Source organism: Bradyrhizobium forestalis, assembly GCF_002795245.1.
In the GTDB taxonomy this organism is placed as follows: domain Bacteria; phylum Pseudomonadota; class Alphaproteobacteria; order Rhizobiales; family Xanthobacteraceae; genus Bradyrhizobium; species Bradyrhizobium forestalis.
The window spans coordinates 229,676-271,731 of sequence record NZ_PGVG01000007.1; the positions used below are offsets into that span (position 1 = coordinate 229,676).

Annotated in this window: 33 protein-coding genes and 5 pseudogenes (1 of these 38 cut by a window edge); 4 read left to right on the plus strand and 34 right to left on the minus strand. The window is 61.8% G+C overall.

Going from position 1 to position 42,056, the window contains the following annotated elements; translation table 11 throughout:
• A pseudogene (locus CVM73_RS40885) lies at positions 1-1,280 on the minus strand (cytochrome P450) (its annotated part extends 4 nt beyond the left edge of the window); the annotation flags it as partial.
• Between the two features lie 87 nt (positions 1,281-1,367).
• Positions 1,368-1,905, minus strand: a pseudogene (locus CVM73_RS11610) (cytochrome P450).
• A gap of 1,007 nt (positions 1,906-2,912) precedes the next feature.
• Between CVM73_RS11610 and CVM73_RS11620 the strand changes: the two are divergent.
• The gene (locus tag CVM73_RS11620) at positions 2,913-3,542 is read left to right on the plus strand and encodes an FMN-binding negative transcriptional regulator (protein WP_100232164.1); all 630 of its coding nucleotides are present in this window, start codon (positions 2,913-2,915) and stop codon (positions 3,540-3,542) included.
• A 945-nt stretch (positions 3,543-4,487) separates the two neighbouring features.
• Positions 4,488-5,396 (plus strand): TauD/TfdA dioxygenase family protein, encoded by a 909-nt coding sequence (locus tag CVM73_RS11630; protein ID WP_100232124.1) that lies wholly within the window; start codon positions 4,488-4,490, stop codon positions 5,394-5,396.
• 141 nt (positions 5,397-5,537) lie between these two features.
• On the opposite strand, the gene CVM73_RS11635 is transcribed toward CVM73_RS11630, so the two are convergent.
• The 28 genes and pseudogenes from CVM73_RS11635 to CVM73_RS11785 all read right to left on the minus strand — a co-directional run bounded on the left by CVM73_RS11635 (position 5,538) and on the right by CVM73_RS11785 (position 37,635).
• Positions 5,538-5,780: a DUF2274 domain-containing protein gene (locus CVM73_RS11635; protein ID WP_100232125.1), complete on the minus strand. Its 243-nt coding sequence runs from the start codon at positions 5,778-5,780 to the stop codon at positions 5,538-5,540.
• Between the two features lie 4 nt (positions 5,781-5,784).
• A complete protein-coding gene (locus CVM73_RS11640) occupies positions 5,785-6,996 on the minus strand; it encodes a TraB/TrbI/VirB10 family type IV secretion system protein (protein WP_100232126.1) in 1,212 nt (403 codons plus the stop codon).
• Entirely contained in the window at positions 6,993-8,027 is a 1,035-nt protein-coding gene (trbG, locus tag CVM73_RS11645) for a P-type conjugative transfer protein TrbG (RefSeq protein ID WP_167406781.1), read from the minus strand. Before trbG ends, CVM73_RS11640 begins: the two co-directional genes overlap by 4 nt.
• Positions 8,024-8,707 carry a conjugal transfer protein TrbF gene (trbF, locus tag CVM73_RS11650; RefSeq protein ID WP_100232127.1) on the minus strand — a complete coding sequence of 228 codons (684 nt, stop codon included), beginning with the start codon at positions 8,705-8,707 and terminating at the stop codon, positions 8,024-8,026. The genes trbG and trbF overlap by 4 nt, the downstream gene beginning before the upstream one ends.
• A 92-nt stretch (positions 8,708-8,799) precedes the next feature.
• Complete coding sequence (gene trbL / locus CVM73_RS11655) at positions 8,800-10,029, minus strand: P-type conjugative transfer protein TrbL (protein ID WP_100232128.1); 1,230 nt, start codon at positions 10,027-10,029, stop codon at positions 8,800-8,802.
• Positions 10,026-10,400, minus strand: coding sequence for a putative entry exclusion protein TrbK-alt (gene trbK-alt, locus CVM73_RS11660; RefSeq protein ID WP_100232129.1), 375 nt, complete (start codon positions 10,398-10,400; stop codon positions 10,026-10,028). Before trbK-alt ends, trbL begins: the two co-directional genes overlap by 4 nt.
• Complete coding sequence (gene trbJ / locus CVM73_RS11665) at positions 10,400-11,128, minus strand: P-type conjugative transfer protein TrbJ (RefSeq protein ID WP_100232130.1); 729 nt, start codon at positions 11,126-11,128, stop codon at positions 10,400-10,402. Before trbJ ends, trbK-alt begins: the two co-directional genes overlap by 1 nt.
• Positions 11,125-13,566, minus strand: coding sequence for a conjugal transfer protein TrbE (gene trbE, locus CVM73_RS11670; protein WP_100232131.1), 2,442 nt, complete (start codon positions 13,564-13,566; stop codon positions 11,125-11,127). Before trbE ends, trbJ begins: the two co-directional genes overlap by 4 nt.
• A gap of 9 nt (positions 13,567-13,575) precedes the next feature.
• A complete protein-coding gene (locus tag CVM73_RS11675) occupies positions 13,576-13,839 on the minus strand; it encodes a VirB3 family type IV secretion system protein (protein WP_100232132.1) in 264 nt (87 codons plus the stop codon).
• Positions 13,839-14,111, minus strand: a complete 273-nt coding sequence (locus CVM73_RS11680) for a TrbC/VirB2 family type IV secretion system protein (protein WP_244486413.1) — start codon at positions 14,109-14,111, stop codon at positions 13,839-13,841. Before CVM73_RS11680 ends, CVM73_RS11675 begins: the two co-directional genes overlap by 1 nt.
• A gap of 55 nt (positions 14,112-14,166) precedes the next feature.
• Positions 14,167-15,081 (minus strand): P-type conjugative transfer ATPase TrbB, encoded by a 915-nt coding sequence (gene trbB / locus CVM73_RS11685; RefSeq protein WP_208639192.1) that lies wholly within the window; start codon positions 15,079-15,081, stop codon positions 14,167-14,169.
• Between the two features lie 230 nt (positions 15,082-15,311).
• Positions 15,312-16,640 carry an MFS transporter gene (locus CVM73_RS11690; RefSeq protein ID WP_100232135.1) on the minus strand — a complete coding sequence of 443 codons (1,329 nt, stop codon included), beginning with the start codon at positions 16,638-16,640 and terminating at the stop codon, positions 15,312-15,314.
• Between the two features lie 134 nt (positions 16,641-16,774).
• On the minus strand, positions 16,775-17,200 hold the full coding sequence (locus CVM73_RS11695; protein WP_100232136.1) for a ribbon-helix-helix domain-containing protein: 426 nt from the start codon (positions 17,198-17,200) through the stop codon (positions 16,775-16,777).
• Between the two features lie 6 nt (positions 17,201-17,206).
• Positions 17,207-19,192, minus strand: a complete 1,986-nt coding sequence (locus CVM73_RS11700; RefSeq protein ID WP_100232137.1) for a conjugal transfer protein TraG — start codon at positions 19,190-19,192, stop codon at positions 17,207-17,209.
• 37 nt (positions 19,193-19,229) lie between these two features.
• A complete protein-coding gene (locus CVM73_RS11705) occupies positions 19,230-20,993 on the minus strand; it encodes a relaxase/mobilization nuclease domain-containing protein (RefSeq protein WP_100232166.1) in 1,764 nt (587 codons plus the stop codon).
• A 391-nt stretch (positions 20,994-21,384) separates the two neighbouring features.
• Entirely contained in the window at positions 21,385-22,074 is a 690-nt protein-coding gene (locus CVM73_RS11710; RefSeq protein WP_100232167.1) for a lytic transglycosylase domain-containing protein, read from the minus strand.
• Positions 22,075-22,280: 206 nt separating this feature from the next.
• Positions 22,281-22,778 (minus strand): S26 family signal peptidase, encoded by a 498-nt coding sequence (locus CVM73_RS11715; RefSeq protein ID WP_245452284.1) that lies wholly within the window; start codon positions 22,776-22,778, stop codon positions 22,281-22,283.
• Between the two features lie 11 nt (positions 22,779-22,789).
• Positions 22,790-23,254: a DUF2840 domain-containing protein gene (locus tag CVM73_RS11720; RefSeq protein WP_100232139.1), complete on the minus strand. Its 465-nt coding sequence runs from the start codon at positions 23,252-23,254 to the stop codon at positions 22,790-22,792.
• Between the two features lie 289 nt (positions 23,255-23,543).
• A complete protein-coding gene (locus CVM73_RS11725; RefSeq protein WP_100232140.1) occupies positions 23,544-24,425 on the minus strand; it encodes a replication initiator protein A in 882 nt (293 codons plus the stop codon).
• Positions 24,426-24,447: 22 nt separating this feature from the next.
• Positions 24,448-24,729, minus strand: coding sequence for a helix-turn-helix transcriptional regulator (locus CVM73_RS11730; RefSeq protein WP_100232141.1), 282 nt, complete (start codon positions 24,727-24,729; stop codon positions 24,448-24,450).
• 132 nt (positions 24,730-24,861) lie between these two features.
• Positions 24,862-25,268, minus strand: a pseudogene (locus CVM73_RS11735) (DUF2285 domain-containing protein).
• An 832-nt stretch (positions 25,269-26,100) separates the two neighbouring features.
• On the minus strand, positions 26,101-26,421 hold the full coding sequence (locus CVM73_RS11745; protein ID WP_100232142.1) for a DUF736 domain-containing protein: 321 nt from the start codon (positions 26,419-26,421) through the stop codon (positions 26,101-26,103).
• 578 nt (positions 26,422-26,999) lie between these two features.
• Positions 27,000-27,449: a hypothetical protein gene (locus tag CVM73_RS11760; RefSeq protein ID WP_100232144.1), complete on the minus strand. Its 450-nt coding sequence runs from the start codon at positions 27,447-27,449 to the stop codon at positions 27,000-27,002.
• 140 nt (positions 27,450-27,589) lie between these two features.
• Entirely contained in the window at positions 27,590-28,513 is a 924-nt protein-coding gene (locus CVM73_RS11765) for a DUF2493 domain-containing protein (protein ID WP_100232168.1), read from the minus strand.
• 371 nt (positions 28,514-28,884) lie between these two features.
• Positions 28,885-29,946 carry a DUF7146 domain-containing protein gene (locus CVM73_RS11770; RefSeq protein ID WP_100232145.1) on the minus strand — a complete coding sequence of 354 codons (1,062 nt, stop codon included), beginning with the start codon at positions 29,944-29,946 and terminating at the stop codon, positions 28,885-28,887.
• Positions 29,946-34,265, minus strand: coding sequence for a bifunctional class I SAM-dependent methyltransferase/DEAD/DEAH box helicase (locus tag CVM73_RS11775; RefSeq protein WP_100232146.1), 4,320 nt, complete (start codon positions 34,263-34,265; stop codon positions 29,946-29,948). The genes CVM73_RS11770 and CVM73_RS11775 overlap by 1 nt, the downstream gene beginning before the upstream one ends.
• Before the next feature lie 187 nt (positions 34,266-34,452).
• On the minus strand, positions 34,453-36,570 hold the full coding sequence (locus CVM73_RS11780) for a ParB/RepB/Spo0J family partition protein (protein WP_100232147.1): 2,118 nt from the start codon (positions 36,568-36,570) through the stop codon (positions 34,453-34,455).
• 102 nt (positions 36,571-36,672) lie between these two features.
• Positions 36,673-37,635, minus strand: coding sequence for an ArdC family protein (locus CVM73_RS11785; RefSeq protein ID WP_100232148.1), 963 nt, complete (start codon positions 37,633-37,635; stop codon positions 36,673-36,675).
• A gap of 1,398 nt (positions 37,636-39,033) precedes the next feature.
• Between CVM73_RS11785 and CVM73_RS11790 the strand changes: the two genes are divergently transcribed.
• Positions 39,034-39,312 (plus strand): hypothetical protein, encoded by a 279-nt coding sequence (locus CVM73_RS11790; RefSeq protein ID WP_100232169.1) that lies wholly within the window; start codon positions 39,034-39,036, stop codon positions 39,310-39,312.
• Positions 39,313-39,337: 25 nt separating this feature from the next.
• Here CVM73_RS11790 and CVM73_RS11795 read toward each other — a convergent pair whose 3' ends face one another.
• Complete coding sequence (locus tag CVM73_RS11795) at positions 39,338-39,526, minus strand: DUF3606 domain-containing protein (RefSeq protein ID WP_100232170.1); 189 nt, start codon at positions 39,524-39,526, stop codon at positions 39,338-39,340.
• A 245-nt stretch (positions 39,527-39,771) separates the two neighbouring features.
• On the opposite strand from CVM73_RS11795, the gene ligD reads away from it, so the two are divergent.
• Positions 39,772-40,719, plus strand: a complete 948-nt coding sequence (gene ligD, locus CVM73_RS11805; RefSeq protein WP_100232149.1) for a non-homologous end-joining DNA ligase — start codon at positions 39,772-39,774, stop codon at positions 40,717-40,719.
• A gap of 54 nt (positions 40,720-40,773) precedes the next feature.
• On the opposite strand, the pseudogene CVM73_RS11810 reads toward ligD, so the two are convergent.
• The 3 genes and pseudogenes from CVM73_RS11810 to CVM73_RS11825 form a co-directional block, all read right to left on the minus strand.
• Positions 40,774-40,994, minus strand: a pseudogene (locus tag CVM73_RS11810) (metallophosphoesterase family protein); the annotation flags it as partial.
• Positions 40,995-41,102: 108 nt separating this feature from the next.
• Positions 41,103-41,852, minus strand: a complete 750-nt coding sequence (locus tag CVM73_RS40895) for a plasmid pRiA4b ORF-3 family protein (protein ID WP_245452286.1) — start codon at positions 41,850-41,852, stop codon at positions 41,103-41,105.
• Between the two features lie 79 nt (positions 41,853-41,931).
• Positions 41,932-42,056 (minus strand): annotated as a pseudogene (locus CVM73_RS11825) (IS3 family transposase); the annotation flags it as partial.

The window sequence follows — 42,056 nt, forward strand, 5'->3', positions numbered from 1 at the left end:
TGCGCACGCAGCCGCACCGGCAGCGCGCGGAACGTCCTAAGGAACGCGGAGGGCTCCCGGGTGGGCAGCTCGGCCAATGCCAGCGTGGGGAAGCGCGCCTGAATCCGCGGCAAACTTTCGGCCAACTGCACCCGGGCCAGTTGCGCACCGAGGCAGAAGTGGATGCCGTGGCCGAAGCTCAGCATGATCTTCCCGTCGGTCGACATGCCGGGACTGGTGCCGTAGAACCGCTCGGGATCGAAGCGGTCGGGATCGGCGAAGGCGTCAGGGTCGCGATTGCCAGACGCGATCAGCACGCGCACGTCCGCGTTCTTCGGGATCACCACGCCGCCTAATTCGATGTCGCGCTGGGCGATACGCGGAATGGAGCTGAACATTGCCGGCGCGTCGCAGCGCAGGACTTCTTCGACGAATGCCTTCACCCCCATGGCGTCTCCCTGCAGCCAGTGCCGCTGTTCGGGATAGGCCAGCATCGCCAGGACCGCATGGTCGATGGTCGCAGCAGTCGTGGCGAAGCCACCCAGCAGCATGCCCCACAACATGCTGATCAACTCCGCATCTGACAGCGTGTCGGCATCGTCGTCGTGTGCGCCGACCAGCATCGACACGATGTCGTGGCTGGGATCGGTGCGCTTGCGCCGTATGAGACCGCCGAAGTAGGCCTTCACTCTGGCACTGGCCGCGTCCGCCGCGGCGAGCCGGGGATCGCTGGTGTGCGGGCTCAGGCCTTCCAGAATGGCGCCGATGCCGGCGGCGAGCCCGAACATGTCGTCCTGGGGCATGCCAAACAGTTCGGCGAAGACCAGTATTGGCAAGGCCAGCGCGAATTCCCGATGCAGGTCCACGGCCTCCCCGCGCTCCAGCGCGGGCGCCATGCCGTCCAGCCGCGCTTCGACAATGCGCGCGATGCTCGGCCGCAGGTTGTCGATCTGGCCCATGGTGAAATCGCGCGAGATCAGCCGGCGCAGACGCGTATGCGTCGGTGGGTCCTTCATCGCTAGCGTGGAGGCCAGCAGATTGAGCGACAGGCTGGTCGCCGCATGCGGAAAATAGCGCGCCAGTTCGCCTGGCGCCGGTCCCCGAAACGCATCGCCCGTGGCCTTGAGAGCCCAGTAGATGTCGGCGTGTCGACTCAACAGAAAGAGGCCCGACGCCGCGCGATGCACCGGGTCGTGCTCGCGCAACCACCGCATGAACGGATACGGGTCGTGGATCCACGCCGGCGACGCCAGTTCGGCGAAGGCGTCCCGGCATGCTGCCGTGGTTTCTTGCACGTCCATCTTCGTTACCTGTTGGCTGGCTGATCTGACCGGTGCACGAGAGGTGCGCCGGCAAACACGATCGCGTCCCCCAGCCGCGTCCGCACATCACCAGAAAACCGGGAACTCATCGAACCCGCCAGTGATGATCTCCTTGCGCAACTTCAATTGTTCGGGCGCGACGGCCAAGCGCAGCGCGGGAAAGCGCTGGAAGATCGAACCGAACACCGCCTTGAGTTCCAGCCTGGCCAGCTCCCCGCCGATGCAGGAGTGCGGCCCGTGGGAGAACGCCAGGTGCGGTTTTTCCTGGCGTCCTATGTCGAAGATTTCCGGCTCGTCGAAATTCCGCGGATCGAACGACGTAGCCGGCAGGCCGACCAGCACCTTGCTCTCCGCGGGAATATGCACGCCCGCGATGGTCACGTCGGTGGGTGAACGCCGTCGGCGGCATTCCCGTCGGCCGGAACGCCGCATCGGACAGCGCCACCTTGGCCTCGTCGTAGCCTGTCACCCACCAGCCTTCGTGCCCGGACGGGAAACGCACGCGGTGGATCGGACCGTTGGCGCGTAGCGCCAACATCTCGGGCGATGGCTCAATGTGATCGATGCGCCACATCGGCAGCATCGGCAGGGGTTGTTCGGACACGGTGGCACTTCACTCTCTAAGCGATGGAAGGGCGGAAGTGCCCGCACGCGCTACGGTCACCGGCTTCACGTGCGCTTGCGTTCACTTCTGTTCGTCAATGATGATCGGCGGGGACGGCGACCGAATCCTGGAGCCTAACGTTGGCTTTAGCCAGCTACCGAATCTTGTAGTAGCCCCTAAGCTAAGCGCCTGGTCCCGGGCGCATGCGCGTCTCAGAACACGGACCTGCAGCGCGATGCGCTGCTCGGCTCGCCATGAGCGCTTTAGTCCAGGAGCGTGTTGCAAGCCACTTGCGCACGTTCACGTTAGCATCCATGCCAAACTTCGAAGCGCGTTCTCGTCGACGAACTGCACGGTCACGAAATCCGGCGCGGCGCGACCTCGCCCGCCTCGGCTTCGTCATCGAACCCAAGGCCGGCTAGCTCTGCCGGCGCCGCTTCAGACTCCGCGAGAGATAGGGACACCCTCGCTTGGGAACGCCTTGGCGTATTCGATCGCCGCCTCAACCTGATCCGCGTCAGCGATGGAAAATCGTCGACAATCCCCTCTGCCGATTGCCCCCGCGCGAGGGCGTCCACCATAGGCGGGAACTTTCGTGTTTTAATGATGGGTTGGTTGCGATCACCTAGGACCTGTACCCATCGACGCAGTTCAGACGATGAAGGCGGCTTTTGAGGTCGGCGTCGATCTTGCCGAGATCAAGGAGCTAGCTTGCCAAACGCGCCTCGGTGCGCGTCGAAGGACAGCTGCCCGATCACTACATACAGGCGACCCCGGGTGAGATCTCTAAAGGTCCATGAATGCCTGGATCAGCCCGCAGGAAACTAGCTACGGAAACAGAGCTCGACGGACTGAAGCGGCTGAGTGGAATCGCCCCCGTCCCAAATAAATCCGAAGCGGTCACGTCAAAACAGGAAGCGGAGACGCTCTACGGGAGCGACTGAAATTGGCAGTTTTCTCGCACATTGACTTGCGTTTATCTCGACGACCACCAACGGAGAGTCTTCATGTACATACCAACCCACTTTCGAGATGACGACATCGAGAACATTCGAGCGACAATCCGCTGCGCCCGATTGGCCACCCTAGTCACAGCGACATTAGATGGGCCACTTGCGACGCCTCTTCCGCTCTTCCTCGATGAGAGCGAAGGCGAACACGGTACGTTATACGGGCATCTGGCGAAGGGCAATCCGCAATGGCGCACGGCCCCGATCGGAGAAGCTCTGGCGATCTTTACTGGCGCAGAGGCTTATGTGACGCCATCCTGGTATCCCAGCAAGCGACAAGCTGAACATGTGGTGCCGACATGGAATTACATCGCGGTCCACGCCCATGGGCCGATTGAGTTCTTCGACGATCCCACTCGCCTGCTTGAGGTTGTGACACGTCTGACGAATATCCATGAGACGTCACGTGCGACGCCCTGGGCCGTCAGCGATGCTCCCGCGGATTTCGTCGCCGCCCAGTTGCGTGAAATCGTCGGCGTGCGCATCCCGATCACCATGGTCGAAGGCAAACGCAAGATGAGCCAAAACCGCCCCGCGCCTGATCGCATTGGTATCGCCACCGGCTTAGCGGCGAGCAAACTACCACGGGACCAGGAAGTTGCAGCTCTTATCTTGGTTCAGGACTGAGACGATAATGTGCAAGACCGGCGCCGCAGCCATCTTACATCTACAGCTCTCACAGACTGCAGCGGTCGGGCCATCAATTACCTGGCGATCACGAACGGAAACGTCAGCTCGGACTTGCCGCACTGTGCAGACACCTGTCGGTATTCTGACAGAGGCACAATCTCGTGTCAGGTCCAGTACAACGCGCATAGTAAGGTTTCAGACTTTCGAAAGCCCATTCGACTTTGCGCCCCCCGCTGCCTGGGATGGCTATTGCTTAAAACAAAACGATCCAACAGAGCCACTCAGGCAGCAATGCTCACGCTCTCCAAACTCTCTCTCGCCACCGAAGCAATTACATTGTTGAACCAATTCGCGCGCAAGTGCAAGGACTTGCAATCGAGACTCACGTCAGCGACATTTTGACATTTGCGAGCCGCGCAACTCAGTTTAGGAGCATGAGCAAGCAAGAGCGGCTGCGCTTGTATATGCAGGCAATGATTCGCCCCCGAAGGAGCCGTCATCGTCATAGCGAGCGATATGCCAGTTGAGACAGAACTTGCCCGCAGTCTGGATCTCGCCAACGTATAAATCTTGGATCATTTGTTTCCGAGGCGCGCTTGCGCGCGGCAGGGCCGGACTACATGATTCATGAACCATAACTATTGCCAATTCTACAGAAGCATTGGTTTCTTCAACGCAGTTAGTGATTACAGCATGACTGCAGATTTGCCGTTTTCTCGCTACTGCTGTCCGCTTCGCGATTCGACACTCGAAGGGGTGAGCTCGGTGAGCGAGTTCTTTCGTCACTCGGCCCAACAACGGGTTCAGTTCGAGGTCCCGCGCCAAATGCCACGATTCGTTTACTGCCCATTGTCGAGTACATGCTTGTGTTTCGCTTGGCACGATGCTTGCTGAAGATCATTTAAGGGGCGAGGAAGAACTGCAAGGGCTTGGAAAAGCAAGATGAGCACAAACGCTTTGGTCGGAGGCGTCATTCCGAGGACCGATGTTGTGAAACGTGCAGCGCGCATCGGTGCCGAAGTCAAGAATATCAAGCTATCGGGCGACCTACCGGATCACACGATCGCCGCGATCAACAGATTATTGCTCGAGCACAAGGTGATCTTCTTCCGCAATCAAGGACATCTGAATGACGCCGAGCATGAGCGCTTTGCCGCTCGTCTCGGAAAGCTAGTGCCACATCCGATGCTCGGTGCTACCAAGGGGATGGCGTCGCTCCTCGAACTCGACTCCACTCGCGGCGGCGGTCGCGCCGACGTTTGGCATGCGGATGGGACCTTCGCCGACGCCTATCCAAAGATTCTGGTCCTGCGGGCCGTTGTAATGCCAACGTTCGGAGGCGACACCGTGTGGTCGAACACAGCTGCCGCTTATCTTGGTTTGCCCCCGCCGCTACAACGGCTTGCCGAGGGCCTATGGGCCGTTCACAGCAACGTCTTCGATTACGCCGGGATCGCGCGGGTCCGCGAGGTCGACAAGAAGCATTTTGAGGAGGTGTTCACCAGAACGGTTTTTGAGACCGAGCATCCCGTCGTACGCGTCCATCCCGAAACAGGCGAGCGGACGCTAGTGCTCGGCGCCTTGGTGAAGCACTTTATTGGCATCCGCAAATACGACGGACAAAAGCTGTTCGATCTGTTCCAGTCCCACATCACCGCGCCCGAAAACACTGTGCGCTGGAATTGGCTAGAGGGCGATATTGCGCTGTGGGATAACCGCGCAACGCAGCATTACGCGGTCAACGATTACGGGGACCAGCATCGCGTCGTACGTCGGGCCACGATCGAGGGTGACGTGCCTCTCAGTGTCGATGGCCGGAGCAGTGTAACGCGACTGAAGGTGACCGAATAACTGCACGTCGACTCCCAGCGCCCCCCGGCTGAAAACTGGGAAAAATTCGTAATCGGAGTTGTTTCGGGAAAACTCGAAAGCACACCGACGCCATATCTCAGCTCTTAATGCCAACTCGGCAGCGCTTCGCAACCACGAGCATCACTGTCCTTCACCGGCGGCCGGTATGTGGGCTTCACGTTTCAGTTTAGAAAATCCTCGGTCAGTGGCCATAAAGCGCGCCAACATGGGGGCGATGAGTTTAGTCGGATCGACCACTTGACCACCCTGACGCGTAAGCACTTCTGCATAGGCGATGAGATCACGATGCACGGCGGCGGGCAGCTCCGCAGTCACTTTGACCGGCTTGTCGTCTGGAAGCTCTCCTATTTTAAGTTTGGGCATGTTGTCACCCTCTATATGGGGTAAGTATCAGATCACGATTGACAAGAACACGAACCGGGAAACCAGGTCGTACGGTAAGAGTCGGCTGGATGTTGAGGCTTCTACGGACGACCTGCTGTCCAGTCTGGTTCAGTGAGTCCGAGGCTCCGTGCCGCAATGCCTGGATGATCGCGCTGTCGTTGCTGTTGGTGTCCGAGCCGGCCCCAAGTTCGGTGCCGACCGCCAGAAACGTCGATAGAGCCGCGGCCTTGAACAGCTCTCCCCAGTGGTTGTCGACTTGGTCTTCAAGGCCCGCGTAACCTGCGGTGTCAGCGCCAGGCTGCCGCTCGAGAGCGATAGACCGTCCATTCGGCATGATCAGCCGGGTCCAGACGAGCAGCACGCGTGACTGGCCGAAAGTGACCTGGCTATCGTAGATCCCGATCAGACGCGCTCCCTGGGGCACAAGCAGAAAGCGGCCGGTCGGCGTGTCATAGACATTCTCGGTTACCTGCGCCGTAATTTCGCCTGGCAGGTCCGATCGGATTCCGGTGATCAGGGCTCCCGGAATAACCGTCCCAGCCTGCACGAGATATGGTGAAGCGGGCCTGGTGACGCGGTCAGGGCTGACCATGCGACGGTCCACGGTGGCGTTCACGAAGGCAAGCTTTCGGTCCTGTCCGTTCTGCGCAGATCCATCGTCGCCCGTGCCCGTTGCGTTCGGTAGCGCGACGCGGTCGCCTCCAACAGCCGCCGCGGCGGGCGGACGCACTTCTCTCCCATTGGTCGAAGCGAACAGATGGCTGATGCGGGCTGCTTCGGTCTCTTGATCCCGGCGCTGCTGGTCCGGATCAGCGCCGTTCGTCGGCGACTGGCCTTGGGCTGCAAGAATCGGTCGACCGAGATCCCCGGGTAGCGGAGGGCCAAGCTGCGGGACTGCCTGGCGCGGAACGCCAGCGTAGTCTTTGGGTAGCGCCGTTATGCCGTCGGCAACATTGTGGTGATCGGTGCTGTAAACCTCATCGGTCGCCTGATTTCGATGGCGGTTGCTCGCTAGCGACCACAACACGGTTCCACCGATGACGAACAACACGACAGCAGTCCCTCCGGCGAGAACTTTCCGCGACAACCGGGTTACTCGCGGTTGCTCTGCTCTCAGGCGGAAGCTTCCGGACGGATCCTCTTGTGCCGCTGACGGGACGGATTGCTCGTGATCGTTTCCACTCAAGCTGCTCATGACGACGGCCTCCCGTCTGTCCTGACAATCCTGACTTTCTGCTGGTGTTCACCCCCGAGCCGTAGTTCAGCGGCTGCAAACAGCCGATCAACGATCAGCACGTTACCGGAGGCGCGATAGTTGACGAGCTCGGTTTTGCCATCCGGTCCGATGACAAAGAGCGGAGGCATCTCACCTTGCACGATGCCTTGCGGGAATTCGACATAGACCTTGCGGCCATCGTCATATGCGGCGAGCGGCCGCCAGGGAGGACCGTCCCCTTCGATGGCATAGCGGAAGATACGCTGCGCCGGATCCGGAAGAACGGGTTTCATAGCAGCTGAACGCAACCGTTCGCGTACCGTTTCAGGATAGTACCAGGCAACGGATGGCATGTATGGCCGCTCGCGGGAACGGAGCTCAATCAGGTACGTGCGCCGGTCAGTATTGACGACAAGATTGGTCTCGATCGAAGCTCGGGTCGGCTTGACCAGGATATGGACACGTCGTGTGTCGCCGCTCCCGCTCTCGGTATCGCCCACGACCCAGCGCACGGTATCTCCGGCCGCGATCGGCCCCGATCCCGTCAACTGCTCTCCCTCCTCGAGCGCGATATCCGTGATCTGCCCCGGTGCGGCGTAGATCTGATAAAGCGCCCCGGGACTGTAGGCGTAGATTTGCGCCGCGTTGAAATACCCCCGCTTGCGCGGTTCGACCCGGGCTGCGCTGTTTGCGGTCTCAACCCGGCTCACGGGCTCAGCGTCTTCCTTTCCTCCCGACTTGCCGCCGAGCGCCGGTTTCCAAAGGGGTGGAACGTGAAGCGGTCGTGATCTGTCGTCGAGTGCCACTGGCGTCGCTGGTAACGGAGGCACCTCAGCGTCATAGCTGATTTCCGGTGGAATGTAGGTCGCGCACCCACCGAGCGTAGACGACAAAAGTAAAAGAGCGGACAAAACTGCACGCTTCGAACTCACGAACTCGGGCCAAGCCGAATCGACCCTTGCTTGCTGGACGGAACGTTTCGAACGGAACTCAAGCAGCGTCTTGGTCACTGACTCAACTCCTTTGACCAGTTGATGGCGCGGACGTAAACGCCAAGCGGATTCTTGCGCAGGCGTTCGGCGTCGCGGGGCGTCTCGATGACGATCGAGAGAATTGCAGTCCAGCGCTCAGTCGAGCTCAACGAACCGTTGTCGTAGGTGCGCTCGGTCCACGCGACGCGAAAGCTTTCCGACGACGCGCGAATGACGCTCGAGACGTCGACTGAGATCTGGGCCTTGCTCAGCTTGGCAAAGGGATCGTTGTTGCGCGCGTAGTCGTTGAGCGCAGCCGCGCCACGATCCGTCGTAAAATCATAGGCCCGGAGCCAGTTCTGGCGCAGAACGATACCGTCGGCCGGCAGCCCTCTCACATCCTCGATAAAGCGCGCCAGATGATAGGCGATCTGAGCGTCAGTCGGTTGATAGTCGATGCTGGCCGGCGCGACCCTTTGGGTTTGGCCGAGATGGTCGACTTCGACCACCCACGGCGTGATCGATCCCTGGCTCGACTGCCAAACCAGGCCACCTGCGAGACCGGCTGACAGCATCAGGCAGCCGAACGCCACTAATCGCCAGTTCTTGGCCTGAACGCGGGCGGATCCAATGCGTTCGTCCCAAACCTGCGCCGCCTTTTGGTAAGGCGTGATCGGCTCGGGCATGCGCCCGTAGTGTATGGAAGGTCGTTTGAACATCGATTGTTGCCCCTGAATCAAGTGATCCGTTTCGAGTCGTGCGGGATTCACGTTTGAGTCGCCCGCGGTGGCGAAGGCGCAGTGACTGCGTGTCAGCCCTCTCCTTCAGATAAATCGACGGAAGAGCCGCCGCCACCGTGATCGCCCGAGCGGACGGCCTGGCCAGCGGCCGAGGCACCATGCCGAATAGTCTCGGCGCGCTTCATGCGTCGCGCCCAATCAGGCCGCCCTTCGGCCGATGTGCTCGCGGCCTGCGCGCCAGCGTCCCCACCTCCGCCGAGCACAGCAGCTGCGCGACGCAACGGGCTCATTGCAGCCGAGCTACCCGCCTCCGCAACGCCAGCAATGCCTCCGCTTCGATAGGCAGCGGACGCTCCACTCAAGAGGGCACCCCCGCCACGCGCGGCGCCAGCAATCGCGCCGCCAGCGAGACCGACACCGCCGGCGGCGAGGCCTCCGCCGGCGGCAACAATACCGCCAGCAGCAAGGCCCGTTCCAACCGCCGCACCGGCGCCGAGCTGCGGTCCGCCGGATACCAGGCCGTTGGCGATTCCGGGACCGAAGATGCCCAAGCCCAGCAGGGAGAGTGCCGCGAGCACCAGTGTCATCGCGTCCTCGATGGTTGGCTGATTGCCGCCAAAGCCAGCGGTGAACTGCGAGAATAGCGTCGATCCGATCCCGACGATGACGGCCAGGACCAAGACCTTTATTCCGGAGGATATGACATTGCCCAGGACCCGCTCAGCTGCGAAGGCGGTCTTGCCAAACAAGCCAAAGGGAATGAGCACGAAGCCGGCCAGCGTCGTCAGCTTGAACTCGATCAGGGTGACAAAGAGCTGGATCGCCAGAATGAAAAAGGCGAGCAACACCACGACCCAGGCGAACAGGAGAACGACGATCTGGACAAAATTCTCGAAAAAACTGATGTAGCCCATCAGGTTGGAGATCGAGTCGAGCAACGGTCGGCCGGCGTCGAGTCCGACTTGAGCGACCTTTCCAGGTCTCAGGAAATCGGATGCGGACAGGCTTGCGCCCGACGCTTTCAGCCCAAGGCCGGCAAAGCTCTCGAAAACGATGCGCGCGAGGCTGTTCCAGTTGCCGATGAGGTAGGCAAAGACTCCCACGAAAAGCGTCTTCTTGACGAGGCGCGCGATGATGTCTTCGTCCGGCCCCCAACTCCAGAACAACGCAGCAAGCGTGATGTCGATCGCAGCAAGGGTCGTTGCGAGATATCCGACATCGCTGCCAAGCAGCCCAAAGCCGTTGTCGATATAACGCGTGAACGTTTCCAGGAACTGGTCGATAATCCCCGTACCCGTCATGGCTTACTCGCCTCCGGTGTCGCCGGTTGCGGATATCCTAGCGAGATCCGGCTCTGGTCTTTTGGGGCGGGAGCCAACCCTGCGGCGGAATCTTCTTGGCCAGGAATCGCGGCACCGGCTTTCTTGCCAAAGAAGCGACGCCGGTTTTCGACCCAGACTTGCCTGCAATGCTGATAACCTGCCGTTTGCTCCGCAGTGACGCTGCGGCAGCGTGCAAGGTCAGAGCTTGTTGCACCTGTCGTCTGCTCCGCCTTCGGCAGTGCTGGCGGAGAATCGTCTCCGCCACGCAGTTGAATCGTGCAGGCAGTGACGACCAACACGCCGATTGTCGTAAGCATCGACAAGGCCTTGAATGCCCTTATGTCGATCATCAGTGAAACATCTGCACGTTCGAGGATTGATAGCCCTGCCCCGGTGTCAAGAACCGCCGAAGCTGTTCTCGTCCTTGATCTTGAGCCGAAGCGCGCTGAGCGGCCTCAAGACTCTGCGCCCTGCCCTGCGCCGTCACGACAGCTGTAAGATCGGCGAGCTGCTGCGCGTTCAGTGCAAGGATCTGATTGCCAGCCTGCGTTGCCTGCAGCGCGCCGCTGGCACCCTGACTTGACGTTACGAGTGCGGACGTCTGGATACGATTGGTGTCGAGGTTGCCAACGATACCCGCCTGAACGCGCAACGCGTCTTGCGTTGCGGCATACGAATTCTGCCAACGCGATTGGGCGTTGGTGACCAGCAACTGGCTGGATTGGTTGCTGCTAGCTGGCGCGTAGCTGGTTGAGAAGGCACGGTCGATCTGCTGGACATCGTAGGCGATGCGCTGGGCCTGGGCCAGCAATTGCTGGGTCCGCTGAATCGATGATTGCAGTTGCTGCAGCGATGAATACGGAAGGTTTGCAAGATTCTTTGCCTGGTTGATCAGCATCTGCGCCTCGTTTTGCAACGAGGTGATCTGGTTATTGATCTGCTGGAGTTCTCGCGCGGCAGTCAGAACATTCTGGACGTAGTTGTTGGGATCAAAGACGATCAGCGCCCGTGCGGGCACCGCGACGCCAAGCACCAGTGCGATAATGCCAGCGGCCGCGAACAGGCCAAAACGCTTCATAGCGATTTCTCCAGATTGACGAGATTGGGGATCAGGTCTGTCGCCCAGGCGACGCCACGATGCTGGAGCCAAGCCGGAACAAAGCCGTCAGGTCCATGTTCGGCGAGGAGCTGCGCGATGGCAGCCTGGTCTGTCTTTGAAGAGGCCGCCGCGAATGCGAGCGCAACCTCGCCCAAGCCGAGTTCGAACATCCGATTGCCCCGGCGGGACTGGCAATAGTAATCGCGCTTTGGCGTTGCCCGGCTCAGAAGCTCGATCTGACGGTCGTTGAGGCCGAAGCGGCGGTAGATGGCCGTGATCTGCGGTTCGATCGCCCGTTCGTTCGGCAGCAACAACCGTGTTGGACAGCTCTCGATGATCGCCGGCGCGATCGCGGAGCCATCGATGTCCGAAAGCGATTGGGTGGCGAAGATGACGGACGCGTTCTTCTTTCGAAGCGTCTTCAGCCATTCCCGGAGCTGCCCCGCAAAAACCTCGTCATCGAGGGCAAGCCAACCCTCATCGACAATCAGGAGCGTCGGCCGGCCATCGAGTCGGTCCCCAATACGATGGAAGAGGTACGCCAGCACGGCCGGCGCCGCACTCGTTCCGATCAACCCTTCGGTCTCAAAGGCCTGGACCGACGCCTCGCCAAGGCGCTCGAGTTCAGCGTCAAGCAGGCGCCCGGATGGACCGCCGAGGCAATAAGGTTGCAAGGCGCGTTTCAGAGAGTTCAATTGCAGCAGGACTGACAGGCCCGTCAGGGTGCGCTCCTCTCTCGGCGCCGAAGCGAGAGACGTTAGCGCCGACCACAGGTGATCCTTGACCTCAGGAGTGATCTCAATCTTTTCCCGAGCAAGAATTGCGCAGATCCATTCCGTGGCCCATCCGCGCTCGGAAGGATCATCAACCCAGGCCAGTGGCTGCAGGGCGACGGGTTGTTCACCTCCGTCGGATAATGCGCCGCCGAGATCATGCCAGTCGCCACCCATGGCAAGTGCGCCCGCCCGAATTGAACCGCCGAAGTCGAACGCAAAGACCTGAGAGTTCGGATAGCGGCGAAATTGCAACGCCATCAGGGCCAGCAACACGGATTTGCCGGCGCCAGTCGGGCCGACCACGAGGGTGTGGCCGACGTCTCCGACGTGGAGGGAGAAGCGGAATGGCGTTGATCCCTCGGTCTTGCCGAACAACAGAGGCGGGCCTTTGAAGTGGAAGTCCCTCGCCTCGCCCGCCCACACGGCTGACATCGGAATCATGTGAGCGAGGTTAAGAGTCGAAACAGGAGGCTGCCGCACGTTGGCGTAGACATGCCCCGGCAGACTGCCGAGCCAGGCTTCGACGGCGTTCACCGTTTCGATCATACAGGTGAAATCTCGGCCTTGAATGACCTTGTCGACCAGGCGCAGCTTTTCATCGGCAGCATTGGGATCGAGGTCCCACACTGTGATGGTCGCCGTGATGAAGGCTTGCCCGATCTGGTCAGAGCCTAGTTCCTGCAGCGCCGCGTCCGCATCCAGCGCCTTGTTGTGGGCGTCGGTATCGAGAAGCGTCGACGCCTCGTTGGTCATGACCTCCTTGAGAATGGCGCTGACGGACTTTCTCTTCGCGAACCACTGGCGGCGGATTTTGGCCAGCAGCTTGGTGGCGTCGGTCTTGTCGAGCATGATCGCCCTGGTCGACCAACGATAAGAGAATGGCAGGCGATTCAGGTCGTCCAGGATCCCCGGGGTCGTCGCCCCCGGAAAGCCGACAATCGTCAGAACCCGAAGATTGGCTGAGCCCAACATCGGCTCTAGCCCGCCAGTCAGCGGCTGGTCGGCCAACAGCGCATCGATATACATCGGAATTTCGGGCACGCGAACGCGATGACGCTTGGTCGAGATCGTCGAGTGCAGGTAGGTCAGCGTGTCCTGATCATTGAGCCAGGCGCATTCTGGCATGAACCCTTCGACGAGCTGCAGCACGCGGTCGGTTTGATCGGCAAACCCGCGGAGCACCTCGCGCGCGTCTGCGCTAACAGTCCGATCGCGGCCTTCATAGAGCAGGCGCTCTGCCCTGGCGGCTCCTTCCTCCGGCGGCAAATAGACGAAGGTTAGGAAATAGCTGGACTCATAATGGGCACCCGCCTCCTCGAACTGAGCCCTGCGTTCCGCGTCAACCAGCGCAGACGCGACATCCGGAAATGTACTCGGAGGATAAGCCCCAGCAAAATGACGCTGCGCCTCAACAAATACGGCCCAACCAGATCCCAGACGGCGCAGGGCGTTATTCAGGCGACCGGCGACGCCGACAAGTTCGGCCGGTACCGCGCTGTCGAGGTCAGGCCCTCGGAACTTCGCCGTCCGCTGGAAGGACCCGTCCTTGTTCAGGATGATTCCCTCATCGACCAGGGCTGCCCAGGGCAGAAAGTCGGCGAGACGCGCGCTGGAATGACGATATTCGGCGAGATTCATCATAACCGAGGCTCAGGTGTTGAGGTGACCGGGAATGCGCAGATGTCGGCGCACCACATCGACGAAGGCAGGATCGCGCTTGGCGGCCCATACGGCGGCCATGTGACCGATGAACCAGAGGACGAGGCCCGCGATCCAGAGCCGAAGTCCCAGCCCCAGGGCTGCCGCAAGTGTGCCGTTGACAATCGCAACCGACCGCGGCGCGCCGCCCAGCAGGATTGGTTCAGTGAGCGCGCGGTGAACGGGCACGACAAAGCCCGTGACCTGATCACCCATCAGATCACCACGCCGCCGCCGAAGGAGAAGAACGACAGGAAGAAGCTTGAGGCGGCAAACGCGATTGACAGACCGAACACGATCTGGATCAGCCTGCGGAAACCACCTGACGAGTCCCCAAAGGCCAGCGTGAGCCCCGTCACGACGATGATGATGACGGCGATGATCTTGGCGACCGGTCCTTCAACCGACTGCAAGATCTGATTGAGTGGCTGTTCCCATGGCATGTTCGAGCCGGCCGCCCATGCCGGTGCCGACGCCAAAAGAACCATCCCGGATATGGCTAGTGATGCGGCATCTCGACGAAAACGAAATTGCTGACGCATGTCAGTCTCCTGCTGATGAAAGGTTGTAGTCGCCGGAGGCACCAAGCCCTGTGACGAGGGCGAGCTCGGCGAGGCGACGGTCAGCGCCGCGGCCCGCGAGCACAGCAACGAGGTTGATGGTCTCAGCGATCAGGGCGCGCGGAACCGTGATGACGGCTTCCTGGATAAGCTGCTCGAGCCGCCGCAGCGCACCGAGCGCGGTGCCTGCGTGAATAGTGCCGATACCGCCGGGATGGCCGGTACCCCAAGCCTTGAGCAGATCGAGCGCCTCGGCACCTCGGACTTCGCCAACCGGGATGCGATCAGGACGCAGGCGCAGCGAGGACCGAACGAGGTCCGATAATGTGGCCACACCATCTTTGGTCCGGAGCGCCACGAGATTGGGCGCTTTGCACTGAAGCTCGCGCGTATCTTCGATCAGCACGACCCGATCGGAGCTCTTTGCCACCTCAGCCAGCAGCGCATTCGTCAATGTTGTCTTGCCGGTCGATGTCCCACCGGCGACCAGGATGTTCTTCCGTGCAACGACCGCGCTCTGCAGGATCCTGGCCTGCTCTGAGGTCATGATTCCCCTGCCGACGTAGTCGTCGAGCGTAAACACGGCGACGGCGGGCTTGCGGATCGCAAAGGCAGGTGCAGCAACGACCGGAGGCAAGAGACCTTCGAAGCGCTCACCGGTCCCGGGCAGTTCGGCCGAGACCCGTGGCGAGCCGGCATGCACCTCGGCACCGACGTGATGCGCTACCAGGCGAACAATGCGCTCGCCATCCGCTGAGGACAGAGTTTCGCCTGTGTCGATCAGACCATTCGACAACCGGTCGATCCACAACCGCCCATCCGGGTTGAGCATCACCTCGATGATCGCTTCGTCTTCGAGGTAGCCGGCAATCGCAGAGCCAAGCGCGCTGCGCAGCATTCGCGCGCCGCGCGAACTCGCTTCCGATTGAATGGAATGGATTGCCACCGTTCGTCCCCACCGTATGAGGACGTCGAACGACAGTCCTCAGATGGGGATGATTAGAAGAGGCACCGATGGACTTGGCGCAACAAGCGCTTTCGAAGATCGTAGACTGGCGTAGAAAAAGAAAGACTGAGAACGGAGTTATGAGGCCTACTCAATCGTATCAGTTCGCTGGGAGTGGCTACTTACCACTCCGCATCGTCATCCGCGGGCAGGAAGATGACCGAATCCTCATACAACCCAACTGATTCGACAGCATAGGAAACATCAGACGGCTCGAAGAGGAGGATTGAACTCATCCACGAAACGATGGATCGGCGCCAAGGCACCACGAACCAGACCAATGCCGCGATCTGCAGCGCTACGCTGAAGCCGAACGCCACCTGATAGGCTTGGACGGTCCTATGGCCGTCGTTCGCAGGCCATTGCTCCAGGATCAGGCCTGTCGCGTATTGTGCCAGAAATGCCCAACCAAAGTGCAAGACGTTCAAAGCGCCGTTGGCACGACCAGCAAGCTCCGGCGGAAAGTAATCTGATATCACCGCGAAGCTGATCACGGTTGCTGTTCCGACGATTGCGATGACAGACCAGGGTAGGATGGACGGCAGAGGCGCTCGCAGGATCAAGGCTAACTCGGCTGCGATAAACAGCACCGCAACCATCGCCAATATCGTCTCCGCCCCGATTCCTCTGCGTTTGATGTTATGGACGGCCACACCGAAGAACCAGGCACCGCCGCTCAATACGATGGACATTATGAATAGCTGTCCGACGAGACTTGCGCGATCAAGCCTCTCCACGTCGGTCAGCCATGGCGATGCCCACAGTCCCTGCAGGGACCAGGCCGATCCCACGCAAGTCGCCGACAATGGCGCAATGCACCAGAAACGCCGATCGCCGAAAACGGAGCCAAGGGTGGCGCGCGCTGTTAATGGAACAATGCCTCGTTCAGGCACCACAAAATAGATGAGAATGGCTATCGCACCAGTAGCCGCTGCCAGAATCTCAAAGAGCGACCGCCAGCCCATCCAAGCGAGCAGGCGCTCGACGGGAGCAGTAGCAGTCACCGCTCCTAGCGAGCCCAGCATGACCATGTAGCCGTTCAGCAAGCCAACTCGCTCCCTGGGAAACCAAAGGATGATGGATTTCAGACCTGCCGTGAGCGCTGCCGCCACGCCAAGCCCGATCATTGCACGCGCGATCAAAAGTGACAGGAAGCCGGTCGATACTGCGAACAGTCCGGCGCCCACTGCTGCGAGCAAGAGCAGAGCACTTTGGACGCGACGCGGACCAAATCGGTCCAACAAGATGCCGACGGGGATCTGAGCCGCCGCGAAAACTAGAAAATAGACCGAGGTAAGCAAGCCAAGATCGGCACTCCCAAGCCCGATGTCCGAGCTGATATGGCTGGCGATCAGAGCGTTGATCGTTCGAAACAGGTACGAAAGATAGTATCCAGCAGCAAAAGGGAGAAAAACCCGCGCAATTCGACACCATCCTTTTGAGATTTGCATGCCGGCCCCTCTTGCTGTCAGCTCTTTCGAGCCGATAGCGCGACCAGCTCCTGCCGGTTCAGCTAAATCGCTGCGGTCGTAGGCTAGCGAAGAAAAAGAAGGGACCGGCGAAACGGTATTGCTGCATGGTTCAATCAGGTTTCTTCGGCCGGCTCCTGAGGGCGGATATCTTCAGGGATCTCGCGCAGAAAGCTTTGCCCCTTCTGCAAACGATGCCCGAGCGCATCGACAAATCCTTCAAACCGCTCCCGGCCCTTTGCCTGCGCGGCCGCCTGCGCATCGTTGGGTAGCGGCGGCGTAATCGTCAGCCAGAAACGAATGAACAAAGCCAAGGTCTCGGCCGTCAAACCCACGTCGCGTTCCAGCCGCTGCATCTGGCGCGACAGCCGATCGAGGCGCCTGTCGAACGCTGCCTCCCGCCTGTCCGCTCCATCCGGGGACAGAAACGAAACAACTGCCGCTTCCACGATCGCCGACCGAGAAAGCTTCTTGCGATCGGCGAGCTCCGAGATCTGTTTCAGCAGTTCTGGCGGGAAGTAGACGTTCATCCGGTCGCGCATAATGCCTCAGAGCTCCATACTGTCATTCGGGTCCATGGCGACCTGACGAGCGACGCCGCGCATTTGTTGGCGTATGAGGCGGGACTGACGGACCGCATCCTCATCATCGTCAAGAACGGCAGCAAATTCTTGTGCCGGTGTCGGTTCGGTCGTCTCGTTGGCGATCGCGACGTGATCGGGTAGTTCGGGCTCGCGACGGAGTCCGCTGTTCGCCGTGTCTTCCTTGGCCTCGGCGGCTTTGTCAGTTGGACCTCCCGTCTGCATCGGCGTTCCAAGCGCTGACCATCCGTCCGTTCGCAATGATCGGCCGGCCGTCGCCGGATCTGGCGGCGGCAGAACCCGCTCGGTGAACCGCCGATCCTCGTAGTAGCGGACCTTCTTCGCCCGGATCGGTGTCGTCCCCGCCACCATGACGATCTCGTCCATCGGCGGAAGCTGCATGACCTCGCCGGGGGTCAGTAGCGGCCTTGCCGTCTCCTGGCGCGAGACCATGAGGTGCCCCAGCCACGGGTTCAATCGATGACCGGCATAGTTCTTCATCGCGCGCATCTCGGTCGCCGTACCCAGCGCGTCGGAAACCCGCTTGGCGGTTCGCTCGTCGTTGGTCGCGAAGCTGACGCGGACGTGACAGTTGTCGAGGATGGCGTTGTTGGGCCCGTAGGCCTTCTCGATCTGATTAAGCGACTGCGCGATCAAGAAGCTCTTGATGCCGTACCCCGCCATGAAGGCGAGCGCGGACTCGAAAAAATCGAGCCGCCCGAGTGCGGGAAACTCGTCGAGCATCATCAGAACGCGATGCCGGCGGTCGCGAGCGTGCAAGTCCTCAGTCAGTCGGCGGCCAATCTGGTTCAGCACCAGACGGATTAACGGCTTGGTCCGAGAAATATCCGATGGTGGCACCACAAGGTAAAGGGTCGTCGGGCGGCTATCTGCGATCAGATCGGCAATCCGCCAGTCGCAGCGGCAGGTCACCTGAGCCAGAACGGGATCACGGTACAGCCCCAGGAACGACATCGCGGTGGACAGGACGCCAGACCGCTCATTCTCGGATTTGTTCAGGAGCTCGCGCGCGGTCGAGGCGACCACGGGATGGGCACCCTGCTTACCAAGATGCGGCGTCGTCATCATTGCCTTCAGCGTCGCCTCGATCGGCCGCTTCGGATCCGACAGGAAGGCGGCGACGCCGGCCAGGGTCTTGTTGGCTTCCGCATAGAGGACATGGAGGATGGCGCCGACTAAGAGCGAATGACTGGTCTTCTCCCAATGGTTCCGCTTGTCGAGCGAGCCTTCGGGGTCGACCAGGACGTCGGCCACGTTCTGGACATCGCGAACCTCCCATTCCCCGCGCCGGACTTCGAGGAGCGGATTGTAGGCTGAGGACTTCGGGTTGGTGGGGTCAAACAACAGGACGCGGCCATGCCGCGAGCGAAAGCCGGCGGTCAGCTGCCAGTTCTCGCCTTTGATGTCGTGAACGATGGCTGAGCCAGGCCAGGTCAGCAGGGAGGGGACGACAAGACCGACGCCTTTGCCGGATCGGGTTGGTGCGAAACACAAGACGTGCTCTGGTCCGTCATGACGCAAGTAGTCGCCGTCGAGCTTCCCGAGCACCACACCATCCGGACTGAGAAGTCCGGCCGCTCTTACCTCCTCCAGATCGGCCCAGCGCGCTGAACCATAGGTCTCGACATTCTTGGCTTCACGCGCGCGCCACACCGACATGCCGATCGCCACCGCGATCGAAACGAAGGTCCCCGAAGCCGCGATAAATGCGCCTTCGACAAAGACGTGTGGCGCATAGGCGTCGTAAACGAACCACCACCAGAAGAAGACGGGCGGGTAATAGATCTTGAAGCCCAGTTCGAACCAGGGCCGCCCAAGCTCCGGTTGCCAGGCGAGCCGCCAGGCCGTCCACTCGGTTGCTCCCCAGATGGCCAGCAAAACGATCAGGCCGACAACGATCACCTGGCCCCAGAGGATTTTGGTTCCGGACATCCCGAACGCCCTTCCCGCAACTGAGTTGGAGAGATTGCTAGAGGCCGAGGTCGCGCTTGCGGCCAAAACCCCATTCGACGCCACCGCCGTCCTTCACGACGCCGGTGACGTGTTGGCCGAGCCTCTTTTCGAGTTCGCGCGACCAGGGCACGAGTTGGAAGCCTAGCCCATTGTCGATCATGGCAATACGTCCTGAGGTGAGCGTCAGCCGCTGGCGATACGTGCCCGCCACATGCTCCCCAGAGGCGGCGTTCACGTGAGGCAGGCCGCTGCCGGCCGAGACCTTTGCAGCCACTTCATCCAGCTCTCGCCGGCGCAGCGTGTTCAGGAGATCGCGCTGCAAGATGATGCGTTGGCCCTGCCGCCGCGCCAGGCCCTCCTGGATCAGATGCTCGGTGCGGGCTTCCATGGCATCGCGGGTCTCGCGGCCGAATCCGCCCATGGCGAGCGGCACGGGGTCGCGTTCGACCAGCCTGTGGTCGAGCCAGGTCGCTCCTTTAGCCGTGACTTGCCCACCGAGATCGAGATCGGAACGGGTTGCTAGCACCATGGTCGGCCGCGGCTCGCCAGCTTGACCGAAGCGCCGGACTTCGACTATGCCGCCGATCGGCGGTGCGTGCTCGAAAGCCTCGACGCCTCGGAAGCGCACGTGGTGCGCACGTCCGTCTGTTCCGTCGATCAGGGCGTAGGCCTCGCCGGTCAGTTCGTCGTGCAATCCACGGCCGACCAGCCGTCCAATAATTTGGGACGTCGGCTGTCCACCTTCGATGACGAAGTCGGCAACGCCGCGCGCCTCGCCAAGCTCGGTAAAGGCGCGGTGCATGGTCTTGATGATGTCGCCGCGCATGCCGAGATCGCGCAAGCTCCGCTCGGCCTCGAGCCCTACTGTCCATTCCCCTGGTAGGGCGGATGTGGCAAGGCCCATTTTCTCCAGGTGTTGAAGGCGGCCGACCATCAGGCGCCGGATCTCGGGATCGGACTGGCCCGGGTTCTCCGGGCGAAGGTCGATATAGCCGGTTTCGTCAGCCGCCAGCCGGATCTCCCGATCGAGCCGGGTCCAACGCTCCGCCGTGACCTCCCTCTCCAGCGAATTGCGGATCTCGCGCTCCGGTTTTGGACCCAGTTCGATGGCGACCAATTCCTCGGCGCGTGAGCGCAGACCCTGGCTGATGTAGTCGCGGGAGATTACGAGATCCGCCCCTTCTTCATCTACTCCCCGTACGAGAAGATGGACGTGAGGGTTGTCGGTATTCCAATGATCGACAGCCACCCAATCGAGCCGCGTGCCGAGATCGGTCTCCATCTGCCTGGCGAGGTCGCGGGTGAAAGCCCTGAGGTCGGTCATATCGTCGGCGTCCTCCGGCGAGACAATGAACCTGAAATGATGCCGGTCGTCCTTGCACCGTCCCGCGAAAGCAGTGCTGTCGGCGCGGTCGCAGCCCTCATCGAACATCTCGGCCCGTTCACCACTCCGGGTCACGCCGTCGCGCTTCAGATATGAGAGGTGGGCGGTCAGTGGCGCTGAGCGGAAAGCCCGCCCTTTGTGACGAACCACGCGTGCCTTCACCACAACGCGCCGCGTGGGGCTGAACAATCTGGCGCGGCTAAAGGCGAGGCGCCCACGGCCAAACGTCGAGCGCCCATAGGCCGCCGAGCGCCTTCCAGCCGCAGCCTGCCCCGAGGTGTGTCCGGCTTTCTTCGCCACCCGCAGCACCTGGTTGATGAAGCTCTTCGGTTTCGGCGCGCGGGTACTGCGGATGCGCCCAGGCCGAATACGGAGCTCGCTGTCGCCTACACTCACGGCATCACCTCCCAACGAGGAAAAGCGCACACGGTGCCGAAAATGTCCTTGATTACATTGCTCAAAACGCATGGCGCGGCACGCGCCCCGACCGGCCGGCACGGTAGAACCCAAGCCATGCCAATGGCTTGCGGTTCGACCGGCGAGCCCCTTTTATCTCGCCGTGCCCGTGCTGCCGTCGTGGTCTCCCGGTCGCCGGTTGCCGAAAGAGCCCCCGCGACTCGGCAGCCAGCGCGCGACGCCCCGACTGCTTCCGAGCGCTTGCGATAGCGATCGTTACCCGAAGGGCCGAGCCACCCGAAGGGTGGCTCGGTGAGGAGCGAAGCGACGAGTAGAGCGCGGGCCGAAGGCATCGCCCATACGCCATCAGCTTGGGAACTCGCACACCTGGTCATTGCGATACTCCCGAATCCGATCGAGGGACGAACACGCCAATAGGCCGAGGGACCATGAGCAAAACATCGGGCTGTGAGATTGCGGTCGCGACACCGCTCGAGGGCATGAGCGCCAGCAGCCGATCGCGCGTCTTCATGAGATCGGATCGCGTGACGAATAGCGTCGCAGTTGCTGATGACTGTCCGCTGGACGTCCATCTCGGCGGCAGTTCGATAGCAAGCAGATTTGCAAGCTTTGCGACGTATGCTCGCGTCTCCTCTGGCAGAGAGCCGCCTGCGAGATGTTCTTCATAGCGAGATGGTCCCGCGTTGTACGCGGCAAACACCCCAGGCGAGCCATATCGATCGAGCAGTTCGCGCAAGTAAGCCGTGCCGGCCAGAATGTTGTCGTGCGGATCGTAGGGGTCGTTCCCGAGATTGTAGCGCTCGCGAAGTTCCGCCCAAGTCGCCGGCATAATCTGCATCAGGCCCATTGCGCCTTTTGGCGACTTGGCGTGCACGTCTCCAGCGCTTTCGATGTTAATGACCGAACCGATCCAGTTCACCGGAATTGCAAAACGCTTCGAGGCTTCGTCGACGAAAGCTGCAAACGGGTTGCTTGCCTGAGCAACCGCTTGAGCTAACACTGATCCACTCTGGGCTGGAGCAGCACTGTCCGACGCAGCGAAAATAAGCAGCAGCGACACGACAGCCCAAACACGCACGCCCGACCGAGCCAAGCACGCCGTCGTGCTCGCGCCCGTCCAGGGCAAAGCCGCTTCGCGCCGACCATGCGGCCGCCCTGGACTGCCGCCGCGCGCGTCGGCCCTGCTAGCGTTGGTTGGGACGGAGGAATGGTCCCGCGATCGATCGAACAGAGAATTGGCGGGATAAGAGCGTGGAACACGCACGATCACTCCTCCCACGTCCACACGGGCAGCACACGGCCGATCACCGCCGACGCAGGCAAGAATCCAAAATATCGGCCATCCAGGGAGTCGTCGGACTGCCAGTTCATCAGAAACAGCTCGCCGTCGCCGACGACGCGGCAGCCCTGCCATTTCGGCAATGGCCGCCCGCGTCCGTCGCGATCCCTCGCCTCGCCCACCGCGACGTCGTCGACCGAAATCGTGAGGCCGGTTCTGCAAACGGTCTGCCCAGGAAGGGCGAGCACGCGCTTCAGCATGGGGACGCCAATGGGCAAATAACCGTTAAGGTCGAGGAAGGTCGCGAGCGGCTCCGGCGGCTGCACGGCGACCAATTCAGTGACCTGGAATTGGTCCGCGGGTTGGAGGCGGTAGAGACCGATCGGCACGCTCGCGGATGCGTTCCAGATGTAAAGCGGAAGCGGCTCCAGGACCATCGTTGCGATGAGCGCAGCAGCGACTCCAATCGTCGCGGCCAGGATCATTAGGCGGCTCATCAACGCATCACCTTTTGGCGATGAAGCCAGGCCTGATGGCGGGCTTTCGTATACGGGCGTGGGTTTTCGTTGACGGACAGACGGTTATGAACGTGATGCCAATGATCAGGCGCGACATCAGCTGGATCGATACCGAGCGCCTCAACGGCGTCGACCATCTGCAGCACTCGCTCGACCTTCGGCCAACCTGAGAGACGCAGCAAAATCTCTCCGCCGGGTGCCACATAAGGGACGGTCGAGCAGCGCTGTCCCGGAGCGACTGCGCGCAAGATGTCGATCCGCGAAATGATCTTGCCAAAGTCGTTGGAGCTCCAACGGACGAAGGCAAAGATGCTTCCGGGCGCAAATGAGAGGACACGCCGGTGGCGATCAAGCTTCCGTTCCTTGACGATACGACCGAACCGAACGCGGTTTTCGATGCGTCTCTCGAGCCACAACGCTTCCACTTCCGTGAAAGTGCTCATGCCGCGGCTCCCTGATGCTGGATCTGGCAGCTGTGAGCTTGGGTCTGGGTGGAGAGTATGTATGGCCTGCAAAGGCAGGCTGGCCTATCGGACTGCCGTTGCCGACCGCCGCCAACGCGGCTTTCGGCCTGTACCGTTAGAAGAAATCCAAAGGATTTCTGGTTAGTAAAGTTAGAGCAGCTGGAATGCGCGGATAAACAAGCTCTTAGGCTCGATTCCGGTCCCCGATAGCACGAGGATCGCGTCCCCGATAGCACGAGGGCTGCGGTCCCCGATAGCACGAGTTGATTCACAGGTTGTCCTCCGAATTTGGAATGAGCGCACGCCGACGCAAGCGGGCCATTAAGGGATCAACAGTCAAAGGCGCGAAGTTCAGCCGCTCGGCACCGTTCGGGTCGCGCGTGAGCACGAGCTGATAGCCGGGCAATGTCTGGCGCTGGACGATCTGACGTACGTCGTAAGCGAAATGCTTGAGCGGTGAGATGATGCCGGACTTGGCATGGAGGTGCACAAGGTCAAAACTCCAGCCGCTGTCCTGCCGACCTCCGTGCTTGCGCACAAGACGATAAAGCCACCGCTCAAGTCCGCCCGTCAGCTCGAAATAGGCGCGATCGATCGTCAGCACGAGTGCGTCGTCGATGACGCCACCGTAGAACCAATCCGGCAGGATCAGCTCGATCCCAAATGGGCGGCCGTTTGCATCGGCCGTCTCCTTCCATTCGTTAATCCAGGAGAAGCGATGCCGTCGTCGTTCTGTCGGCTGACGGATCGACGTCAGCACGGTCGTTGACTGAAGCCTGTCAAGACCAGCCTTCAGGCGGTCATAATCACGTGCGCTGGTGCCGCGGCCCACGAACGTCAAAATCTCGTAAGGCGTTGCAGCCATCAGGCGCGAGGTCTTCAAGCCTGCGTCACGGGCTTCGACGATCTGGGACGCGGCCCAGATCAGGACGTCTGCATCCCAGATAGTTGCCATGCCGTGTTCCGGCACGGCTTCGACACGAATTGCGATCGCACCGGCACGGAAATCGATCGGCACGATCCGCTTGGTCTTTGCCAGGGAAAAGAACGGATAAGCCATCAGATCCTGTGCATCTCGGGGTGCAAGATCGCCGGGTAAGGCCCGAAAGAGCTCAAGCTGCTCGCGCTCGGAATGGTGCTTGCGCCGCATGGTCGTTGCTCTCACGCGACAATCAGCGACGCTCTTGGCCGGCATACGGGCGCAGCGCGGGATGCTTCTTGGCCGGCAGTACCGTCCCCTTCCCGGGGTCGGAGGTGGACGTCTTGGCGCCGAGATCGGCCCAGGCTTTCAGATCATCAACGGCGTAGACGACGCGTCCGCCAATCTTCCGGTACGTCGGCCCGGTGCCATATGTGCGGTGTTTTTCGAGTGTGCGGCCTGACAGGCCAAGATAGCGCGCGGCCTCAGGTGTACGCAGGAATCGCTCGGGAAGACCGGCCATCGGATCGGGCATTTGAGAACTCCAGGAGGACAGCGCACCACGCTTGGCTAGGCCGGCGTGTGTGCGGTCATCATGGAGGAGCAAGAACTCGGAGGGGGATGCCGAATCTTGAGGGTAAGATTTTCGGCACCCCTGAGAACTGCGCTACTCGTCCTTGCGCCCGGGCCGGAGGTGTTTGCGGTAACCACCGCGCATCAACGCGAGACCGCCTTGCACCAAGCGGATCGTTCGATTGCGCAGATCATGCGTCTTCCAGGCGCGATCGGGGATACGTTTTTGCCGAGCAGCGCTTCGGCGATGATGCGACAACTGCCGCCGATGCTATGCGCATCGAGCGCGCGGATCGCCGCGCTCAGAGGTTTGCGCCGCTGTTTGGATCGTGTGTGAAATGCCGGACCTGGCGCGCGCCCATTGATTGCACGCCAGAGCCGCCGGGCTGCATAGGCACGTGCGCCGAAATCGCCATCAAACGGCAGTTCGGCTGCGTATGATACGCCGAGTACCGGCGGCTCTTTGGACCAAACACGGTGATTTACCGCACCGATCCGCATCACGGCATGCCAGCCGTCGGCGGCGCGGCGCACCTGACCGGCTGTAAGGTCGAGCAATGGCTGAGGCGCCGATACGAGATCGGCCGTCAAGACAACCGTCACCCGAACGACCGCCGCTAGAACCTCCGGCGCGCAAAAGATGATCTGCTCGTCGAACGACCTCTGCGGGTCATGGGCGAAAGCAGATGCCCTATTTCCTCCTGAATTCGTGAGTCACTTCGCCGTTCGGACTGTTGGCAATCATCGCCTCGTACTCACGCCGATTGTCTGCGTTGCGGCGGAGACATTCCTAGGCGATGTCGGCGACTTCCGCGTCTTGTAGGCTCTTGTAGGAATCCGGCGAGCGCCAGTCGAATTCAGGCATTGCTTCCGCCCCATTGCACACTGCTAACAAGGATTGCAGCGCAATGGTTATGAATGATGCAGTTGTAGGAGGACCCTAGTTTGGCGCCACGTGGTGCTTCGGAATGACCACCGATTAGCAAAAGAAAATAGTTCTTCCTGCAAGTCGCCAGCCGACGATGTTCTTCTTGCGTCGGGTCCGCGCAAGAGGCGCCCCTGCTCGTTCACACATTTGGCGCGTGCGAGATAACTCTGATGACGCAGGAAAAATTGGGCGAGCGCGCGGGGTTTATGTGCGCGTTACGTCGGAGCCATCGAGCGCGTCGATGTATCAGCAAGCGTCACCGTGCTCGGCAAATTGCTGAAGCATTGGGAGTCGAACCGGGAGACCTGCTCAAAAAGGCTGCGCGGCTTAGCAAATCCTAAGCCGTCTCAGGCCTGCCGCGAAGCGCCCCGCCCGGCGGACCGGACGGGGCTTGCTCGGGCGCTCTTAGTCGCCGGTCTTGCGCGGCCGCGACCAGAGCAGGGTGTAGCCTTCACCGCCTTCGTCGTCGAGCAGGTTCGCGTAGATCGGCGCGTTGAACGAGGGGTCATCGAGCTTGAGCGAGAGGTAGTCGCGGCCCTCTTCGGAGCGCTTCGACCAGGCCGCGCCGATCTCCGCCCGGCCCACATAGATGCGGTGGCTGGGAGCGTTGTCGTTGGAGCGGTTGGTCTCGGCGACGATGCGGACGCCCTTGGCCTTCAGGCTCAGGGTCACGATATCGCCCTGGAATTCGTTGCCGACCTTCTTGAAAGAACCGATGTTAGCCATGTCACTTCTCCTGTTGTGTTTCGAGCCCGCGACCACCGCGGCCTCGATGGCGATCTAGGGCCGAGGACGATCGGCGACGCACCCGCTCGGGCTGGAGCGCAGCGGAGGACGTCGTTGTGGCGACTTTCTTGTCTCGCGAGGAATGGGCGAAGCCCAGGGGAAGAAAGTCGCATCAACGGCGTTGCGGCTCAGACGATCGAGGCGAAGCCGGTCTTCGGCCAGATCAAGCCATCAACGAGGCCACGTGCGTCCGCGTGCTGAACCACAATCTCTGAAGAAGCGTGGCTATCTCGGTTTTGATGAACAAGAGGTCGGAACGATTTAGCGGGGAAAGAGAAACAATCTCCTGCAAAGGGCGGCATCGTCTCCCAAGAACGGATCGAGGTTAACACCGCTCCGCCGCGGATGCGTGGGCAAACCGAAATGCCGGCGGCTTGATCGAGGAGCTCCGAGGATGACTGCCGCTCCCGCGCTCAGGTCTCGATCTTCCCCGGTTCAACGCGACGGTTTACGCGCACCTTTTCGACGATGAAGGGGGACAAGGTCGCCCCCTCCGGCCATGTGGCCGTAAGAACTGGTTAGGTCGGGTTCTCCACTACCCCCATCCGGCTCGAACGGGCGGTCTCCGCCAAAGCGATCAAGCGCATCCACGCCGTAACGCCAACGCAAACGGCGCCCAGGCAAGCGAAGACCTCACGCCAAGTCAGCGAAGGCACCCCGATCTGCGACACGGCGAATACCACATGATAGCCGGCGACCGCGGCGGGAACAGCGAATGCTGTCGCGATCGCGATGCGCAAGGCCAAGGGCCGAGTAACAGCGACGGCGACCTGGCCGAGGACGAGCGTCAGCGCACCGCCGGCTGTTGCGATAAGCAGCGCACCGATCAAACCAGCGCCGCTGTGAAGCGCCGTCATCCCGATACTTAGTGCGACGAAAAACGGCAGGGCATACACAGCGAGCGCAAAGATTGCCCAGCAGAATAAGCCAATGCCGAGTGTGTTGAGAACGAGCCCAAGGGCGAGCATGGTGGTGGCTCCATGTCCATAGATCTACCAGTCGCGCCTTCCACCACCACCACGGCGCAACTCTGGATATGAGTCCGAAACGAGGCGGAGTTGCGGCGCATGCAACTCCGCTTCGCCGTTTAGAGGCTGGAAGATGGCGCTCACGCGCCGCCGAACCTCCAGACGGGGATGCCGAGCCGCTTCGCCTTGTCGGCGAGGTTGTCCTGGATGCCCGTGCCCGGGAAGTGCATGACACCGATCGGCAGGAGTTCGAGCATGGCATCGTTGCGCTTGAACGGTGCCGCCTTGGCATGTTTCGTCCAATCGGGCTTGAAGGCGATCTGAGGCACTTTGCGGGTGGTCGCCCATTTGGAGGCGATCAGTTCAGCCCCCTTCGGAGAGCCACCATGGAGCAGGACCATGTCGGGATGCTTGGCGTGAACTTTGTCGAGACGATCCCAGATGAGGTGGTGGTCGTTGAAGTCGAGCCCGCCGGTGAGTGCGATCTTCGGACCCGGCGGCAACATGACCTCGGTCTCAGTGCGGCGCTTGGCCGCAATGAAGTCGCGGGAATCGATCATCGCAGCGGTCAGCGTACGATGGTTCACCAGCGATCCCGATCGAGGGCGCCAGAATGAGCCGGTGTGAGTCTCAAAGCGCTCGATGGCCTGGTCACGGAAGAGTTCCAGGCAGTTGCGACGCTCAATCAGCGTGATGCCTTCCGCCGTGACGCGCTCGAGTTCGACTGATCGAACTTCGGAGCCGTCCTGCTCGCGCTGGCTCTTCCGCTGCGCCTGTTCGTTATCGTCTAGCTGGCGACCAACGCGGGCGACGGCCCGATGGAACAGGTTGACGGTCGACCAGAGCAGATCGTCGAGGTCCGGTTCAAGCCGTGTGTCGCTCAACGTTACGACCAGGGCGTCAAAGATATCGGCGACGGCGCCGGCGATGATCTTCCCCTCGGGAAGCGGCCGTGGATCGGGCTCGTCGTCAAAGGCGCGATAGCCGAAGAGCTGCAATTCGGTGAGAGCATGGTCGGTTGGAGATGCGGCGTGCGGCGGTTCGATGTCGTCGTGCTCGGTCATGGAGCGATCCTTTGCTGGATCGGCCGCGACCATCGCGGCCTTCGTGGCGATCACTCAGACGGCAGGCGGAGCGGGCCAGAACCCGGAGCGGCTTGTCCGCCGAAGCCCTGAGGGCGTAGGCGGAAGCGGAGGGCCGCAGCGGCAGCGGAGGATGGCGGAGGCCGGCTATTTTGCTTCGCGATGCAAAGCGCGCTCGCTAGATGGCTAATGTGTATTCTCGTCGCCGGCGGGCGGCGGAAAATAGCCTGACGCAGCCATTGCCGGCCCAAGCCGCTTGCCGTCCGATCGCCCTCTAGAAGGCCGTGGTCGCGTGCTCCTCCGGCATTGGACGCGTCGTGACCGGGCTGTCGACCCCGATCGAAGTGCACGGGCTATTCCGCAGCTACTGCCGGAGAATGCAGGAAGCGGACGACGTCCTCTGGTACGAGCTGAAGCCGCAACGCTGCCCGGAGGGCATCGATCCCGAAGATATGCAGATCTTCGTTGAAGTCGCCCAGCCGAGGCGACAGCGGGATGGCTTCAATGCCGACCTCTTCCGCGCGCTGGGTGAGAATAGCCTGTACGGCATCTCCGGCAGCATCGTCATCGCGGGCGATATAGAGCCGACGCAGACCACACGGCAGCGACATGGCTGCGAGATGATTAGCCGAAAGCGCAGCCGCCATCGGCAACGTTGGCAGCACGTAGCGCAGCGACAGCATGGTCTCGATCCCCTCGCCGGCAGCAAGCACGTCATCGACCACGCCGAAACGGACGGCGTTGCCGAGCAGGTCGCCCATGGCGCGTCGTGGCGTCTCGATCGGAGCCTTGCCGAGCCGCACGCGATCAAAGCCGTCTGGATCGAGCCAGGTGCGGTGTACGCCGGTAATCCGCCTATGGAGGTCGGTGACGGAGGCTATCATCGCCGGCCAGGTTTCGGTCGACGAATGCTCGTCCGGTCGATAGTAGCAACGAGGATGGATGCGCAAGCTGCCACCATGGTTGATGCAAGCAATTCCGCGACGCTGTAAGTACGCCTCGGCTAATGTCCCTTCAATCGGGCTGGATATCGAAAAGAGCCGACGCGCGGCTTCCTGCGATCCGGCCGGTGCGACTGAACGAATAGGTTTCGGAGCGAATTGCAGCTCTGAACGAGGCAGCTTCAGAAAGCGCTTCGCCTCCTCGGCCACCTCACGAAAGTCTCGCAACGCCATACTTTCGCGGATAATGTCGAGGAGATCACCATGTTCTCCGGTCGCGGCATCGGTCCACTTGCCGGCGGGCCCCTTTGGCGATTCGTGCAGCCGCACGAACAACGAGCGGCCCCGGGTGTTGTGAACGTCGCCGACCACCCAGTACCGCCCCGCCCGCTTACCGTTGGAGAGATAGTGTCGGCACACCGCCTCCGCCTCGCGCGCGAGGCGGCGTGCCAATTCGGAGGCATCGCCGGGCATCACGCGGCCTCCCGATCACTGATGCGCGCCACCGGATAGGTGTCGAGCACCTTCGACAGGATCTCGACGCCACTTGCGTCCGTGGGCACGAACATGCGCAGCTTCCAAGAGATAATTTCGCCGAAGAGGCCATAGGCCCAGAGACGATCGCGCATCGTGTCGTTGAATCCCGACAGCTCGATGCGATATGCACCCATCACCCGGACGCGGCGAAGCTGGAGTCCCTCCGCGAGTTCGAGGACGGTCCGTCCCTCTATCAGCGCGGCAAATGCGGCCTCCGGCGTCAGCGAAGGCGCCTCCGCCGCAAGGACATTTGCGACCCAGACCGCCGAGACCTTGCGTCCGATGATGCGTTCGCCCGCATCTGTCTGGAGCCGATAGACGCGGGTCGATTCGTTCGGTAGCCGCTTCCAGATGGGGAGCAGCAAACCTGCGACGACGTGGATCGTGCTTTCCGTGAACTCGGGCACCTCGGCAAGCTCCGCCAGCCAGGCCACGGCGAAGCGCTCACGATCCGCCTCGACCCAATGGCTTTCCGCCATCACGCTTAGGGGGATCCTGTGCTGCTCCATCGGCCGGATCAGACGGACGCGCCGCTCGATCTCGCCGTCATCGAGCATGACGCTCGTCGCAGGGACCTGCACGGCGGCTCTTCCCGAGCGCTTATTGACGAGCAGGACGGCCTGACGATCGGAAAGACGTGCAAGAGCGTCATCCAGACGCACCGGATGATTGCGCTGGCGCTGCGTGATCGTGAGCAGCCGGGTCTCGGCACCGGTCCCCGGATGGGCGTAGATCGTCCGCCGATCAGTGACGACGAAGCTCTCGGCACGGAGGGTTTCCAACCCCACGTCGTAGGTGCCGGATGCAACCGCGCCTTCGATCCGAGCGGTCAAAAGTTGCTCGAAGGCGGTGAACAGCACATTCTGTAGGTCGATGGTGAGCGCCAATAACCTGTTCAGAAAGGTCGTGATCGGCGGCAGGTCATCCCTGAGTCCATTGGCATCCATGAGCTTCAGACCGGTCGCATCCTCGAACCGTTCGAGCGAGCAGCCGTCGACCTTGCCTCGCGCGAGCAGCGTGTAGAGCTGACGCAACGCGTCGCGGCCGTACTGGCTTTCAAGGTTGTCCTCGGGCCGGAACAGGCCCTGCCCTCCGGTCTGGCGTTGGCCGCGCGTGATGGCCCCCAGCGTGTCGAGCCGGCGGGCAATGGTGCTGAGAAAGCGCTTTTCGGCCTTCACGTCGGTCGCAATCGGACGAAACAGGGGCGGCTGCGCCTGGTTGGTCCGGTTGGTCCGGCCGAGCCCCTGGATCGCGGCGTCGGCCTTCCAGCCGGGTTCGAGCAGGTGATGGACCCGCAGGCGGCGATTCCGAGCCGACAGTTCGGCGTGGTAGCTCCTCCCCGTGCCCCCGGCGTCGGAGAACACGAGGATGCGCTTGACGTCATCCATGAAGGCCGAGGTGTCGGCGAGGTTGGCTGAACCGGCTCGATTTTCGACCACCAGCCGGTCGCCCTTGCGAACAATGCGGCGTGAGCGGCCCGTCACCTCTGCGACCAGTTCGGTGCCGAAGCGCTGGATGATCTGATCCAGTGCCCCGGGTACGGGCGGTAGCGATGCAAGCTTCTCGATGAGGCGGTCACGTCGCGTAACGGCCTCCCGGCTCTCGACCGGCTGGCCGTCGCGATAGACAGGCCGGGAGCAGAGGTTACCTTCAGAGTCGGTGAAGGGTTCGTAGAGCTGGACTGGAAAGGAATGGGCGAGATAGTCGAGCACATACTCGCGCGGAGTGATGTCGACCTGGACGTCGCCCCATTCTTCGGTGGGGATCTCGGCGAGCCGGCGCTCCATCAGCGCTTCGCCCGTCGACACGATCTGGATAACCGCGGCGTGTCCAGCCTCAAGATCGTTCTCGATCGATCGGATGAGCGACGGCGTCTTCATCGAGGTCAGGAGGTGACCGAAGAAGCGCTGCTTCGCGCTTTCGAAGGCGGACCGTGCCGCAGATTTGGCCTGCCCGTTCAGCGTTCCCGTTGCGCCTGTGATGTTGGCGGCTCGCATCGCCGCATCGAGGTTGTTATGGATCACGCTGAACGCACCGGCATAGGCGTCGTAAATGCGAACCTGCTCCGGCGTCAGCTGGTGCTCCACCAAGTCGTACTCGATGCCCTCGTAAGACAGCGAGCGGGCCGCATAGAGTCCGAGCGCCTTGAGGTCGCGCGCCAGCACCTCCATGGCCGCGACACCGCCCTCCTCGATCGCTTCGACGAACTCCGCACGCGTGGCAAACGGAAAGTCAGTGCCGCCCCAAAGGCCGAGGCGTTGGGTATAAGCGAGATTGTGGACCGTGGTGGCGCCCGTCGCCGATACATAAACCACGCGAGCATTGGGCAAGGCGTGCTGAAGCCTAAGGCCTGCGCGACCCTGCTGAGAGGCGGCCTGGTCGCCGCGCTCGCCCTTGCCCCCGACCGCATTCTGCATGGCATGGCTCTCGTCGAAGATGATCACTCCGTCGAAGTCGGAGCCCAACCATTCGACGATCTGCCTGACGCGCGAAAGCTTTTCGCCACGCTCGTCGGTCCGTAGCGTGGCGTAGGTGGTAAATAGGACGCCTTCCGCAAGCCGGATCGGGGTGCCCTGGCGAAAGCGAGAAAGAGGCGTAACCAGCAGGCGCTCCATGCCGAGCGCGGACCAATCGCGCTGCGCGTCCTCGATCAGCTTGTCGGACTTGCTGATCCAGATCGCACGGCGGCGGCCCTTGAGCCAGTTGTCGAGCAGGATCGCCGCGACCTGCCGCCCCTTGCCCGCCCCGGTGCCATCGCCCAAGAACCAGCCGCGGCGAAAGCGGACGGCATTCTCTGCGTCCTCGCGCGCGGCGGCCACAACATCAAAGGTCGCGTCGACTGTCCAGGAGCCCCCGAGAAACTCGGAATGCGCCTCACCGGCATAGATGATGCTCTCGAGCTGGGCATCCGATAGAACTCCGTCTGCCATAACATTGACCGGCAGGTGCGGACGATAGGATGGCTTTGGTGGCGCAACGGAAGCCATTGCCGCCGACTGCACGAGCTTGGTCGGATGTGCGCACGATCCGGGAATACGGATCGATTGGAGTCTGTATTCCTCGTAGAGTGCATCGGAAAGCCGAGCGCATTCCGGCGGCGACCATTCGACCGCCTCGTAAGCAAGTTCGACGCCATCTGGCGCAGCGGTTATTGAAGAAGGCGATGAGCGCGGTGCAACGGCGCTGGTCGATCGCAACATCGCTGGCCGCCCGGCGGCGGTCTCCGATGGCGCGGCGACGGGTAGCCGTGGAGGCACATGCTGGGTCACCCAGCCAAGCAAGGTAGCGACATCGGCCGCCATGCCCGGCGAGGCAGGAAAAACCTTCGGATCTGCGGCGGGCAGCTTGTCGATCACAAGCAGCCGTGTGTCGATTTGTGTTCCGTGCTTCGCGTAGAGGGCGCCGTCGACTGCCGCAGAAAACACCACCTGCCCGCGCTCCTGGAGCTGCACAAAGCCATCTCTCCATGCCGGGTTATCCGGCGCGAAGTTTGCGCCAGTGATGGCGACGAGGCGTCCACCATCGCAAAGACGCGCGAGCGCCGAAGCGATGTGGCGGAGGGCCGCATCCGCCATCCGCCGATCGACATTCGCCAGCGCGGAGAACGGCGGGTTCATCAAAACAACGCTCGGTGCGACACTCGCCTCGAGGTGGTCGTTTATCTGAGCAGCATCGAACCGCGTGATCTTAACGCCCGTGAACAGATGATCGAGCAGCCCCGCACGGGCCTCGGCCAACTCGTTCAACACCAAGGCGCCGCCGGCGAGCTCGGCAAAGATGGCGAGCAAACCAGTCCCCGCGGAGGGCTCAAGAACGCGATCGGCAGGCGTAATTCCGGCTGCGGTAGATGCGGCCAGCCCGAGCGGGATCGGCGTCGAGAATTGCTGAAACGCCTGGCTGTTCTCGGACCGCCGCGTGTGGGTCGGGAGAAGACCCGTCACTCGCGCAAGCATCGGCAGCATGGCGGCCCTCGAACCGGCCTTGGCGCGCATGGCCGGGCCGAACTTGCGAAGGAACAGAACTGTTGCCGCCTCGCAGACGTCATAGGCGGTCTTCCAGTTCCAGACCCCGGCCGCGTCGGAGGCGCCGAAGGCGGCCTCTATGGCGCTACGCAGAACACCGGCATCGATGCGCCGGCCGCGTTCGAGCTCGGTCAGAAGCTGTCGCGCGGCCCGGACGGCGGCGGAGGTGAGACTTGCAGCGGCGCGCATCGAGAGCGGCGCGGCGGCAGCGCTGGCGGCGAGAGATTCGGTCATGGCAGGGTTCTTTCGGAGAGCAGGAAGGGGGCGAACCATCAGGCGCTCTCCCTTGACCCCGACGGCTCAAACCCTTCCCGGCCCGACTCTCCCTCTCAAGCCTCGCCAATAAGAATGGGGACCAGCGCTGCGCACCGGTCCCCAAACAACCGCGGGAGACGGCCAAAGCCGTCCCGCTCTGTGATGATCACTCAGCCGCGTCGAGCTGTTGCGGATCTTCGTCGCCGCCGTTCTCCCGATCCTCCTCGTCGGCGAGGAATTCGGGCAGCGGGCCCGCTTCGCCCTCCTGTCCCACTGGCGCCGCATCGGGATCGACGAGACGCAGCGGCTCCGGCAACCAGCCCGAGCCATCCAGAAGGCGCTCGGCCTCCTTTGCCATGTCGGCCTTCTTCAGATGGTCGATCAGTTGCGCCGACGGCTCGCCCTTGGCTTCCCGCACGGCTTCCAGAATACGCGGCTTGGTGACCCGGCCGAGATAGTTGTCGACGGTCGGTCGCCAGCCAGCCTGGACCATGTCGAGCCCGACCGCGCGCGCCAGCACATCAGCCTGGTCGAGACGCGTGCGAACGCCATGGGCGGAGACGCGACCCTGATTGTAGCGATTGGCTGGTTCATAGACGGCGTTGACAGCAAATGATGCACAGTGGGCAAACAATGATGCCTGTGCAGCGCCATCAAGAGCTGACAGTGCACCCCAGAGATCGTTCTCGCTCTTCGGCAACCGCGCCTTCCAGGCCTCATGCCGCGCCTCGACGGCCTTGGCGGAGACGCTTTCCCTCAGCCCCGGAGCTTGGGCGGGAAAGTTCGGCGTGCGAAGGCTGATCTCAAGACAGCTCCCGGACGATGCGAACCGGTAAAAGGCCGTCAGCACGAAGTTATGCAGTACCGCCTGAAACGCAATCGCTGGATTATCTGCCAGCGCATCCCGCAATGCCAGCGTACGATGCGCCGTCAGCTCGATAATCAGCCGATCCGGCAGAGGCCTGGCCGCGTCTTCATCATCTTCTTCAGCATCAGGAGCACTACCTGCGACCGCTATGACCGAGCGCTGGACGGAAGAGCCCCCTCCTTGACCTTCAGTCGACGAGGCATCGGCGCCTTGCTCGGCATTAGGATCGGCTGCCGGCACCTCGTCCTCTGGCCGGACGTAACCCCGGTCCACGGAGAGGCGCCCTTCGGAATCGATGCTGATGAAGACGCCGGCTCGGGCGATCTCCGACTGATCATAAAGCATCGGCCGGTCTTCGAATGTCGCCAGTGCCGACTCGATTTCGCCGAGACGCTGATCGACCTCGTCGGGCAATTCGTCGGCATCCTGATAATCGGTTTCAAGCTTGGCTTGCTCGGCGTTCAAGGCATCGATTGTGGCCCGCTCCTCAGGCGAGAGATCGACAGGTTTACCTTCGATTTCTCGTAGGCCTTGGGTGTGACCGTAGGAGAACTCTACGGCGACCGATATCCACTTCCAACCTTCGGCCGCAATCGTCTCAGCCTCGGCCTTGAGCTTTTCGGTCACGAGGCGGTCGAGCAGCACGACGTCCTGAAGCCAGCCGCCGTCGTCGTGCTCGAACAGATCCCGCAGAACGCCACCACCCGCGTTCTGATAGGCATCAAGGCCCACAAATTGGGCGCGGCGATCGGACCCGCGTACGGTGTTCTCGGTGAGCAAGCGCCGGATCTGGTAAGGCTCGTCATAGCCGGAACGGCTGACATTCTCCCAGACTTGCTCCTGGCGGGCGTGATCGGCCGTGACCGAGAACGCCATGAGCTGCTCGAGAGTCATGCCGTCTTCGGCATACACCTCATGCAGCTTCGGCGACACCGACGCCAGCCGCAGGCGCTGCTTGACAATTGCAGGGTTCACGAAATGGCGGGCGGCAATGTCTTCCTCGCTCATGCCGAGATCGCGGAGTGTCTGGAAGGCCCGAAACTGATCGAGCGGATGCAGGCCGACCCGCTCATCGTTCTCCGCCACCGAATCGTCCGCGGCGATACCCCCTTCACGCACAACGCACGGTACTGCCTGCGTCTTTGACATGCGTTTTTGCTTCACCAGGAGCTCGAGTGCGCGATAGCGCCTGCCGCCCGCTGGCACCTCGAACATGCCGGTCTCGTTGCCATCTGCATCAACAACGGCCCGGACACTCAGACTTTGCAGAAGCGTACGCTGCGCGATGCTCTCGGCTAGCTGCTCGATCGAGACACCGGCCTTGACGCGGCGAACGTTCGACTGGCTGAGCACGAGTTTGTTGAAGGGGATGTCCCGGGAAGGCGACAGCGTGATCTTTTGTACGGCTTTCGTCATTTTGGCTCTCCACGACGAGCGGCCGCGAGACTCTCTCTCGGCTTCCACCCGTCGCGAACAGCCTCCCCTCCTCTCACTCTCGCGCAGCCACCAGGCCAAGCATCACGCCGTCTCGTGATCGGCGACAGCCAAATCCAGCGATGCGGGCTCAATGGACCCGGGAACGAAACCGAGCAAATAGTCCGCGGCCTTGCTCGCCTGTGAGGCGGCACGCACGATGGCCCGACTGTCTTCACGCAGGACTTCAAGCCAGGAGCCGATATAGTCGGCATGGCGCACGGTCGGGACGATCCCGAGCGACGCGCAGCTGAATGCGGAACTCAACTCGGCGACCAGTTCTTCAAAGGCATATTTCTTCGTACCGTAGGATCCGCTCTGGTCGCGATTGAGGCGCGAGGGATGCCCGGTGGCATGACCGAGTTCATGCAACGCGGTGCGGTGCCAGTTGATGGGTTCGAAATAGGCCTGCGGCGGCGGGACCTGAACATAGTCTTCGGCTGTTGCGTAGAATGCGCGATCTCCACCAATTCGAAATGGAATTCCGCTGGCCTTGACCAGGGCGTCGACCGTGGGTTCGATGAGGCCAGCCGGCGGTGGCGGCGCAGCCGTGGCAATCTCGTCAGGCAGATCTGCGCACTGATCGACGTTGAAAACGGTAAATCGTTTGAGGAATGGAATCGCCTGCGCGTCTTCACCGGTCTCGGCGGCGCGGCGCTTTTCGTCATCCGGCACGAAACGATCTGCGTAAACAACAGTAGTACCGCGCTCTCCCTTGCGAACGTGGCCGCCGAGCGAGAGCGCCTGACGAAAGGTGAGCCAACTTTGACCTGTAAATCCGCGCTCGATCACGGCGCCCCAGAGGATGAGGATGTTCACCCCACTGTATTGCCGGTTGGTCGACGCGTTTTTCGGCATGGCCAGCGGCGCTTTCGCCGCGGCCGTCCCCCAGGGCTGAACCCAGGGGAGGCGTCCGGCCTCAAGCTCGGCAATGATCTTGTCGGTGATTTCGCTATAGAGGTTCGCCCGGTCGTGGCCAGTGCGCGCGCAAGCATTAGGGTTTGACATCGCGGGTCTCCGCGACGGGCACCGCGAGCCTCTCTCGCAGCTTGTAACCCGTCACGGAAAAACCCAGCCTGCACTCTTACTCTCAGCTTCTAGCGCAATCTGTCTTAGGCCGCAGCCGATCAGGCGTGCGCCCAAGGGCGCATCGCCTCAACGGAAAATGGCACCCGGAGAGCGTGAGCATAGCGACCCGAAGGGGCACGCGGGTCCGAGTGCAGCGACGAGACCGGTTCAATAGCGGCACCCGGGAACGGGGCAGTGATAGCGATCGCCGCAGGCGAGCCCCTTTCCCGAGTGCCCCCGGCGAGGAGCACCAAAGCTCTGGCGCGAGGGATCGAAGCCGCAAGGCCGAGACGCTGCGCGGCTCGGTTCACGAGAGCCCGGTGTGGCCCTGGCCGCACGCGCCAAAACCTGAGCGTACGTGATGCAGGCAATGATACGAGAACCGCCCGACATTCTCACAGCAGTCTCACAATTGTGGAAGAGAGGCCTGTGGGCGAAGCGAAAGCGAAGACCCCTCGCGGACGCGGCGAAAGAGGCACCCGCAGGAGGGTCAGCATAGCGCCGACGCGTAGCGGCGGGACCCGGGACCGAGTGCAGTCGGAAGACCGGTTAAGAAGGCACCCGACCCGAAGGGCAGTGATAGCGACGCCGGCATGCAATGACGGCGGGCCCGAGGGCGAGTGCCTCCGGCGAGCGACTCAATGCGGCTTCACGTCTGCTTGGTATCAATTTTGCTTTTGTGATAGTGTCTCACTCGTGCGCATGTCTATGCACGTCGTGGGCATGTTCACTGAGAGTCAATTCTTACAGAGGACGACATGGCCAAGAAAGCGAAGAAGGCAAAGAAGACCGCGAAGGCAGCCACCAAGAAGGTGGCGAAGAAAACTTCAAAGAAAAAGAAGTAGTCGTATCGGCACTGATCTATTGCCGCCTCCGGGTCGCAACCCGGATGAAAAGCGAGACCTTCCCAAAGGATATGAAGCGTCCTTTGCAGCCGTTTGGTATCGCGGCACGCTAAGATAAGGCCGGACCTTTGTGCAGGTGGCTGCTGCATAAAGGTCCGGTTTTTCGTTTCTGCCCCGCGAGGGCGTGATCTGCTCGAGCGCGAGGGATCGAAGCCGCAAGGCCGAGACGCTGCGCGGCTCGGTTCACGAGAGCCCGGTGCGGCGACAGCCGCACGCGCAAAACGCAGCAAGGAACAACCACCTGAGCTCGGACGTCTGAAGCATCGGAAAACGGTTTCTTCAGTTCGTTCTTGCCCATCCTAGCATCTGGCCGGGCGGAAAATTCGGCCTTCGAAAAACCACGAGATCCCACGACCCGAATCCCAGTCGTGTGTTAGCGATGGGGAATGTCTGGGCGATAAAACGATTCGTCTCAGCGTGGGAGAACCTTTCAATGCTGATGACCAGGCAGAGACGGCCGGCGATCCGCACCCTGCGCGGCTGGGCGATCAACGTGCTGAACGAAGCCGGCGCCATCCGCGAGTGCGACGAGCACGGTTGGATGCAGGACCGCGCCGATCCCCATGCACGAGAGCGGGCCTTCGACATCGCCCGTCGAGATCCGCCAGCAGACGTATCCCGTCAAGAAGCGGAGGCCGCGGTTCGCGACGCGCTGGATTCGATTGGTGACACCTGCCCAGAATGCCCTCCTGACGAGGAGGACCGGCGCTAGGCCCCGACGCCGACCCTACTCCGCCTCAGCGGCCCAGCTGTTTCTCCACGCGCTTGCGCGCGTTGCCAACCTTTTTGACGGCCTTCTTCACCGCTGGCGCCGACCTTCCGGTCTTCTTTGCTTCGTACTGCAGTTCGTAGTCCTGCCCGCCTGCCACCCGCGCCCGGTCCTGCTTCCTTCCACGGGCCGTCTTGCTCTTCTTCGCTCCCGCCATTGGTGCCTCCTGTTGTGACATGGAAGCAACGCGACAGGGATTCGCAGGTTCCGGAACGATTCGAACTGTGCCAATTTGAATCGGCTGTAGCGTAGAGTTCTCCAGTGGCGTTTCGCGCGTAATAGGCCGGCAGCTTTCGGCGGCAAGGCGCTTCTCCCCGGCTTTATCGAACCGGCCCTGGCCACCTCGAGCGATAAGGTGCCGTCCCTGCATTCCACAACACGCACTGAAGGATTGGCCCTTGAATGAGCCGGACGTCGACCCTGCCCAAGCGCTTACAGCCAATGCTCGCTACGCTCACCGACGGGCCGTTCGACGACCCCGACTGGGTTTTCGAGGATAAGTACGATGGCTTCCGGATGATCGCGGAAATCCGGCGGGGCAAGGTTTCGCTCTACAGCCGCAACGGCAAGATCATCAGCCGCAACTATATCGAGGTCGCCAAAGCGCTGGAGGGCGTGAAGGGCGACGCCGTGATCGACGGCGAGCTCGTCGCGATCGGAAAGGACGGCGTCTCGCATTTCCAGCTACTTCAGAACGCACTGCGCCATGAAGCGAAGCTCCTGTATTGCGCCTTCGATCTCATGTTTCAGAACACAGTTGACTTGCGCAAACAGCCTCTTCTCGAGCGCAAGGAACGGCTGAAAGCGATCTTGCCGCGTCACCGGCTGATCACCTTCAGCCGTCACCGCAAAGCGAGCGGCACGAAATTCTTCGCCGAGGCCGAGCGGAAGGGTCTGGAAGGCGTCATGGCGAAGCGTGCCGACAGCGCGTATGCCTCCGGAAGCCGGACGGCGGATTGGCTGAAGATCAAGGCAGCAAAGCGGCAGGAAGTGGTGATCGCGGGCTTCACGGCGCCGAGGCGTACAAGACCCTACTTCGGCGCCCTGGTCCTCGCCGTGCGGGAAGACGACACATGGCGCTATATCGGACATGTTGGCACCGGCTTCAGCCACAAGGTCCTGGAAGACCTCCACGCCAAGCTCGTGAAGCTGACGACCCCGAAATCACCGTTCCCTGCCAAAGTGAAGGACGAAGCCGCCACGACCTGGGTCAAGCCCTCGTTGGTTGCCGAGGTCAAATTTGCGGAATGGACGAGTAAGGGCGAACTGCGCCAGCCTGTCTACCTCGGGCTCAGGTCTGACAAGCGGGCAAAGGACGTCGTGCGTGAGCGAGAACGTCCGCGCAAGTAGAGCTTCCCTTCGGCGAAAGCCGGCAAAAAGGATTGACGCCCCCTCCGCCGACACTCACTCGCCTCCAAGGTCGTGGATTTCCGGTCGCTGCCATCAGGCGTGAGTTCGAGCGTCGCAAGTGTGATCGGCAGCTTGAAGCGCCGGGGTCACGCGCTGCCGGGGGTCAGATAGAGAACGCCACCGACTGTGTTGATCTTCGGCACGTGGGAATGCCCGGAGACGATGACGTCAATGCCGGCGCCGGGATCGACCTTCAGCGTCTTTGGTCCGAACAAAAGATACATCTAGCGTCTCGCATTAGCGCCGCTCTTAGAAGAGCAGGTTGTCACACGAGCACGGGAGGGTGGACGGACTCGTTACGTGTAAATGGCGGCACGTGCGTTTCAGTGTAAGCGTAGCTCTGAGGCCCATCTGATTGGCGCCTGATGTCTATTTTGAGCGCGTGGTGCGCCGGCGCGGCTTCCATTGTCGGACAACGCATTGACAGCGGCCTCAAGCGCCTTCCGGTCGACGACGTTGGGATCGAACTGCTCGGGGCCCCAGAGGCGCATATGTTCGTGCTCCGGATGGGTGGGGTCGCTGATGGCGTCGAGGTATTCGGCATAGCCTGACGCACCGCCGACATCTTCCGGAGGACAACGGCCGGCGGCCTCGAGCAAGAACGGAAGTCCCTCCGTTGTCGTGTTGTCGAACCACTTTTCAAGCTTGATCACGTGGTCCCAGCTGTCGCCGAAGTTGTAGAGATAATGGATCGTCTTCGCGCCGGTCTCCTGAACGATATTGGAGAGCCGCGTCTTGCGGGCATCGATGGGCTGAGGGCCAAAATCTCCATCGGGATCAGGGATACCCCAACGTCCGTCGCCAGCCAGGAACTCGAAGAGATGGCTGCGCATCGCAAGGCGTTGTTGCGATGCCTCATCGAAAAGGTCGTGCTCGACCGCGGTGAGCACGACTTGGCCCTGGCCAGGATCGTCTGGCGAGGAGGCGCCGTGACAGAGCTCGAGGTGAAGATGAGCGTCAACTCCGTCACCAGATTGACGCGAGGTACAGAGATGCGGGAGCGCCTGCTGGCGCTTGCCCGCGACGGTGTCCCAGACGACGAGATCGCCGCAATCCTTACCCACGAAGGCCACCGCTCTCCCCATTGCACCGATAAGGTGCTGGCCATCACCGTTGGGCGGATCCGTCGTGCCGCTGCCATCAAGGTGGCTAGCCGAAGCGACGGCGCTCCTGGGCGATCGCCCTCATGCGCTGGCGAAGGCCGGCTTCGTCCGCCCGGGTCGTTCGGTATCTCATGGTCATGCGGCAACAGCCGATGGCTTTACACGCCGCCGTTC

Coding starts and splice junctions, on each gene's coding strand:
- CVM73_RS11620 (WP_100232164.1), top strand. CDS start 2,913: ATGTACATACCAACCCACTTTCGAGATGACGACATCGAGAACATTCGA.
- CVM73_RS11630 (WP_100232124.1), top strand. CDS start 4,488: ATGAGCACAAACGCTTTGGTCGGAGGCGTCATTCCGAGGACCGATGTT.
- CVM73_RS11635 (WP_100232125.1), bottom strand. CDS start 5,780: ATGCCCAAACTTAAAATAGGAGAGCTTCCAGACGACAAGCCGGTCAAA.
- CVM73_RS11640 (WP_100232126.1), bottom strand. CDS start 6,996: ATGAGCAGCTTGAGTGGAAACGATCACGAGCAATCCGTCCCGTCAGCG.
- trbF (WP_100232127.1), bottom strand. CDS start 8,707: ATGTTCAAACGACCTTCCATACACTACGGGCGCATGCCCGAGCCGATC.
- trbL (WP_100232128.1), bottom strand. CDS start 10,029: ATGACGGGTACGGGGATTATCGACCAGTTCCTGGAAACGTTCACGCGT.
- trbK-alt (WP_100232129.1), bottom strand. CDS start 10,400: ATGATCGACATAAGGGCATTCAAGGCCTTGTCGATGCTTACGACAATC.
- trbJ (WP_100232130.1), bottom strand. CDS start 11,128: ATGAAGCGTTTTGGCCTGTTCGCGGCCGCTGGCATTATCGCACTGGTG.
- trbE (WP_100232131.1), bottom strand. CDS start 13,566: ATGATGAATCTCGCCGAATATCGTCATTCCAGCGCGCGTCTCGCCGAC.
- CVM73_RS11675 (WP_100232132.1), bottom strand. CDS start 13,839: ATGGGTGATCAGGTCACGGGCTTTGTCGTGCCCGTTCACCGCGCGCTC.
- CVM73_RS11680 (WP_244486413.1), bottom strand. CDS start 14,111: ATGGTTCTTTTGGCGTCGGCACCGGCATGGGCGGCCGGCTCGAACATG.
- trbB (WP_208639192.1), bottom strand. CDS start 15,081: ATGCTGCGCAGCGCGCTTGGCTCTGCGATTGCCGGCTACCTCGAAGAC.
- CVM73_RS11690 (WP_100232135.1), bottom strand. CDS start 16,640: ATGCAAATCTCAAAAGGATGGTGTCGAATTGCGCGGGTTTTTCTCCCT.
- CVM73_RS11695 (WP_100232136.1), bottom strand. CDS start 17,200: ATGCGCGACCGGATGAACGTCTACTTCCCGCCAGAACTGCTGAAACAG.
- CVM73_RS11700 (WP_100232137.1), bottom strand. CDS start 19,192: ATGTCCGGAACCAAAATCCTCTGGGGCCAGGTGATCGTTGTCGGCCTG.
- CVM73_RS11715 (WP_245452284.1), bottom strand. CDS start 22,778: ATGATCCTGGCCGCGACGATTGGAGTCGCTGCTGCGCTCATCGCAACG.
- CVM73_RS11720 (WP_100232139.1), bottom strand. CDS start 23,254: ATGAGCACTTTCACGGAAGTGGAAGCGTTGTGGCTCGAGAGACGCATC.
- CVM73_RS11725 (WP_100232140.1), bottom strand. CDS start 24,425: ATGCGGCGCAAGCACCATTCCGAGCGCGAGCAGCTTGAGCTCTTTCGG.
- CVM73_RS11730 (WP_100232141.1), bottom strand. CDS start 24,729: ATGCCCGATCCGATGGCCGGTCTTCCCGAGCGATTCCTGCGTACACCT.
- CVM73_RS11745 (WP_100232142.1), bottom strand. CDS start 26,421: ATGGCTAACATCGGTTCTTTCAAGAAGGTCGGCAACGAATTCCAGGGC.
- CVM73_RS11760 (WP_100232144.1), bottom strand. CDS start 27,449: ATGCTCGCCCTTGGGCTCGTTCTCAACACACTCGGCATTGGCTTATTC.
- CVM73_RS11765 (WP_100232168.1), bottom strand. CDS start 28,513: ATGACCGAGCACGACGACATCGAACCGCCGCACGCCGCATCTCCAACC.
- CVM73_RS11770 (WP_100232145.1), bottom strand. CDS start 29,946: ATGCCCGGCGATGCCTCCGAATTGGCACGCCGCCTCGCGCGCGAGGCG.
- CVM73_RS11775 (WP_100232146.1), bottom strand. CDS start 34,265: ATGACCGAATCTCTCGCCGCCAGCGCTGCCGCCGCGCCGCTCTCGATG.
- CVM73_RS11780 (WP_100232147.1), bottom strand. CDS start 36,570: ATGACGAAAGCCGTACAAAAGATCACGCTGTCGCCTTCCCGGGACATC.
- CVM73_RS11785 (WP_100232148.1), bottom strand. CDS start 37,635: ATGTCAAACCCTAATGCTTGCGCGCGCACTGGCCACGACCGGGCGAAC.
- CVM73_RS11790 (WP_100232169.1), top strand. CDS start 39,034: ATGCTGATGACCAGGCAGAGACGGCCGGCGATCCGCACCCTGCGCGGC.
- CVM73_RS11795 (WP_100232170.1), bottom strand. CDS start 39,526: ATGGCGGGAGCGAAGAAGAGCAAGACGGCCCGTGGAAGGAAGCAGGAC.
- ligD (WP_100232149.1), top strand. CDS start 39,772: ATGAGCCGGACGTCGACCCTGCCCAAGCGCTTACAGCCAATGCTCGCT.